Source organism: Ruminococcus sp. YRD2003, assembly GCA_900109435.1.
Lineage (GTDB): Bacteria > Bacillota > Clostridia > Oscillospirales > Ruminococcaceae > Ruminococcus > Ruminococcus flavefaciens_G.
Genome location: FNZT01000009.1, coordinates 1 through 45,633 on the forward strand (window position 1 = coordinate 1; position 45,633 = coordinate 45,633).

A 45,633-nucleotide genomic window follows, 5' to 3' on the forward strand; every position below is an offset into this window, starting at 1 on the left:
GTTGGATGGGTATCTTACGATGTTTTCAAAATAGTCATCGGTACAGCCTGTGTACGTTTTTATTTTAATAATTTCCACAGTTCATTTTCCTCCTTCTGAGCTTCTTCAATTCTGCCTTCGCGGCACAGGTTAATGATGGATTGGGTTCTGAACATTATTTCTGGTAATTGTGTGTCGCCACGTTGTCTCAAACGTTCGTTGGCTATTTGAGGAAAGGTAGATCCTCTATCTTTTACTTCTTGCTCTATGTCTGCAATTGTATCAGCAAAGATCCAAATTGATTTTTTTATTTTCATAATTGTACCTCCATACTTATGATTTCAATAATGTTTAATATTCTACTATCTTCCTTTCATGATATCAGTACATAATATATTATATTTATTAATTATAATATATTATATATTTAATAATATATCTTACAGGAGAAAAGTAAGAATGTCCGACATATTTATCATATAGTACGTCAGCCAAAAAGTACAAATAGTATTATTACAGCAGATATGATAACCACTTGTATCATTCGCTAACCTTCTCTTTTCATAAAGAAAAAAATAGAATTGCAGGCACTCGCAAAAACACACTCGTTGGATTTCTTCTTTTTCCCGAAAACCAATGATTTATTCTATGATAATTTTCACTGCTGCCTGCATTTTTGAAAAAAATGAGAAAAAAAAGTGAGATCTGTACTATTTCTTTACAGTTAAATAATAAGACCAATACTCAGTGCTAATACAGTACGTATAGTGTTTTGTGCATGTAAACCTGTGACCAAAATTACTTGGCAGCTACAGGTTTTTTTAATACATCCGAATGCCGCCCCATAATGGGGCGGTTATAAATCGGAATTTTTATTTTTCGTAAACAACTGTCTTTGCAGAGATTTTTTTGAGTTCGTAAATATATATAATTAATATGATACCGCACACGAGGTTATCAAATCTATGAAAGGAGGAAAGTCTCATGGCACATCAACAGCGCTACCTGACCTGCGGTGTAGACAGCACTATCCCCGTTGAATTACAGTTGTTTCTATGGGAGTGTGTGGAACGCATGCCTGCTCCGCGTGACTACCTGCAGGTGTTTAATCTGAAACCTGTTGGTCGGTTACAGTCAGTCACACATACTTCTGAGGAGCCAGCATACCGAATGCAGTACCTGATACCGGTACAGTCACCTGTCACCGCGAAGCTGTATATCATTGACGACAACACACACAGTACGATGCTTTTAGCAGAGGAATATTAACCACTAATTCCAGCCCCTTCGGGGGCTGGTTTCTTTCTATTTATGGAGGTTTTTTACAATGGAAGATAACAAGAAGAACGCGCTGTATTGCTCTCACTGCGGAGCACTTATCGGCGAGGACGAGGATTATGAGGAAGTAAATGGCGAGATAGTCTGCATGAACTGCTACGAAAACCACACAACAACCTGTGACAGATGTGGCTCGGTCATCTGGACGGACGACAGCTACGGGGACGAGTACACCACCCTTTGCCACCACTGCTATGAGAATCACTATACTCGCTGCTCCTGCTGTGATGCACTGCTTCATGAAGATGATGCTTATCATCTTGACGGATATGACTATTGCGGTGAGTGCTACAGGGATGAAGTCGATAAATTGCGTAGTATCCACGATTATGGCTACAAACCCGAGCCAATTTTCTATGGCGATTCTAAGCGATATTTCGGCGTTGAGTTGGAGATTGACGGAGCAGGTAAGGACAGCGATAATGCGGATGAAATACTCTCTATCGCCAATAAGGATAATGAGCATATCTACATCAAAGGTGACGGCTCTCTTGACGATGGCATTGAGTTAGTCACGCACCCGATGTCCCTGGAATATCACAAGCAGTTCTGCTGGGAGGAACTGATGAAAAAGGCTATATCATTGGGATATCGCAGCCATCAGACATCTACCTGTGGACTTCACATCCATGTCAATCGTAATTCGCTTGGTGATACTTGTGAGGAACAAGAACTCGTGATTGGGCACATTCTTTTGTTCGTGGAGCTCCACTGGAATGAACTTCTCAAATTCAGCCGTCGTTCTGAATATAGTATGAATCGTTGGGCGGCTCGATACGGATACGAGAAGACCGGACGTGAGATACTGGACAAGGCTAAGAAAGGCAACAACGGGAGGTATGCGGCCGTCAATCTCATGAACTGGGCAACTATCGAATTCCGTCTGTTCAGAGGTACACTCAAATACAATACACTGATAGCTGCGCTGGAACTTGTCAACGCTATCTGCGACCTGGCTATCACTAACACCGAGGAGGATATTGCGAAACTGTCGTGGAGTGAGTTCGTTGAAACTATAACTGCACCTGAGCTCATCCAGTATCTGAAGGAGCGCAGACTCTACATAAATGAAATTGAAAATATTGAGGAGGATATATAAATGAAATTCAACAAGATCATCAAGGCTATCCCGACAGCAAGCCCCGCAACTGAGGCGCTTAAGCTCGCGTCCTTCCTTGTAGCGACCCTGCTGGTCGGCAAATTAGAGAAAGCACTCAAGGAAACCGCCAAGGAGTATCAGCCGCCCTACATATATCGCTCGAATGCGATGGACGGCTCAGAGGAGGAGTGATTCTATGTGTAGTTTGTTTGGATGGACAGATTATGCGGGAATCGTCCCGCACAGGATTCTCAGAAAACTCACTCAGGCACTTGCAAATGCTGCTGAGGAAAGAGGCACAGATGCATCGGGGATAAGCTATATCCACGATGATAAGATCGTTATATATAAGCGTCCAAAGCCTGCTCATAAGCTTCATTTCACCCCGCCGGATGGCACAAGAGCTGTAATGGGACATACCAGAATGACCACGCAGGGGAATGAGAAGTTCAATTATAATAATCATCCGTTCCTCGGTCATGCAGGGGATACTTCATTTGCCTTTGCTCACAATGGAGTCCTGATGAATGATAAGGAACTGAGGAGGAACAAGCTTATCCCCGATACTCACATCGAGACAGATAGTTACGCAGCTTGTCAGCTGATAGAGCAGCAGAACAAGCTCGACTTCGAAAGTCTCAAATATATGGCAGAAACGGTCGAGGGCAACTTCACCTTCACAGTTCTTGATGATAACAATAGCCTGTATATCGTCAAGGGCAGCAATCCCATGTGTCTGTTGCACTTTAAGGATATTGGGCTGTATTTATACGCTTCCACTGAAAGTATCATGAAGAACGCTTTGAAACGTATAGGACTTCACAAGTTCGCAAATGAACGGATCAAAACAGATGAGGGCGATATCATTCGTATTGACAGGACCGGAGATATCACACGCTCGGAATTTGAACCGAAGCTTTACCGCTCCAAGTACATGAGCTGGTACGATGACTCTTCCTATTATAATATACACGAAGAGATGCTTCTCGCCTACTGCGGCTGCTATGGAGTTGACAGTGCAGATGTAGAGCTTTTGCTCGAGTATGGCTATACCTGCGATGAAATCGAGGAGATGCTTGTGGATACGAACCTGCTCCATGAAGCTCTCAGGGATGTGAAGTATATGTGCGGAGAAAGCCTGTATGAGAGCTGCTATGGAGGAGCGTTCTGATGGGTAAGATAGGATACATCCGTGTCTCTACCGAACATCAGGAGACCGCACGACAGGAAGCTATCATGGAGCAGTATCAGGTAGAGCGTGTGTTCGCTGAGAAGATGTCCGGTAAGAACGCCAACCGTCCGGAGCTGAAAGCTATGCTTGAATATGTCCGCGAGGGAGATACCCTTTATATTGAGAGCATCAGCAGACTCGGACGTTCCACCCGGGATCTGCTCAATATTATAGACGTTCTCCAGAAAAAAGGAGTTACTCTTGTCAGCAGCAAGGAGAACATCGATACCAACACTCCGCAAGGACGCTTTGTGCTGTCTATCTTCGCAGCGCTCTCCGAACTGGAACGAGAACAGACATTACAGCGTCAGCGTGAGGGGATAGCCATTGCCAAGTCTCAGGGAAAGTATAAAGGTCGGCAGCCTCTACCTATCGACTGGGTAAAGTTCGGACAACTGTATGAGCAGTGGAAGTCTGGCACTATTACAGCTGTATGGTTCCAGAAAGAAATGGGTCTGCGTGCCAACACCTTCTACCGTAGACTCAAAGAATACGAAAGAAAGTATACATAAATGAGACGGAGCCGGGTAACCGGCTCCAATTATATTTCAATAGGGTATTCGCTCTCATTGCAATATTGCAAAAGCCTGAAAACAACCTATATGACACAGTTTTCGGATATGTCAATAGACCATGCTCTACTGAAAGACTTAACCCTTATCTATAGTGCTAAGCACATTATCAATGCTCTTATCAATCTGAGATATCAACCGCCAAAGTGCATCATAGTCGTATCCGTCACGGCACATCAATCTGTACTTGCTATTGCTGATGTTATTTGAAAACGAGATCAATTTAGGATATTCTTCATCCATATCCTGTTTTAGCTCGAGTAGGGCACACAAATCAGCGCATAGTTGTTCTAACTTTGCGAAGGCTTTGTCAAACTGTTTAACATATGATGAGATTTCGGCTTCAAGATACTTTTTCCAGCGATTATCTTTCTCAGAGTCATTAAGCTTAGTTAGTTCATGTTGCTTGTCACTGATAGTTCGGGATAGACTTTTTATGCCTTTCAACGTATCTTTGAGCAATCCACATATGTTGATAAGTGCCTGTTTCTCAGGCTCAGTAAACGTGTAGGAAAGAACTATGCTGTTCTTATCTAAATTAAGATTATCTTCTGAAATAATAGGTTTTGAACGCTTTCTAGTTGATACATTTTTAATTATTGAAACATACAACTCAGCAATCGCTTCCGATACATTATCAACATCATCTTCATCAACTTCAAGTTGATATCTGCGAGCAAACTTTATCAGCTTCGATTCATCAAATTCTTGCAATTCGTCAATATAGCGCCTCTTGAATTCTGAGTCGAATTTGTATCCAATCTCACTGACGAGGTCACTGATACCATTCTCACCTCGGAGATATTTTCGTAGTCGATCGGCCTTGTTCTTTTCTATAATGCGTTTTCCGTTGTCGTTTATTATCGTCGGGAATATATCATTGATGGTTTCTTTTTGATAATCATTCAGCCCAATTATTAGAAATTCTTTCATAAATAGAGCCTTTGATGGTTTACTGTCATAAAAAAAGATCTCATAGAATGCTTGTGCATACTCTGCAAAGGATATTTCTGTTCCTGGCATTATAATACCTCCCAAAATGTTGTTCAAGCAATATAATACTCGCTAAAAGAAGATGAGACAAGATGTAAGTTTGAAAAGTCCCGTCTCGTCTTCTTTCGAAAAATACAATCACATTATAGCACGTTGAAATGGAGCTGGCAATACTCGGATTCCAAAAAATGTGCTGATTGCTTGAAAATGCGGTGCTGAAAAAAGTCAGTGCCTGAGAAGATTGAAAAAGGGGCTTTTTCAGCTGATGAAGGAATTTGATTTATTTCATCACCGCAGTCAAGGGCTAATGAAAAATATTTTAAAGGAGGATGGGGCGTTATGAGTATCCCCTCATCTGTGCCAATTCCGGCACAACAACAAAGTCAGGTAACAAATCCTGATGCACAGTACACAGCTGCGATGGAAACCGCAGCTCAACTGATAAGTCTTCAGAAGAGTCTGGGATTGAGTTTAACAATCCGCGACAAGGATCTTAACAAGATCTCCGGTCAGTTTAACAACATGGCTGATCTTCTGAGGAATCCAGTTTTTATCTCTCGGCTGACACAGGACCTCTACGTCAGTGACAACGAAGGGACGATTTGGTTCCAGATGAAGCTAAGAAAAGGCAAATTTCTTTCAGCCTCTTTTGTTATGTCTTTTAAGTTAAATTGGCTTAAAGTATATAACAATGACTTTTCGGGTTTTGACAATCTCGTTGTAGGTTACACACCTGGAATCAATGTTCCGGCAGCGACAGCGGCTATTCCGCGGAGCAAATATACTCCCGAGCGCATACTTAGTTGTTTTCCTCAGCTCAAGGGACAGACAGCTTGTGATTCCAAGGAAGTCGGCAAGCTCCTATTATACATAATAGGTAAGCGAATAGCAGTTCCTTCACACGATTCCTTAGAGTATGTTGGGGAGCGGCAAGGTTTCTCGAGATGCCTCGACGGAAAGACAAGGTTTTCACCGCCGAGAATGCTTCGTAAGGAGATATACTCATTTCTTCCGACTGCTGTTACAAGCAGGCAATATCCAGCATCGGGGGATATTGGCACATCTGATGTGACTCCTATACTGGCTCCGTTGTTTACAGGAAAAAAAGAGTTGCAAGTTATGCTCCTGAACAGATTGAGGAGCTGGCACTCATCCTTCTTTGCTAAGAAGGATGTCTATTCGGACAATACCTTGATTGTAAAACCATCGACAGAAGTTCCTGTGGCTCTGTCAGTAGCTATACTGAAGAACACAAGGTATGACTCTCTCGATGCACCACCTATAGGCCCGAATATCAGGTCTTTAAAGTTTGATTTGGAGACCGTTAATGATGGCGTTGTGGTAGCAGTGGATGTATACGCTGCCGATCAGGTAAAGAAGGCGGAGAAAGGCTATGATATGTTCATCAACGATACAAGCGGCGCGGGTGGAAATGATAAGACCGCACATCATATTACGGCGCTCATATCACAATGGGCTGATATATATATTCCGCCGGATAAGCGATGTGTACTTAAGTTCAGCGATACGACAACAGAGTATTCGGTTGAGACGTATAGAACCTCACTCAAACGCTTGGATGCGAATATGATTCTCAGGACCGAATATGGCTGCAACTGCGGCAATTTCATCAAAGCTTTTAACAAGCACGTCGATGAGATACAAAACAATATTCCTACTGCACTCCCTTCATCCAAGCATAATACTTATATCATGCTTATGACGGCTCTGCGAATATACAACGAATGGTATTCTCCGCTTTTCAGCTCTGATATTGAGCAATATATCGTGGACTGGCTCAGATCGCAGGAGCAGGAGGTACAGCCGCTGTATGATATTATCTGTTCCGAGTACGGAAAGATTCTCAACCAGAAGATCGCTGAGGGCTGTTATCGCTTGATCTTGAAGGAAGAGACAACTCCGTTTGATAAGGGCAGTCACACGATAGTAGTTGATAAGGATGAACGCCGGATCTATGTTGAGACGGCAGACAGCTATGACATTGCTAAGGATGAAATGACCTCTATCGCTGATACAGATAGCCTGACTGCTGCTCTTTACAGTGGAGGATATCTTCCGCACAATGCAAAGAGTGAGAAAAGTGTCCGAATTGCAGCGATAACCTCAGACGGAACGCCGTACCCGTTATATGTCCATGCTATAAAGTACACACTGCTCACACAGGAGAACCGCCAGCGTTTCGATCTCATCGACAAAGAGGCAAACTTGTTTAAGTATGAGGAGATACCGAGTGAAGGCTTCCTGCCGTTGATAAAGACGGTTGACGGAAGGTTTGCTGGCAAGATGCTCCGCTATGCCAATGAAGAGAGTAATATCTACTTCGGCACAGGCAGAACAGGCTCAGGCAAAAGCTGGGCTATCGCACAGATACTGCCTATGCTGTTTTCGCTCGGTCATATAGTGGTTGTTTTCGATGTAAGCGGCAGCTACACGAAGGAAAAGCTCCTGAAGATGCTCCCCGCAGAGGTTGTTGAAAAGCTCTTCAAGTTCATCAACGTTGGTGCAAGTAAGGAGCCGATACCTGTTGACCTCGGCTCGCTGAGAGGCTGTGAAACTCTTCCCGATAAAAAGAGGGCTATCTTTAGCGTTCTGCGTGCTGCTACAGGCGCTATCGACAAGTGTACATCGCGAAAGCTGAAAGGCTTCTTGTCTGATTATCTCACAGATAAAGAAGGCTCCGTCGGCCTTAACGACCTCTGCTCTAAGTTGGAGCAAGATGGTGCTTTCGGTGCTGAGATAGCAGATCGTATCGAATCCGTCCTTGATGATATCAGGGAGGTAGGATACGATGAGCAGACATGGGATGAACTATTCTTAAATGAACGCAAAATCATAGTTGTCAACCTCGGTAACGAGGTCGGTGACAGTACGCATCAGCTTCTCGATATGATGGTAGGATCGCTTTTTAACTGGCAGATGTCCCACGATATGGGATTCCTTTCTATAGCTATCGATGAGCTGATAGATCAGGATTTCAGCACGGGCTCACCGCTTCAGACAATAGTAAAACAGGGACGTAAGTTCCATACCGCTCTAATCGGCGCCAGTCAAGACTACTTCAATCAAGGTAGTTCACATCTGGACACAATGAAGCAGGCTAATATCAAGAGCTTCTGCCGTCCCGGCAAGTCTGAGGACAGAGTGGCGCAGAAGCTCGGTTACAGCAACGCTGCTGACGCTGGCTTCAACAAATTCAAGGCTGGTGATACCATCCTTGAATTCGATGGCTACAACAAGGAGACCGGAGAGAATGAAGCTATCACACTGAAAGGCAGAGTGGTCGATTTCGTCGAGACACCCTTCTACGAGAAGTTCAAGGTGCTTTATGGTTGTTAATACTGGCGGCTCCCTTCGGGGAGCCACCTATACATATTATATTAAATTAGTCGGAGCAGGTCAAGCGGTACAAGCGATACCGCATAGAATTAACGGAAAGGAGCTGTTAATATGGCTAAGAAGAAGGAACTCCCCTCGCTGTGGGAGCGCTCAGAGTATGACGTTATAAGTGAGACCGAGACAGATACCGAGCTTATCGCTGTCCTGAAAACAAGATATAGCGGTGCCACGGTCATATGTCACATTCCCAAGCACACGAAGGAGGAGGAAGAAAAGATTGCCGCAGACGTTACCTATGCGCTTATGCAGATAGCGTTCACAGGTCAGGACATCTCGCATATGAAAAATATGGAGATACTCATTGATTGATACTACATACGAAGCAAGCCCCGAGGTTAACCTCGGGGCTCGTTTTGTTATACTTTTTCATTTTTTTGAGTCATTCAACAACACTCCCTCATCCTTATATGTACAACATAGATATGATAGTTTATTTCTCCTCCGGCTGTAATTACAGTTTACCATATCTCTCCGTGAAAATCATATAAAATTTTTTGCACACACTCGCAGCTCTTGCGATCGCTGCTTTTTTATGCTAAAATATAACGTAGAAAGCGGTGACAGAGATCAGCGAAAAATACCTCAAGAAGCAGCAGGAGGTCATCAGACTACAGGAGCAGCTCGACAAGGCTGAAAGGGAACTCACCGAATTCTTTCTTGTGAGCGAATAGAAAGGTGACCTATTGCTCGTACATCTTATCAGCCAAACCGTGATCCGGTATTAACGTTAAATACGCAGTTTGAACTGCAAGAATAAGCAAAAAGCCTGTATTCAGCATTTTCGCTAAATACAGGCTTATCTATTAGGTATAATCAGTGTGAGACCGGTGCGGTCATAGCATATTTCCTTTAATGCTTCCTTTGCTTTTTCCTTTCACGCTTGTTCTCATACATAAGCTGATCCGCACGCTGCATCACGTCTGTCACGGCACTGTCCTCCGACGGGGCGAAAACAGCAAAGCCCTTGGAGATATGTACCTCTTCCCACGGTTCAGCGGCAGCTTCATTGACCGTCTCCGCAGTCTTGTCGAACTGTTCCAGAAGCGCGTCACGGTCCATATAGTCCTCATTTTCAAGGATCACGGCAAATTCATCTCCGCCCATTCGGAACACAGGACTGTGCTTGAACACCTCACAGATGATATGCGCGGCTTTTTTCAGGTAAATGTCACCTTTATCATGTCCGTAACGGTCATTTATCAGCTTCAGCTGATCGCAGTCGAATACACCGATAGCAAATTCCTGTTCCTGCGCTCTGCTGTCGATAGCTTCCTGCATTACGTCGAGGCGGTTTGAAAGGGCACCCTTGTTTTTCACCTTTGTCAGCGCGTCGAGGAATACCTGCTCGTGCAGATCGGTGATATGCGCTTTCACTGTACCGGACAGATCCTTGAACGACCTCGTCAGTCTGCCGAGCTCGTCGTCCTCGTCATAGATAAGGTCAAGTTCGTAGTTTCCGCGTTCTATCTGTTCCGCTGCGGCGGTAAGCTGTTCGAGCGGTTTTGTGATGCGCCTTGTATAATACATCAGGAACAGACTTGCCGCGATGAGCACGACGACTGCTCCCAGCGAGATATTCAGGATAAGCCCCTTCCATTCGCCCTGCGTTTCAGAAACGGGCACGGTGACGCTCAGGCGCAGGCCGTTGCCCAAAGTACACCAGACTGCCTCTTTTTTCTCTCCGCGATAAGCATACCGGATCACTTTGTTCTCGTCACCCTCACGGTAGGGGAACTCAAATTCGGATCCCGAGCTCAGATCCGCCACATCAATATGCGGATGATAGAACAGATTACCGTCAGCATCGCAAAGAAATGCATATCCGTTGTCGTAGAGGCGGATACTGTTGATCTCCTCTGCCATTGTAGAGTAGTCCACCTCAATGCCGATAACTCCGATAAACTGTCCCTTCCAGTAAACAGGTGCGTCGTAGGAGATGACGCGGACATCGAGATTATCCGTGATATACGGCGGCAGCCAGATAGGCTTCCCCTCATGCTTCGGGACGGTGAACCATACCAGCTTTGAGGTATCTTCCACGTCATACTGTGTGATGTCGGTCACTTCATGCTCCTCGAAGCCCTGCCCGTTCAGGTCTATATACCAGAAGCCCTTTATCTCAGACGAGACCGACGGATCTATGCGGTAGTAATAGGTCAGGACGCCCTTGGTCTTGGAAGCCGTCATACAGAAGTATTCCCGGATTCTATCTATATGCGCAGCAAGCTCTTCCTCGCTGTTTACGCTGTCAAGGTCTTCCTCGGCAAAGGTCGTCACCTTTGTTACCGAGTTCTGGACGCTGTCGAAATAATAATCAAGGCTGCGCTGTCCCGATGCACACAGCATTTGCAGCAGCCGGTCTGATTTATGGCTCTCGGTCGTGCGGATAAAGACTGCACTGAGCAGCGTAGTGACTACAAGAGAAGCCAGGATCACACAAAGCATCGTAAATGTGATCTCGGTCCTTAATGAATGTGAAAATAATCTTTGTCTTGGCTTCATGGCAGCCTCCTTTTTATCTGACCGAGCAACGTATCGGTCAGAAGTACGGCAAATGCTCCGAAATATACGAAAAAGCTGTATTGCTATCCGAATATCATGGGTCACCCGAATGTCAAACAAGTAAGCTGTGTCAAAGCGGACTGCTGTTCAAGCCGCTTCTGTTATCATTATACCATAAGCAGGGAGGAAAAGTCAATCAGGAGGAGCCAAAGCTGAACTGCCGGATCCTTATGCAAAAAAACAGGCACCTTCGATTACTCGAAAGTGCCTGTATCACAATGGCGGACAGGGAGGGATACGAAGAGACAGCCACATTGCAAGCAGGCACGGCAGTTCGATATCTGTACCGCGAACCATGTTCATCACCTGCTCTGCTGTCGGCAATTCTTTCAGCTTAGGCTTCACGGGCCAGGACATCTCGCATATGAAAAATATGGAGATACTCATTGATTGATACTACATACGAAGCAAGCCCCGAGGGATTCCCTTGGGGCTCGTTTTGTTATACTATTTCATTTTTTTGAGCCATTCAACAACACTCCCTCATCCTTATATGTACAACATAGATATGATAATTTTTTCTCATACTGCCACATAACTTAGCTCCTTTCCCAGGGCCAGGGGTCGCTGACCCAGTCCCAGTTCTGAAGGTTTCGGTTCTGCTCGGGAGTGAGCGGACCGAACCTGTTGTTATAATCGGCGACAGCCTCCTCGCGGAGCTTCCTGTACTTGTCAAACATCGCGAGAGCGCGGGAGCAGTTAGGGTGAGTGTCGAGGTAGAGGTTGAGTTCCTTGAGGGTGAAGTCATACTGTTTGATTTTTTTGAGAAGAGAAGAGCGAGGGTCCATTATTTGCCGCCTCCTCTCTCGAAAGGGAAGACGAGGTCGGAGAAGAGCGTGCCGCAGGAGAGAGCTTTATCAGGCTCCATAGCACCGCCCCACTGCTGGAAGGGGACATAAGCCATAGCGAGCTGAGGCTGGGCGGACAAATTGGTCTGCGGAGCTGAGTCCATGCGTTCGGAACGGTCGGCGAAGGGGATAGAGTTGCCCTGTTCGCGCAGAACGAGCCCGTCTATATTGCTGAACAGATTAAGGTCCATATTGATTCCTCCTATAGAGATTTGCGGGAGGACACCGTGCAGATGACCTCCGCACATTACATATTATTCTCGCAGGCGGGAAAGTGCTACTCGGCGAGCAGCAGCGCGTTTTAGGGGACACAAGGGACGGTGCCTTTTGCAGGGTCCGTGACAGAGCCGCGGCGGAGTCAGGAGGCAGAGCCCTTGCAAAAAAGTAGGAATATCTTTATATAGATGTTGATTTTTTTACGGTCGTATGCTATAATGAGGTATAAGTTCGTATTTTGACATCGGAGGGTAAAAAAATGATGAACATAGCAGTAGCGCAGTCTGGAGGTCCCACCTGCGCGATAAACGCCTCACTTGTGGGCGTATTCAGCGAGGCACTCAAGGAGCCCAAAATAGACGCAATATTCGGCTCGGTGAACGGAATTGAGGGCATGATAGAGAACCACCTCATCGACCTCAAGACCTTCATCAACACCAACGACGACATGGAGCTTCTGCGCCAGACCCCGTCGACGGTGCTCGGCTCATGCAGATACAAGCTGCCCGACTACAAGGAGGACGAGGACGTCTACAAGAAGATAGTCAAGACGATGAAGCAGCGCCGTATCGGAGCATTTTTCTACATCGGCGGCAACGACTCAATGGACACCGTGGACAAGCTCTCGTCGTACTTTGCCGAGAAGAAGATAGATATCAAGGTCATCGGCATACCCAAGACTATCGACAACGACCTCTGTGTTACCGACCACACTCCTGGATTCGGTTCGGCGGCTAAGTACGTAGCCGCGACCATGCATGAGATAGTCCGCGACAGCTCGGTATACAGTATACCATCGGTGACTATAGTGGAGGTCATGGGACGTCACGCAGGCTGGCTGACGGCTTCAAGCGCGGTGCTCCACGCACTGGGCGAGTCTGCTCCGCATCTCGTATATGTTCCCGAGGCGGAGTTCTCGCTTGACAAGTTCATGAACGATGTCCGCAGCCAGATGGCGAAGCACAAGGCAGTCATCGTCGCGGTATCGGAGGGCATGGAAGTACCCGACGGCGTGCAGTCGGGAGTTGTGGACAATTTCGGTCACAAATATCTTTCGGGCATAGGCAAGTATCTTGAGGAGCAGGTACGTGAGCAGATAGGCTGCAAGGTACGTTCTATCGAGCTCAACGTAATGCAGCGCTGCTCGTCGCATCTCTGCTCGCGCACGGACATAGACGAATCCGAGGCAGTCGGAGCAGCGGGCGTAAGGTGTGCGCTTGAAGGCAAGACGGGCAAGATGATGGCATTCCGCCGCGTGAAGGATATGCCGTACACGGTCGTTATCGAGGCAGCCGACGCGTCGAAGATCGCGAACAAGGAGAAGTTCCTGCCGCGCGAGTACATCAACGCCGAGGGCAACAACATCACGGACGCAGCGATGAACTATTTCCTGCCGCTTATACAGGGCGAGCTGAACATCCGCATGAACATGGGCATCCCGATGCACTTCACACTTCAGGAATCTGTTCTCAAATAAGTGAAAAGCCATAGAGAAGTGATCTCTATGGCTTTTTTAAGGCAATACCGCACAAAGCTTGTGCTGGAGATGCGCCGACAGATTTTTCGTCAGATTGTATAGAAATTCCGCAGGCATACTGACGTATGTCAAGGGATTTCTGTGCAAGATGACGGAAAATATGCAAGCATATCCAGTACAAAGCCTTCAGGCGGGCTTTGTGCGGTGTTGCCTTAATGAATAGGAAAGCAATTCTCTCCATATATTGAATACGGAGGGGAATGCGATGATAAAAAGTAAAATGATACGCGACACAGCGCTGCTGACGCTCATGCAGCTCGCTCTCGACTCGGCGGCGCTGCTGCTGAACGTCTTTATCACGCGGAGGATGGGAACATCTGCGATAGGGATATTCTCACTCATGGGCTCATTTCTGGGACTTGCGGGCATACTCTCGAACGGCAGTGCATTTCTTTGCACGAGCCGACTCATCTCCGAAGAGATAGGCAAGCGCGGCGGCTCGCCCGTGGGTGTACTGTTCCATGGAGTGAAGCTCTGCCTGCTGCTCAGCACGGCAGTATCCGTACTCGTCGTCCTGTTCGCAGAGCCTGTCAGCAGCCGTTTTTTCAGCGGAGCAGCAGTCACGGGAGCAGTCCGCCGGATGCCGCTCGCGCTGATAGCGGGAGCTGTCTCCTCATGCTTCAAAGGTTATTTCAACGCCACGCGCAGAGCATCGGCGGCGGCATTCGGTGACATACTTGAATTTGCTGTCAAAGCGTCAGTGATGGTAGGGCTTACGCTCGCGCAGACCTCGCACGACGAAGCCTCGGTGTGCAGGATAATGATAGTGTCGATAATCTCTGGAAACGCGGCATCACTGCTGTTCATGCTCGGACTGTTTGCATGGCATCGTCCGTCGCGCGGCGGGAGACCGTCGATCGGCTTCCGCGGCTACATCAGTGCAGCAGTGCCGATAATGGGCGGAGGCATACTTACCGCGGCACTCAGCAGCACGAACGATGCACTGATACCTGTTTGTCTGCGGCAGTTCGGCGACTCTCAGGAGCAGGCACTGAGTCTCTTCGGCATTTTCGAGGCGATAGTGATACCTACGCTGTTTTTCCCCTCGGTAGTGCTGTGTTCGATGTCGGGCATGATAGTGAGCGAGTCAGCGCGCGCCGCGGCGGCAGGCGATCGCGAGCGCATACACAGCCTTACCTCGCGGCTCATCGAATACACGATGATATACGCAGTATTTGCGGCAGCTGTGCTCCTTCGATTCGGCGGCACGATAGGGGAGCTCCTCGGGGGCGGTGAGCTTGCGGGAGGGCTGATATCGCTGATAGCGCCCGTAGTGCCGTTCATTTACATGGAGATAGTGCTCGAGGCTCTGATAAAGGGCATGGGCTTGCAGGGCTTTTCGTCGCTGAACTATCTTGCGGAGTACGTGATACGCATATCGGCAGTGCTGATACTCGTCCCGCGGATAGGCTTCATGGGGATAGCGGTGTCGTACTACGCGAGCAACGTATTCGGCAATATATCGCGGTTTGTGAAGATACTGAGCCATACGGGAGTTCGATTTGCTCCTGTGCGGATGCTCATATCGCCCGTGATATATGCGGCACTGACCTGCTTCACGTCAGAGCTTGTCTGCCGCATCCTGCCGCTCGCGGAGGACGGAGTCGGCTTCATGGCAGTGATGACGCCGATATGGCTTGCAGGGTACGGAGGGATTTTATGTCTGTTGGTCAATTTTAGAACGAATGACAAAAAACGCGGCGGCACTCTTGTACTAAATGCACAAAGATTGACATAAAAAGTGATGTGATATGTAGAAATGATTGCGAAAGACTTGCAATTTATTAACATTTGATATATAATTACTCTTGTGGTTATATAAACTACATATATTACTGTCTGCAAAAAATGCAGGCTCATTACCTAAGCGGAGGAGAAAACCAAGATGAAAGACTATGATGTATCCAAAATACGAAATATCGCACTCGCAGGTCACAACGGCTCAGGTAAGACCTCGCTCGCAGAAGCACTGCTTTACAAGGCAGGCGCAACAGACCGTCTCGGCAAGACAGCTGACGGCACAACAGTCTGCGACTACGACCCCGAAGAGATAAAGAGAGTTATTTCCATCAGCACATCGCTTGCTGCATTTGAATATAACGACCACAAGATAAACCTGCTCGACACTCCGGGTCTGTTCGACTTCGCCGCCGAGATGACCGAAGGCGTGCGCGCGGCTGACACGGTGCTCATCACGGTATCCGCAAAGTCGGGCGTAAAGGTAGGAGCAAGAAAGGCATACGACGAAGCAGTAAAGCAGGGCAAGTCGAAGATGTTCGTCGTTACCAAGATAGACGACAAGGACGCAAACTTCTTCAACGTCCTCACGGAACTGAAAACAGTTTTCGGACCGACAGTATGCCCTGTAGTAGTACCCGTTATCAGCGGCGGACAGATAGTATCCTACGTTAATCTCATCGAGATGAAGGCATACAAGTATGACAGCAAGGGCAACGCGGTCGAGACCGATATGCCCACAGCCGAGATAAGCGAGAAGTTCGAGTACCGTATCGAGGGACTCGTAGCAGCCGTATCCGAGGCAGTAGCCGAGACTTCCGACGAGCTCATGGAGAAGTTCTTTGAAGGCGAGCCCTTCACGCAGAAAGAGCTTATCGACGGCATCCACGACGGTATGAACAGAGGTATCATCACTCCCGTAGTATGCACATCGGCAGTAGACCTCGCAGGCATAGATATGCTCCTGAAGGAGTTCGAGCTCCTTCTTCCCTCACCCGCAGAGGTATTTGCAGGCGAGGCATATACGCCCGCAAAGGATGTTGTTGAGGTATCATGCAGCGAGGGAGCACCTCTTGCCGCATACGTGTTCAAGACTGTAGCCGACCCGTTCGTAGGCAAGATGTCGTTCATCAGAGTTATGTCGGGCAAGCTCAGAGCCAACAGCGAGGCTGTGAACTCAGCAACAGGCAACAGTGAGAAGATAGGCAAGCTGTACACACTCTGCGGCAAGAAGCAGACCGAGGTATCATCGGCATCCGCAGGCGACATAGTAGTAGCCTCCAAGATAACAGCGAACACAGGCGACACACTGTCCGATGTATCGCGCATCGTTGAGTTCGGCGCAATGGAGTTCCCGAAGCCCTGCTACTCAATGGCAGTAAAGCCCAAGGCACAGGGCGACGAGGCGAAGGTCTCGAGCGCAATGGCGCGTATCACCGAGGAAGACCCGTCCCTGACATATGTACAGGACGAGAACACGAAGGAGATGATACTCAGCGGTCTCGGCGAGCAGCATCTCGAAGTTGCGGCAGCGAAGCTCAAGGGCAAGTTCGGCGTAGACGTTGTCCTCTCGGTACCCAAGATAGCCTACAAGGAGACTATCCGCAAGAAGGTAAAGGTACAGGGCAGACACAAGAAGCAGTCGGGCGGACACGGACAGTTCGGCGACGTATGGATAGAGTTCGAGCCGTGCGTAAGCGACACTCTCGTATTCGAGGAGAAGGTATTCGGCGGAGCAGTTCCCAAGAACTACTTCCCCGCAGTACAGAAGGGACTTGAAGAGTCTGTAAAGAAGGGCGTGCTCGCAGGCTGCCCCGTAGTAGGCCTCAAGGCTATCCTCGTTGACGGTTCATACCACCCCGTTGACTCATCGGAAATGGCATTCAAGACAGCCGCTTCGATAGCATATAAGGAAGGTCTGCGTCAGGCTGACCCCGTGATGCTCGAACCTATCGGCGAGCTGAAGGTAACAGCTCCCGATGATAACACAGGCGACATCATGGGCGAGCTCAACAAGCGCCGCGGACGCGTACTCGGCATGGAGCCCGTATCGCACGGCATCACGCAGATAATCGCCGAGGTACCTGTTCGCGAGATGCACGACTTCGCGATGTACCTCCGTCAGACGACAAGAGGCATGGGCAGCTTCACATTTGACTTCCTCAGATACGAGCAGCTCCCCGCGAACCTCCTTACTGAGGTCATCTCAGCGGTAAGCGCTGACGAATAAAATAAAGACGGCTGACCGCAAGGTCAGCCGTTTCTGCGTTATATAATATGCGGGACGCCGAGGGCGGCGTCCCCTACACGATGTTGTTTTGTACCGTTTCGGTGTGTTGCGGGCGGCGGAACGCCGCCCCTACAGTTATTCTTCAAATATTCCTTCTTCGACTGCGAGCTCGTGGAGGTCAATTACGACGTCCTTGTCGCGGCAGTGTATCGTCAGGGTCGCGCCCTCAGAGCATTTGTAGCCTTCAAACTCCGCACGGAATACGTTGCCCTCGCCGAGACAGGCGTTGATGTCCTGCCTGAAAGGAAGACACGGACAAAGTGTAAGTGTATAGTCGATCGGATTGGTCACGCTCGGGCGCGGCCACTGGTCAAAGTCATAATTATACCGTACTGCTTTGAACGGGGTATCACATTTTATATTCACACATAGTATTCCCTCGCGTACAAGTACGCCGTTTGCGGGTACATATTTGATTTCCGTTATAACACCGTTGACGCTCTTTGTCGACCATATGGCTTTTTTGCCGTCAAGCCACACACAGTCGTTTTCCTTGTCAATGACAAACTTGCTGTCCTTCGGTACATCAAGAGTACTTTCGTCTTTTCCGTTGTAGTATACATAAAGCATATTTCCGTAATTCATTCGCGAATAATGCTCCGTTGTTATCCCTTTTGAACTTATCGGCAATGGGTGAACTACAAGCATATTGTACAGCCCGACTGCAACTGCTATGCAGACCATACCTATCACGAGGGCGAGCCTCAGCCTCAGCGAGCGCTTTATCTTTTTCATCGGCTGAATATCGGGCTCAGGCACATCAGGGACAGTCTCCTTAATGAGCCGCAGGCGCTCGCGGCAGTCTTCACAGCCTGCGATATGCTTCTCGACCTCCTCGCGAGTCTCATCGGAGGCGAGCCCGTCGCAGTAGACGGGGAGCAGGTCGCGTATTATCTCACATTTCATAGCTGTTACTCCTTTCTCAGCTTTTGCTTGGCGCGGTAGAACGTCACGCGCGCCCAGTTTTCGGTCTTTCCGAAGAGCTCGCCTATTTCCGCGAAGGTCATAGCCCCCGTCGCGCGTAGCAGGACTATCTCCTTTTCGGTCTCGGGCAGTGAGTGTACCTGCCTCAGCACGAACATCTTCGAGTCGCGCTGCTCGGCGGCTTTGTCGGGCGGAGGCGAGTTGTCGGTCTCGGGGGTGGGAGAGCTGCCGTCTGCCGAAGGGTGAAGCCCGCGGCGCCTCAGCTCGTTATGCCACAGATTCTTCGCGATAGAGCACAGCCACGTACTGACGGAGCACTTGCCGTCAAACGAACTCAGCGAGCTCAGCGCGCGGACGAAGGTCTCCTGCGTGAGCTCCCGCGAGACATCGCAGTCGCCGCACGTTGCGAGCAGGTAGGCGTAGACTTTCACGCCGTATTTCTCGTAGTATTCCTCTATCTCTCTCTTCACTTGCCGACCTCCTTTCAGAAGCTTCCGTAAGTTAGTAGCTTTGAAAGACAAAACGTTACACATTTTTTTATTGCGGAGCGCAGATTTTTGTGCTATAATCAGATTATAGGGAAAAAGAGCGTGTTATGGGGTGAAATTATGAAAAAAGCCTGCAAGACCATATTGTTTTTTGCAGCACTTGCGGCAGCGGTCATGCTCATCACGTCCGTTAGCTGCGGTAGTGACCGCAAGGAAAAGGGAAAAGTGCCGAAAGCTATTATTTCGGGCACCGAAAAGGCTGTCAGTCAAAAGTACGGGATAAAGGCGAAGGTCACGCAAGCGGAGGCGAATTACAAGTGGGAGGGCTTCGACTTCATCATCCCGCACAAGAAGTACACAGGCACCTACAGCCTGACGTTGAAAGCAGATGATGCGGAGATAAACGCACTTGTCGGTGCTAACGGCTCAGTAAAGGACGACTATCAGCACACGGAGATAGAGGAGAGCCTACAGGCGTATTTCGGTAAGATGATACCATCTCCGATACGGGTGAAGTCGTCAATAGGCTTGCTTGAAGAGAAGGTGGACTGCACGGATATGGAGGGCTTCATCAGGGAGCACAATCCGCCTGTCAGTATATACCTTGTGAACGCCTATCTGAACAGCGGCTGCTACGACGGTATCAAGAGCTATGCACGGAGCAGCAAGTCGGTATTCACGCTGTACTCGTGCAGGAGCAATGCCGACAGAGACACCCTTATCGACGGCAGGCGCACGATGCCGCGCGGAGACGCTTCCTCTACCGAAACGAGTCTCGGCTCTGACTATGCGATGTACGTCAGGGAGGTGTGGCAGTGCAGATACAGCCATGTGGACGATACCCGCACGGAGGAGTACAACGAGCTGAAAACAGGCAGTCACGGCGACCTCTGGTACGTTATCCCCGAGGAAGCGGAGGTCACAGTCACGGACTCTGAGGCACGCTATTTCAAGGAATCCGAACATGAGAGCCACAAGCTCATCACCCCCGCGTACAACGTGGACTGCGTCACAAATTTCACGGTGTTCTACCCCGTCGATAAGGCGGAGGACGTTCAGCCCGAGGGGACGCAGGTCTATAAATGCAGCGGGAATCAGGCAGACATCATCGGCGACTACTTCGTCTACAGGATACATACCAAGCAGTGGTACGCAGACAATATGTATTACAAAGACAAAGATAAAGGCTTTTTTGGGATATATATCGACAATTACTTCTGACACGAAAAACGGCTCGGAGACATCCGAGCCGTTCATATTTTTAGTCAAGCACGGGGATACAAGCCAGCGCCTTCAACTCCTCAGCCTTAGCCTTAGCCGCGCCGAAGGTGAGCTTGTCCTGCGTGATGAATGACGTACCGTTCTCGTCCGTGTAAGCGCCCTCAACGTCTATATTGCTGTCGGCGGGCACGCGGAAGTACCACTTTGTCGTGAGCGCATCCACAGGAGCAACAAAGCTGTTATCGCTCGAAGGCTCCCACGACTGCGAGAATACCGTTACCTTGTGCTTTACGGCTTCGATGACATCAGCCAGAACAGCGCTTGCCGTCGGGAGCTTACCTGCACCTCTGCCGTAGAACATAGTCTGGTCGATGCCGTCGCCGTAGACGAGCACAGCGTTGAATACGTCGTTGACGCCTGCGATGATGTTTTCGTGCGGCACGAGCATAGGCATAACGACGGGGAGGATGCGGCCGTCATCGAGACGTCTCACAGAAGCGATGAGCTTGATAGCGTGACCGAGGATATCGGCAGCGGCGACATCGGCGAGGTCGACCTCCGAGATACCCTTTGTGAAAACGTCCTTGGGGTAGACGTGTCTGCCGAAAACGAGGGAAGAGATAATGCATATCTTGCGGCAGGCGTCGTGACCCTCAACATCGGCAGTCGGGTCTTTCTCCGCGTAACCGAGCTTCTGCGCGAGAGCGAGAGCGTCCGCGAACGACATATTGTCGTTGTACATTTTTGTAAGAATGAAGTTGGTCGTGCCGTTGAGTATGCCCGCGACCTTGTCGATGTCGTTAGCCGCGAGACAGCGGTGGAGCGGGCGGATTATTGGGATAGCGCCGCCTACGCTCGCCTCGAAGAAGAAATTGCAGTTATGAGCCTTAGCCGCCGCGAGGAGGATATCGCCCTTTTCGGCGACGAGCTCCTTGTTGGAGGTAGAAACGCTCTTGCCTTTTTCGAGGCACGCCTTAACGAAAGAGAAAGCGGGCTCAACGCCGCCCATGCACTCGGCAACAGCGGTTACCTCATCGTCGTTGAGGATATCGTTAAAATCCTTGGTAAATTTATCCTGATAAGGCGAGTCGGGGAAATCGCGGAGGTCGAGGATATACTTGATATCCATTTCCGTACCCGCGTGCTGTTCGATACTCTTCTTGTTCTTGTAGAAGAGCTCAACAACGCCCGAGCCGACTACACCGTGACCTAAAACTGCAAATTTGACTGACATAAAAGAAAACCTCCGTGTATCATTCGGCGGAGAGGACTTTCGCCTCGAGCACGCCGTCAAGTTCAGTTATCGAGTTAAGGGAAATGAGCTCGTCGGGGGAAGCGTCCGCCAATCTCAGTGAGATATTGACCGCAGCCGCACCGTCGACTGGGATGCTCTGGTTTACAGTAAGGATATTCGCGTCGAGCCCGTGCAGGAAGACGAGGACGCTTGAAAGCACGCCGGGGCTGTCGCTCAGCAGGAGATAGAGATTGACTATCCTGCGGTTGAAGAGCTCCTCATACGAGAAGACGCTGTCCTTGTACTTATAGTAGGCACTTCGCGAGATACCGACGCGTTTGCAGGCAGAGGCGAAGCTTTTCTCGCCCTTCTGCGCCATAAGCTTTTTGACGTCGAGCACCTTGGTAAAAACGTCGGGGAGTATCATCGCGTCGACCACGATGAGCTGTGATTTTTTATCCATATCGTATCACCTTAACTGAAAAATCGTCCGCCGTAGACGAACAACTGTACATTGTATAATAACTATACCATGTTTTGGCGAGTTTGTCAAGTGCGGAAATAAGACTTATTTCGGCAGTATTTTTGGTGATTTTGCCACGATGAGGGCAGATGTATGAGTTGCGCAGTCTCGGAAAAAGTGTTATAATACAGTTATCAGGGCGAATAACTGTATCCGAAAGAAGAGAGCACGGAATGTCGGGCATAAGCTTGCTGCGTATGCTAAAATAAAGATACAGTAAGCGAGAGGAGGAAGCGCGATGCAGGGCTGGATAGACGGCTTTCAGGAGTCGATAGACTATATGGAGCAGAATCTTACGGAGGAGCTTGATATTGCCGATATTGCCGCAAAGGCAGCGCTGTCCCCGTTCTATTACCAGCGCATCTTCGGAGCCATGTGCGGAATGACCGTCGGCGAGTACATCCGTGCGCGCAGGATGACACAGGCGGCACAGGAGCTTGCAGGTGCTGATGTGAAGGTGATAGACGCGGCGCTCAGATACGGCTATGATTCTCCAGACAGCTTTGCAAAGGCGTTTCAGCGTTTTCACGGCATAACGCCGTCACAGGCGCGTGAAACGGGCGCACCGCTTCGGTCTCTTGCTCCGCTGCATATTAAAATAACACTGGAGGGCGGCAATATGCTGGATTATCGTATCGTAGAAAAAGCATCATTTACCGTTGTCGGCATCAAAAAGCGATTCAACAGCGGCACAAGCTATCAGGAGGTCCCGAAGTTCTGGAGCGAGTGGGCATCCGACATGAAGGGGCTCAGAGGGATGTTCGGTATCTGTCTTGACATGAACGGAAGGGAGTTCGACTACTGGATAGCGGACCTCTATGACCCGATGAAGGATATCCCCGAGGGCTGTGAGACCTGTCAGATACCCGCAAGCCTGTGGGCTGTGTTCATGTGCAGGGGCGAGCTCCCCGAGAGTATGCAGAGCGTAAACACGAAGATATGGTCGGAGTGGCTCCCGTCGTTGAAGGGCTATGAGCTGGCGGGCAACTACTCAATGGAGGTGTACACTCCTCCCGCCGAAAAGCCCGAGGACACGGTGAGTTACATCTGTGTCCCGCTGAAAAAAATATGAATAAAAGCCCATACCATGCGAAAGCAAAGGCTGCGTGACCCGTGCGGTTGCGCAGCCTTTCGCATTTGTTTGCGGCAACATTCTGTAGGGGCGGATATTATCCGCCCGCCAATTTGCAAATGGTTTCGATTTTTTTTGTAGGGGCGCATTCCGTGCGCCCGATAATTGCCAAAAAATTCGCGGGCGAGCGAAACTCGCCCCTACAATCGGGCATTTAAACCATTCGTTTAATTTGCGGAACGCCGAGGGCGGCGTTCCCTACAATGCGTAGCCGTAAGCGATTTGTTGATTTGCGGGCGAGCGGAACTCGCCCCTACAAATTGTATGGCACTCTCTTTCGCGCGCAAATTTGCGGCGGCACTTGCATTTATGCGCAGGAAGTGATATAATATAATATTGTGTAAAGAATTTTTAGAAAGAAGTGTTTCACTATGACTAAAATTACGATATTTTCGGGCTTCCTCGGCGCAGGCAAGACCACGCTCATCAAAAAGCTCATCAACGAGGGCTACAAGGGCGAAAAACTGGTCCTCATCGAGAATGAGTTCGGACAGATAGGCATCGACGGCGGTTTCCTGAAGGACGCGGGCATCGAGATAACCGAGATGAATTCGGGCTGTATCTGCTGCTCACTTGTCGGAGACTTCGGCAAGGCGCTTGTGAAGGTGCTTGACGAATACAAGCCCGACCGCATCCTCATCGAGCCCTCGGGCGTAGGCAAGCTTAGCGACGTCATCAATGCAGTCCGCAATATTGACGCGCACGACGTCGAGCTTGACGGCTTCACAACGGTCGTAGACGCGAAGAAGTGCAAGATGTACCACAAGAATTTCGGCGAATTCTTCAACAATCAGATAGAGTACGCAAGCTGCATCATCCTCAGTCATACGGCGGGTCTCTCGCAGGAGAAGCTCGGCGAGGCAGTTGAGCTCATACGCGAGCTCAACAAGGAGGCACCCGTAGTAACGACGGAGTGGGACGAGCTCACGGGACATCAGCTCGTTGACGCGATGACACAGAAGAACACGCTCAGCGACGAGCTGAAAGCTCTGCTCGACGAGGCTAATCATCATCATGAGCATCATCATCACCACGATGAAGACGACCACGACCACGATGAGCATGAGCATCACCACGACCATGACCACGATGAGCATGACCACCACCACGACCATGACCACGACGAGCATGAGCACCACCACGACCACGGTCCCGACTGCACCTGCGGCTGCCACGACCATGACCATGACCACGAACATCACCACCACCATGCTGATGAAGTGTTCACGAGCTGGGGCGCAGAGACACCCCGTCCGTACACGATAGAGGCGATAACAGCGGCACTCGAGGCACTTTCCGACAAGGCTGCATACGGCGTCGTACTGCGTGCAAAGGGCATAGTAGCTGGCGAGGACGGACAGTGGATACACTTCGACTACGTACCTGGAGTGCCCGACGTAAGACACGGAAGTGCCGAAACAACGGGCAGACTTTGTGTTATCGGCTCGAAGCTGAACGAAGAAGCTGTCGCGAAGCTTTTCTGCGTAGAATAAGGAGGAGCCATGCCAAACAATCAGGAACCGATTCCCGTTTACCTGTTCCTCGGCTTTCTCGAGTCGGGAAAGACGAAGTTCATACAGGAAACGCTGGAGGACAAGCGCTTCAACAACGGCGAGAGGACACTGCTCCTCATCTTTGAAGAGGGCGTCGAGGAGTACGACCCGTCGCGCTTTGCGAAGAAGGGCGTCGTAGAGATACGCAGCATAGAGTCAAAGGAGGAGATGACTATCGCGAATCTCGCAAGGCTTGCCATTGAGACGAAAGCCGAGCGCGTAGTCATCGAGTACAACGGAATGTGGACAGCCGCGGAGCTGTTTCAGAATATGCCGCAGAACTGGGCAGTAGCGCAGGTGATGTTCTTCGCGGACGCCACTACCTTCCCGAACTACAACGCGAATATGCGCAGTCTTGTTGTGGACAAGCTGAATCTTTGCGAGCTTGTGGTATTCAACCGCTTCGACAAGAGCTTCGATGTGAAGGAATTCCACCAGATAGTCAGGGGCGTCAGCCGCCGCACGGAGATATGCTACGAATACAACGACGGACAGGTCGCATACGACGATATCGAGGACCCGCTCCCGTTCGACGTTGAGGCGGAGAACATCGTGATAAAGGACGAGGACTTCGCGCTGTGGTACAGGGATATAATGGACGACCCTGGCAAATACGACGGCAAGACCGTGACTTTCAAGGGACTTGCCGCTAAGAACAAAAAGTTCCCGCAGAACTGTTTTGCACTCGGCAGACACATCATGACCTGCTGTGTGGAGGACATACAGTATTGCTGGGCAGTCGCGGAGTGGGACGAGCCGTTCGAGCCGCGTCAGCCGAAGCATTGGGTGAACGTGACGGCGAAGATAAGCGTGCAGAAGCACAAGCTGTACAAGGGCGCAGGTCCCGTGCTGAGGGTCATTGCACTTGCGGACGCCGCACCGCCCGAGAAGGAAGTCGCGACGTTCTATTAACAGAGGCACACATTGTGCGCCCGCCAATCGCGACGCTGTATGGATCAACAGCGTGTAGGGGACGGCGTCCCCGACGTCCCGCGCAGAAGCTGAATAATGCGGTGGTTTATCGCCGCGATCCTCACCATTTGGATATATCTACTTTAATAAAGGAGCGAATGTTATGAGCAAGATAAACATTGGATTCATCGGAGCAGGCAATATGGGCACCGCTATAATGAAGGGCATCGCAGGCAGTCCCAAAGCAGGCGACATCGCCCTCTTCGCCTTCGACCCCGACACATCCAAAGTGAGCGCACTTGCCGAATATGGCGTAACAGCGTGCAGCAGCGAGGCAGAGCTCACCGAAAAGTGCGGCTACATTTTTCTCGCGGTAAAGCCGCAGGTCATCGAGAAGGTCATCGAGGCAGCAGCCCCCGCAGTGACCGCAGACAAGGTCATCATTTCCATAGCAGCGGGCATATCGGACGAGTTCATCGCGTCCAAGACGATACCCGACGCCAAGGTCATACTTGTAATGCCGAACACCCCGCTTCTTCTCGGCGAGGGAGCATCCGCGCTCTCCCGCAATGACAAGGTAACAGACGCAGAGTTCGAGCTTATACTCAGCGTGTTCCGTTCATGCGGAAAGGCAGCGGTAGTGCCCAAGGACAAGATGAAGGAGATAATCGCAGTAAACGGCAGCAGTCCCGCGTTCATCTATCTGTTTGCGAAGGCATTCATCGACTACGCCGCAGCCGAGGGAATCGACACGGCAGCCGCGACCGAGCTGTTCAGCCAGAGCCTTATCGGCTCCGCGAAGATGATAACCGACTCGGGCTACAGCATAGCCGAGCTCATCAAGATGGTATCCTCTCCGGGAGGCACGACACTCGCAGGTCTTGACAGGCTCTACGAGGGCAAGCTTGAGGAGACCGTCAGAAACTGCTGCGAGAGCTGTACGAAGCGAGCCTACGAGCTTTCAAAATAAGATGACATAAAACTTGTCCGCACCGCATATCCTTGAAAGAAAGGAAGGTGCGGAATGAAACACGTAAAATACATACCTGCCCGCGGCAAAGGGACGGGCTTCATACTGATGTGTACGGCTTGTGCGGCGGGAGTCGCCATAGGCTCACTGCCGTTGATAAGCACAGCGGGCGCAGACTGTCCGTGGCTGCACCAGTATTTTTCGCCCGCGCTGTGCGGAGACACGGTATTCAGCATATTCACGAGGACGCTGCTGTCCTCGGTGATATTTCTTGCGGCAGCATTTCTCGCGGGGACATCCGCCTTCGGACAAACAGTCGGGACAGCACTGCTCGTCTGCCGCGGAGTCGGCATAGGCGTGTCGGTATCGTCGGTATACGCAGCGGGAGGACTTCGCGCCCTGCCCGCAGTAGCGGTGCTGATACTGCCGTTCGCGCTTGCGGAGCTGTACATTGCGGTCATCGCGGTGAGGGAGGTCATACGCTCGTCGAACGCCCAGTTCGGATTCATGGTAAGCGGCGGCAAGCGGAGCTCCGAGCGCAGCAGCTTCAAGCTGTACAGCGCAAGATTTGCGGTGCTCACACTCATCTCATTAATAATTTCACTGGCAGAATCTCTGGCGAGCTACATATTCGGAGGGCTGCTCTAAAAACGGAGGATGTTGATTTTGGGACTGTTTTCAAGCAATTACGAGAGTGCAGGAGCGGGCATCGCGAAAAATGCACCGAAGAAGGAGGGCATAGCGCTCTTTTTCGATATATTTTTCAGGAAGTTCTGGCTGATGATAGGACTGAATATACTGTTTTTCCTGTTCACGATACCGCTGTGGGCGACGCTGCCCGTGATGTATTACGTGAGCAACGAGAAGGTCAGCCTTATTATCGTAGCACTTCTGCTGGTCGTATTCGCGGTCAGCTTCGGACCTGCTGTCGCGGGCATTTCAAAGGTCATCAGGCTGTTTCTGCTGGGACGCCACTCCTTTATAGTCCGCGACTTCTTCAAGGGCTTCAAGCAGAACTTCGGCAAGGCGTGTTTGATAGGTATACTTGATATAGTCGCCGTATTATCGGCGTATGCGGGTTACAACGTCTACCCTGCAATGGCAGTGAATTACGACAGCAAGATATTCTACGTCCCGCTTGTAATCACGTTCAGTGTAGTGCTTGTGATACTGATGATGAACTATTACATCTTCCTGATGATGACGGCGACGGACCTCTCGATAAAGAACCTGATAAAGAACTCGTTCGCACTGGCATTCGTAGCGATGAAGCAGAACATCATCGCCACGGTGGGAGTTGCGCTTTACGCGGCATTTCTTGCAGTGCTGTTCGTATATCTCATGCCGGTGTTCATGCTGATGATACCGTTGTTCTCGGCAGTCCCGATGTGGTTCATCGTGTGCTTCAACAGTTATCCGGTGATACAGAAGTACGTAATCACGCCGTATTATGAGAGCAGGGGAGAGGTAAATCCCGAGCTCACGGACGGCTCTGAGGACATCGAAGAGGAGACCATCTTCGAGGACATGGGCGGCAAGGAGAAGCCGATAGAGAAGCCCGTCGAGAAGCGCAAGAAGGGCAAAGGACGCCATATATCGTAACAAAAAGCCTCGGAATCAGGCTGCTTCCCTTAACGGAAAAAGTGGGCTGCCGAGCCGTAAACTTACGGCTCATATTTAGTAACCTGCGAATCCGCCAGAGGGGGCTCCCCTCATCCGAGGCTTTTTTGCGCGGAGACCGCGCCGCGGTAAAAACCAAAACAAATATCTAAAAGACCGCGAAGCGGAAATCGCGGGGGTTCGGGGTGAGGCTCTCACCCCGGCAGGGGGTGACCCGAGGGGGACAGCGTCCCCCTGAGAAGCAGGCAGGCGAGCGGAGCAAAGCCTGCCGACCGCTCCGTACATTTATGCCTCGGCGCAGCCCGACGAAGCACCTACCAATACTATACAAAAATATCCACCCCGCGAGCGAAAATCACCCTCGCCGAGGTGGACAGCGTCCCCCTCTGAGAAGCAGGCAGGCGAGCGAAGCAAAGCCTGCCGACCGCCACGTACACCTTCGCCTCGGCGCAGCCCGATGAAACACCTACCGATATTACATTTCCGCACCTAACCGCCTAAGTCCGCAAAGCGAAGCTCAGCTCACTTTGCGGACTTAGGCGCTTTATTCTCATTTGTTTTTCTCAGGCTGACGAGAAAAACCGAGCCCTCGCCGAGCTTGCTCGTGACGTAAATCTTGCCGCCGCACTTAGAGACGATCTCCTTGCAGAGCGCGAGCCCGAGCCCGTTTCCCTGAGCCTGCCGCGAGCTGTCCGCCTGATAGAATTTATCGAAGATATGGCGCTGCTGCTCCTCGGACATACCGATACCCGAGTCGCTGATGAAGACCTTGTAGTGGTGTTCGGATTCCTCGATTTTCACGGTCACAGAGGCGCCGTCCTCGGAGAACTTTATCGCGTTGCTGAGCAGATTCGTCCAGACCTGAAAGAGCAGCGAGCGCTGACTGCACACCGTCAGCTCGGGCATATCGAGGTCGAAGCTGATATCTTTTCGGCTCCATTTCGGCTCGAGGAGGACTATCGCCTCACGTAGCTGTTCATCGAGGCGATAGTTTGTCGGCTCGTCGAGCGAGACCTGATGTTCGAGCTTAGAGAGGCGGAGGATATTGTCTGTGAGGTCGTTGAGCTTTTCAATACTGAAAAAAGCCTTTGAGATGTACTCAGCGCGCTCCTCGGCGGGGAGGTTGCCGTCCTGCAGCAGTGTCAGGCAGCCGTTCAGCGAGGACAGCGGCGTCTTGAACTCATGAGAAACATTGGCGATGAAATCATTGCGTATCATTTCGATAGAGCCGAGCTCGCGCGCCATGTAGTTGAAGTTCTCGACGGTCTCCGCGAGCTCGCGCAGTCTGCCCTTGTATTCGAGCTGCACGCTGTAGTCTCCCTCAGCGATTTTTCTGGTACCCTTGCTGAGGTCTGAGAGCGGGCGGAAGATGTTCCAGACGGCGAAGTAAGAGATAGCGGAAGCGAGAACAACGCTGATGATGTAGACACTCAGGCTGCCGAAGGCAGAGAAAGTACCTGTGCGGAAGCTGAAGCCGAGTTTTTCGAGCAGGAGCATAATGAGCACGAAAATGGCAAGAAGAATGAAAATGGTAGCGAAGAAAGCGAGAGTGAGCCGTCTTGCGAGGCGCTTATAGTGCCTGTGTTCAGGAGTTTTCTTAGTTGGGATCATTTTTCACCGCCCTGTAACCGAGACCGCGGATAGTCACTATCTTAAAGTCGGGATTGTCCCTGAACCTCTCGCGCAGCCTGCTGATATGAACGTCGAGGGTATGCGGATCAACGTCCTCCTCGATGCCCCAGATATCGTCGAGTATCTGTTGCCGCGTGAAGATCTGCGAGGGGTAGGAGAGGAGCTTGTAGAGGATAAGGAACTCCTTCTGCGGCAGCACCAGTGAGCCCTCAGCGCCCGTGACGGTCCAAGTGCCGTATTCGAGAGTAAAGCTGCCGAAGGTGAGTTTTTTCTCGCTTGCACTGCGAGCCCTCCGCAGGAGAGCAGTGACGCGCATGATCATCTCCTTGAGGTCGACGGGCTTGACCATATAGTCATCGGCGCCCGAGCCGAAGCCTGTCTGCTTGTCGGAGATATCGCTTTTAGCGGTGATGATGAGAACGGGGATATCGAAGTCGGCATCGCGCAGTTCTCTTGTGAGCTCAAAGCCGTCCATTCCAGGCATCATCACATCGGAGATCATCAGGTCAACGTATTGAGAGTCGAGGATCTCGAGAGCCTTGTCGGCGTTTTCGGCGGGCAGGGCGGTGAAGTCATTTTTTTCGAGGGTACGGCAGAAGAGCTCGCGCAGGTCTTTGTCGTCCTCTACAACGAGAATACGGAACATAGCACACCTCCAAGATATAATTAAGGATCCAAAAGAACAGATAAAAACCGCGAAGCGGAACTCGCGGGGGTCCGGGGTGAGGTTCTCACCCCGGCAGGGGGTGATTCGAGGGGGACAGCGTCCCCCTGAGAAGCAGGCAGGCGAGCGGAGCAAAGCCTGCCGACCGCCCCGTACATTTTGCCTCGGCGCAGCCGACGAAGCACCTACCGATACTATACCAAAATAGCGCCACCCGCGAAGCGGAAATTCCCTCCGCCGAGGGGGGACAGCGTCCCCCTTGATAAGCAGGCAGGCGAGCGGAGCAAAGCCTGCCGACTGCCCCGTACATTTTGCCTCGGCGCAGCCGACGAAGCATCTGCCGATACAATACTGCCGAATTAATAACAAAGGATCAGTGCTCCCCGAACGGATCAAGGGACAATAACCGCCTGACTGCGGTTATTGAGGACACATTCATTATAGCACACAGTCGGGATAATATCAAGCGGAGCGGGACAGAAAACGCTTTGCCGAGCTGTATTCCTGCCCAAAAACGAGGAGCACTGTGCAAAAAATGCTATAATTAGATAATTATATTGACTATGAACGTGGAATGTGCTATGATATAATGTATATAAATTTACGCAAGGAGTGGTAATATGATAAAACGAGTTATAGCAGGTGCGCTCAGCGCAGTGATGTGTACTTCCGCGGCTTCTGTCGGAGCCTCCGCCCACGGTCTCTCAGGCGTTCTCCAGACGTCCTCAGTCGCTGCGGCAGCCGATGAGCCCGTATCCACAGCCGCCGTGACAACGTCTGAGACTACAGCAGCGACTACGACATCAGTGACTACGACATCGGCAGCGACCACGACCGCCGCAGCTTCCGAGCCGACGCTCACCGTAGAACTCGGTGAGAGCATAACAGCGTCAGTCAGTGAAGGCGGCACGGTCATCATCAGCGGAAGCGGAGAGATGAACAGCTTCAAGAGCTCGCCGTTTGAGAATCTGAAGATAAAGCGTGTCATCATCGGAGACGGCATCACGAGCATAGGCAGCGCGGTATTCCGCGGCTGCGACGAGCTTGCCGCCTTCGGAACAGCCGACGTTCCCGATGGCGTGTCCGAGCTTCCCGACAGCATAAAAACAGTCGGCAGCAGCGCCTTTGAGGGCTGTAAGGCGATAAAGGAGCTAAGGCTCGGCAGCGGCGCGGAGAAACTCGGAAGCTACGCCTTTGCGAACTGCACTGGCTTGACATCGCTGACCGTTCCCGCCAGCGTGACCACAATGGAGAGGTGCGTATTCAGCGGCTGTACGGAGCTCACGGAGCTTACCCTCCCATATGCGGCGACAGACGCTTCATGCGCAGCAGCCGACGGCGGTGTAAATCCCGACAATTCCGTAGCCGACCTTTTCTACGACGAGCACTGGAACTGGGATAACCCCTCTTTCGACTCCTCAGCGTACAAGCTCACGAAGATAACGGTAACAGGCGGAGAAAAGGTACCGCAGTACGCCTTTGCGAATATGAAAGGGCTGAAGGAGGTCGACCTCAGCGGAACTGAGATAACGAGCATCGACAAGAATGCATTCAGCGGGTGTACATCTCTTGCTGACGCAAAGCTTCCCGCATCGCTGAAGAATATCGGTGACAACGCGTTCCTCGGCTGTACTGCTGTCAGTGAGTTTGCTCTCCCCGCTGGACTGGAGACCATCGGCTGGTCGGCATTCGGTAACTGTACAGGAATCAGCACGCTCACAGTCCCCGATTTTGTGACTTCAATGGGCAGGACGATGCTCACGGGCTGTACTGAGCTGACTGAGCTCACTCTCCCGTTCGCAGCGACGGATTCAGCCTGCGCTTTAGCGGACGGCAACACGAATCCCGACCACTCAGTTACCGACCTCTTCTACGACGAGCACTGGAACTGGGAGAACGCCTCTTTCGACTCCTCGGCGTACAAGCTCGCGAAGATAACGGTAACAGGCGGAGAAAAGGTACCGCAGTACGCCTTTGCGAATATGAAATGTCTGAAGGAGGTCGACCTCAGCGCGGCAAAGACTGTACTCATCGACAGCTATGCCTTCTATAAGTGCTCGTCGCTCACTGACGTCAGGCTTCCCGAGACGCTGAAAGCGCTCGGCGATTACTCATTCTCGGAGACCCCGATAACCGCCCTCCCCGACAACGGACACATAATCTCTCTCGGCAACGGCGTATTTGCGGGCTGTCAGAGCCTCGAGGTCACGACTTTCCCCGCAAGCTATGAGAATATAGGCACCCACACCTTCTCGGGCTGCACGGGGATAAAGACGTTCACCGTCCCCGAGAACGTAAAAACGCTTGGGAGAATGTCATTCACGGGCTGTACCGAGCTCACGGAGCTCACCCTCACGTATGCCGCCACAGATTCGTCATGCACCGAGGAAAACGGCAGTTCCACCCCCGACAATTCTGTCACCGACCTCTTCTACGACGAGCACTGGAACTGGGAGAACACGGGATTTGACTCCAAGCCGTACAAGCTCACGAAGATAACGGTAGTGGGCGGAGAGAAGATACCGCAGTACGCATTCTCGGACTTTGCGAGCCTTACCGAGGTAGACCTCAGCAAGAGCAATATAACTTTCATAGACCAGTACGCCTTCAATAACTGCACTTCCCTCGAGGAGATAAAGCTCCCCGCAAGCCTTGTGACCATAGGTGCAGCCGCGTTCAGAAACTGCACGGCAGTGAAGGAGTTCACCCTCCCGCAGGAGCTGAAGACTATCAGCGAGTACGCCTTCAAGGGCTGTACGGGTATAAGCTCCCTTGTTATCCCCGACAGCGTGACCTCAATGGGCAGAATGATGCTTGAGGACTGCTATGCTCTTGAAACATTGCAGCTTCCCTATGCGGCAACGAACGTAAACGCTGCGGCAGCCGACGGCAGCGTCAACCCCGACAACTCCGTAGCCGACCTGTTCTACAACGAGCACTGGAACTGGGAAAACAGCGGCATGGACTCCTCACACTGCGGGATATCGAAGATAATCATTACAGGCGGCGCGCGAATACCGCAGTACGCCTTCTCGAATATGAGAACGCTCCGCGAGGTAGAGCTCAGCGGAGCCGATATCAGGACCATAGACCCGTATGCGTTCAGCGGCTGCGTGGGACTTACCTCAGCGGAGATACCCGAGACCGTGGCAGAGATAAAGCCGAACGCATTTGCGGCAACAAATGCAGATGTGTTTGTATACGGCAAAGAAACCGTGTTAGCGGACAAGTCCCTGACCGATGGCTATGCGGGCACGATTTTCGGATATAACGAGTCCTCAGCCAAGACCTACGCAGACGAGAACGAGTACAGCTTCAGTCCGCTTGACGGCAAGGCTGTCATCAGTCCGAGCTTCGTGTCAATGGCTGTCGGCGACACGCACAGGATAAGGACAGGAGCAGCGGGCGTAACGTTCAGCACGTCCGCCCCCGAGACAGCATCAGTGGACAAAAACGGCACAGTCACAGCCATTTCCGCAGGCAGAGCAGTCATAGAAGCGCTCACCGCAGACGGAACAAGCTATACCGTAGATATCGAGGTAAGACCGCGGATATCGCTCTTCACGCTCGGCGACGTCAACGACGACGGCAAAATAGATGCAAAGGACGCCTCCGCGATACTTGTGGAGTATTCGGAGATGTCCACAGGCGGAGCGAGCACATTCACCGAAGCCCGTAAGAAGGCAGCCGACGTCAACAGTGACAGCAAAACAGACGCAAAGGACGCCTCGGCGATACTGTCCTACTACGCGCTTGCGTCCACAGCGGAAGGTGACATCCCAACGCTTGAGGAATATCTTGCGCCCGAAGAACAGGCAGACTGAACCGCAGCAGAAGAATACAGCAAGAAAAAAGAGGATCCATAAAGATCCTCTTTTTCCATATCATTATATTCCTTGGGGAATGTGGATGGCAGTTTCAGCTCACTTCTCGGGCAGAGCGGTTATCATGCCCGCATCAAGCATCTGGATAGAGAGCGCATCTCTTGCGGTTATACCGTCGCCGCGAGCGTAAACGTCAGCATTGTCGGCAGCCTCGGGAGTCAGCGGGTACTTGTCCCTGTTTGCGATGAACTGGAGTATCGCGACCGCGTCCGCAACAGACACCTTCTTGTCGAGGTTGACATCACCGAGGAGCGAGCCCGCAGGAGCCGCAGTAGACGTGGTCGCAGCTGTAGTAACAGTCTCGGATTCGGTAGTTGTAGTCTCGGCAGAAGTCATAGTTGTCTCGGTAACTGTCGTAGTAGTGACCGTAGTGGTTGCCTCAGAAGTGGCAGTAGTTCCCTCAGCGGGAGCGCTGTCCGAGTATACCGTGGGAGCAGAGCTCTGTGATATGCCTGAAGCCATATGGTAGCCGAGCGCCTTATAAGTGCCGTTTGTCTCGGCGAAGCCCGCAGGCTTGGGAGAGCCGTCCGCGTTTCTCCATGCGGAATGGAAGTCCGTACCCATAGCGGGAACATTCAGCGTGATGAAGTCGCTATCGGCAGGAGTCACCACATCGCCCACCTTGGGCTGAGAGCCGTCCGCATTGAACGAACCTGCGCTGTAGTAGTACTTGGAGTTATAGTAGAGCGCGTTCTTGACAACGCCCTTGAACTTGTCATTTGTGAGCTTGATCCCGGGAGCGTTTGTCTTCGAGACCCTGCTTGTATTGTAGTAAGTGATGGTATTCTGTATATCAGCATCAGCTGCATTTCTGTATACCATGTAATTAGCCTTGCCCTTGCCGCCGATGCCGTTGTTGTAGGCAGTGCAGTTCTTCATAACACCGAACAGCGGGTTGTTGTTATCGGTAAAGCCGCAGTTGAGGTTCTCGAAAGCGAGGCAGTTCTCAACAACGTGGCGTGTACCTACAGCGCCGCCGCCGAGCTTGAAGCCGTTGCCGTCGCAGTCGCCGTAGCCCTTGCCGTCCTCGGTGAAGCCGTTGCGGAAGGCGATGGAGTTCTTGATAGTCACCACGCCGATAGGACCTGTAGCCTCCTTGGCGTAGAGATCCCAGCCGTCGTCGGAGTTATTGTAAGCGATACAGCCGTCGAAGATGTTGCCCTCTCCGCAGGTGAGCTTAGCGGCAAAGCCGTCAGCGTTCTCCATGGTAGCAGTGTCGCAGTTGTTGCGCGAGGTGCAGTTCTTGACGAGGTTATTGGTCGGCCACTGAGCGACGGAGCTGTACGAGGTGTTGAGTCGTGACAGCTGCAAGCCCGTATCCTGGTTGTTCTCGAAGATCATATTTTCGATGATATTGTTGTCGCCCGAGAGGAGCATACCGTTATCGCCCGCATTGGCGACAGTGAAGCCGTAGAAGTGCCAGTAGCTTCCGTCGAGGACGAATCCGCGTGCAGAAGAGCTCACTTCCTGACCCGTGAAGTCGAACTTTACCTTAGCGTTGGGGTAAGCGGCAATGGTCTTGTACTGACCCTGAGCGCCCGCATTAGCTTCTTCGATGAGGATAGTTGAGGTATACTTATAAGTGCCTTCCAGGAGGTAAATGAAACCTCCTGCCTGCACATTCTTTATCGCGGTGAGCACGTCGGTCGGCGAGTTATAGGACTTTCCGTCGCCGCCTCCGTTCGGGGAAGCGTAGATGACCTTTTCGCCCGAGAACGGATAACTGCCGTTGCTTGCGGGAGGAGTGACCGTCCCCTGCGACGAAGTTGTCGCAGCGGTGGTCTGTATATCGGTAACAGCCGCAGTCTGGGTGGTGACAGGTGGCTGATACTGAGTCGTAGTTGACACGGGAGCGGGGGTATTGTCTTCCTTGAATCCGCTTCCGATAGAAGTTATCTTGTCCTTGTAGTTCACAAGAGCGCTCTTGAGAGCGGTATTTACAGCATAGCTCTCGTCGTCGGCGGAGTTGTCGAACTGCCACTTGAAGTCGCCGCCGTCGACGCGTCCTGCTCCTGCCATAACTATAGCGGGAACGTCCTCAGCCTTGTCGGGAGTATAGCTGTACATGATGCTCGAATCGGTATCGAAGTTGTTGTAAGCCGTGCCGCCCTGCTTTGTCTTGACATTCGCGGGCACTTTTTCATTGCGTGAGGAAGCTTCATACGCGTCGAAATCGGAGTTGTTCTGCGCGTATGTGACATAAGCCTTCTGACCGCTCATAACGTTGCCGAAAGCCTTGATGATACCGCCGTTCTCGCCCGAGAAGGTGCCGCCCGTCACAATATCCGAGCCCTGCATGGAGCTGAGCATGGGGTACTTGCAGTTACGGAAAGCGTTGTTCTCGACGAAGCAGGAAGAAGTCAAGGTAACACCAACGCCGTACTTGGCATTGCCGTCGAAGTAGTTGTTGTAAACGTGAACGGAGCACGTTCTGATACGCGGGTGGCGCGAATCGGAGTGGTCGTACCAGTTGTGGTGGTAGGTGATGTAGTTTGAGGTCGTCTCGTCCTTCATGCCCTGGAGATTGCACTTTCCGTTATCCCAGAAGTGGTTGAAGGAGTGAGTAACATAGGTCGACTTCTTTGTATCGAGAGCGCCGTCGCCCTTTGCCTGGTCGGCATCTGAGCCCGCATCGCCGTAGAAGAAGTCGCAGTTATGCACCCAGATGTGGTCATTGCCCTGCTGAAGACCGCAGTCATCTCCCTCGGAGCTGTTGCAGTTCATAAAGCCGAGGTTGCGCACCTCACAGTTGGAGGTATTCTTGAGCACGAGACCGAATCCGTTGAGGGTCGCGTCACTGCCGATACCCTCGATAGTGAGACCGCAGGTAGCGGTATCGACGTAGAGGTCGCCCTTGTTGAGCGTGGCGGGGTCGGTGATGTTGCCGATGAATCGGATGCAAACAGGTCCGACTTTTGTGTTGCTCTTGAGACCCGTGATGATGTTCTGAACTCCCGTGAGCTGGGTGTTTGCGCCCTTCTTGTCGGGGAGCGTAACGGAAACGCTGTCCTTGTTTGCATTAGTAACGTATATGACAGTGGCATTGCTCTTGAGCGTGCCGTCGTCGTTGTAAGCGCCCGAGGAGGAGCCGTTCTTGAAGCCGAAACCCTCGCGCTTGTGAGCTGTAGCTGTGGCAGAGGTCTGTCCCGCCTTGGAGTTGTCCTCATTGCCGTTTATCACGGGGACTATCTTCATAGTATGACTGCCTGCCTTCAGACCCACAGCGTCAGCTCTCATGTAGCCTGCGTACTGTCTGATGAGCATAGAGTCTATCTTCGCGCCGTCAACGTAAACGTTGTAGCCCGAAGCCCCCGAAACAGAAGACCACGTAGCATACATACCCTCGCCGTAACCCACAGCTGAAAGCACCTTGACGCTGCTTTCAGCTGCGACGGCTGTCATAGCCGTATCAGAGAGGTTAGTGATGAACGAGTCGGAAAATGTTCCTGTAGCTGCGGAAGCAGCCATAACTGCGGAGAAAACAGCAGCTGCGGTTCTCTTTGCAAAAGATGAATTATTCATGATCATTCCCTCCAGAAGTGACCGTTTTTCGCGAACGGCCGTTAATGATAGCGGGGGGAGGATGTGCCCTATGCACATTTTGGCTCCCCAAATTTCCCATGATTTCATTATAAACCAAAAGTTGACAAGATTCAATGATAAATAGTACTGATTAACTGACATATCGTCCTGTAAATTAAAAAATGTTACGCGCAATAATTCATAACCGCCTTTATAAATGCGAAAGGGCGCAGTGTTCGGACTGCGCCCCTGCATATTTATTCATTAACTATCTTTTGCTCAACAGGATACAGATTTGAGATACGCCAGCCGTCGTCGGTCATGCAGAGGGTAAACTCTCTCGTCTCCTCATAACGGGCTTTCGCGCACACATATTCGGTCTTTCTCACAACGTGGATATCGCCGTCAGAGGTGAGCTCCGCGGTGAATTCATCGTCGTCGGACCACGTATGAACGCCCGAATTGTCGTAGAACTGTTCAAGGATATACCAGCAGTCCCCCTTATCAATGAAGGTGCTGCCGCTGTAGTAATCCCATTCCTCGTCGGGCGTTATAACGAGAGCCTCCGCCGCAGCTTTGCCGTCCTCGGAGAAAATCTCGAAGCAGCGCTCTCTTGCGGCTTCTGCGTTCGGGAACTCATTGTCCGTGATGAGGCAGTAGGTGTTGTGATAGCGGATACCCGCTTCGTCAGCCTCCTCCTTTTCAAGGGTAACGGAGCGGTCGATATCGAGCGCCTGACCGCACATCTTGTCGATAAACCTGTAATACTCGTCAGTGAGCTCTCTTGCGGCAGCCTCATAGTCCTCGGAATCGGCTTTTGCAGGAGCCTCGGCGATGTATTCCTCATCAGTGTAGACAGGCTTGATATCGTCTATACGCCAGCCGTCATCGGTATTGACGATAGTGAAAATTTTCTCTGTCCGATGGCTGTGCTCATCCACGACAATGCGCGGGAAATCAGCGGGGTCGGCGTTCATCTGCTCCTCCCACGAGCCAAGCTTATCAACGCCTTCAAAAGCCGTTGAAACATCGTATCGTGAAGCGACAGCCTCAATGTTTCCGTCGGGAGTTATACTGACGGTAATATCGTCGTCCCACTCCTTCAAGCCGCTGTTCCAGTCAGCCTTGTCATATCTTGCATACCAGCCCGTATCGTCCGAGAAGAACGGCGTGTAGAAATCAGTCTTGGAGGCGTCCACGCAGTTTTCGAGCATATGTTTAGCGTAGTCCTCTGTATATACCGCCCTCATCTCAGCCTGAACGTCCGCCCAAGAGGGATATCTCTCGTCGGTCACACGGTAGTATTTGACCTTTACCTCTCTTCCGTGCTCCTTGTCTCCGTACCACGCATTCTTATAGACAGGCGAGGTTCTGTCGACCTCCATATCGGCGCCCGTGCGGAAATTCATCAGTGCCTGTTCCCGGAGGATAAGCTCCTCGGCGATAGCAGCGGCTTCCTCTTCTGTCAGCTCCTCTGCATCGGTGACAGCTTCGGTCTCGACCTCGGCACTGTCCTCAAGCTCAGCCGCAGGAGCAGCTCCCATGCGGTTTTTCAGCAGCAGACCGCCTCCGCCGAGCCCTCCGAGCACGAGTGCGAGAGCCGCCGCAAAGCCGACAAATCGGGAAGTTCCTCTGCCGCGGCGCACCTCAACTCCCGATACGAAGTCGGCGTGCTCCTCGCCTGCATTTATCCTCTCGGAGATTCGGGCACAGAGCTCCTCTTTTTTCGTGTCGCTGACCATAGGGTGCGAATCAGCGACCTTTTTCAGTGTTTCGTCGTCCGCAGCTGCAAAGAGCTCGGACAGATTCGTCATCTTGTTCATAGTTTCCTCCTTTAAAGCACCGAGCGGGCGTGCAGTTTTGCGGCTGCTCACCGCGCTCCTTGAGCGTTTGTTTACAGTGTTACGCCAAGCTCCTCGAGCTCAGTGCGAAGCCGTTTCAGCGAGCGGCTGAGTCGCATTCTGACCGCCGCAGCCGAAAGACCGACGATACGCGCGATCTCGGCGGAGCTTCTTCCGAAGAAGTATTTTTGGATAATAATGGTCGAGTCGGGCTCGCCGAGCTCGTCTATCTTCACGAGCGCAAGCCGCAGAATTTCGGAATTTTCCGCGCTTTTCTCCACATTCACCGAGCTGTCGGGGACATCGCCTGCCGCCTCCTCGGGGACAGTATAGAACTCCGAAGCAGCTCTTGCCCGTTTAAGGTTAAGAGCCTTATTGCGGGCAGCAGCGCCGATATACGCCTGCATATCGCCCGCAGTGCGGGTATCGAGGTGCATTATCACGTCAGCGAAGACGTCCACGACGCAGTCCTCGGCGTCTTTGGAGCTTACCCGCCCGCCGAGAGTTCGGTACACTACCGCGAGCGCATAGGCGTGATACTGCGCGAAAAGCTGCCGATAGCTGTCGCCGTGCGGAGAAGCGGAAAACCGTTTTATATGTTTGTCTTTCATTGAAGCCTCCTTTGAAGTCCTGCAAGACTGCTTCACTAATATAAACAACGGAAACGTGAAAGTGCAACAGGTTTCCGAAAAAATATTGGGAAGGGTGTCCCTTCGGGCGGTTTTGCAGGATACCGAAAATGCCCCGCAGGTTTACGGCACGGCAGTCCGCTTTTTTGTTAAGTTAAGCGCAAAGAGGGGAGTGCGTATTATTAAAACACTTTACCTATTAATTATTTTGAGAACAATTGTTCCACGTGGAACAATTGTTTTGCAACGACTGCTTCATGGCTGTATTTCGGCAACTAAGCCGCTTTGGCACTCGTCGGGGTTTTTTTCTTTTTTTTTGCAAAAAAAGGCTTGACAAAAGGGGGCAAAAGTGATATCATAATGGTGTAACATATGTACTACCCGATATAGTACACTCCCAACAGAAAGGAGGAGGTATATGTTTTCTATCGACCTTACCAGCAGGACTCCCATTTACGAGCAGATATACGAGAATATCATCGGTCTGGTCGTAAAGGGCAGACTCGCCGAAAACGACCAGCTTCCGAGCGTGCGGGCGTTCGCGAAGGACGCGGGAGTCAACCCGAATACCGTTGCGAAAGCCTATCAGGAGCTCGAAAGGACGGGCATAATCTACTCGGTGCCAGGCCGCGGCAGTTTCATCGCAAAGCCCGACAGTGCCGTATTTCAGGGCGCAGTCCTCGCAGACTTCGACAGCGCGGTGCTTGCCTGTGCCGACAGAGGGATAGACAAGCAGGTACTCACGGAACATCTCGACAATATCTACACTAAACATGGGAAAGGAGAACAGCTATGATCGAGCTAAAAAATACCGTCAAGAAGTTCGACAGCTATACCGCTCTGAACGGCGTAGACCTTAAAATAGAAAAAGGTACGGCTTTCGGTCTTCTCGGCTCGAACGGTGCAGGAAAATCGACGATACTTCGCCTGCTCTCGGGCATTTACAAGCAGGAGAGCGGCGAGGTCCTCATCGACGGACAGCCCGTATACGACAATATCGCCGCTAAACAAAAGGTCTTCTTCATCAACGACGAGACCGTTCAGTTCGGCAGCTTTACGCTGAAGGGACTGAAAAATTACTACAAGACTTACTATCCCAACTTCTCGGAGGAGCTGTTTGAGTCGCTCCGCAAGCGCATAAACCTTCCGCTGAACAAGAAGATAAACACCTTCTCGAAGGGCATGAAGCGTCAGGCTATCGTTATTATCGCGCTCGCGTGCAGGACCGACTATCTGCTCCTCGATGAGGCGTTTGACGGTCTCGACCCGACTATGCGTATCATCGTTAAGAAGATGCTCGTGGACGCGATGCTCGACAGACAGCTCACAACGATAATCTCATCGCATAATCTCAAGGAGATAAACGAGGTCTGCGATACTGCCGCACTCCTCCATAACGGAAAAATAGTCTTCTCGCGCGAGATAGACAGCCTCAAGGGCGAGGTCCACAAGATACAGGCGGTATTCCCAAAGAATGCCGACGGATCGGCTGCGGACTACTCCAAGGAGGACTTCGCCTCTACGGGGCTCGAGATACTCCACTTCGAGAGGAGCCAGAGTATCTACTACATCATCGCCAAGGGAGACGAGGACACCGTCCGCGCCGCATTTGCTCCCAAGGAACCGCTTCTTCTCGAGATGATACCGCTTACTCTTGAAGAGATATTTATTTATGAACTGGAGGTGCTCGGTTATGACAGCAACGACATCAGCGGCAACTAAAAGCTTCTTCGGAAAGCGCTTTCTGACCGACCTGCTCGAAAACAAAAAGGTCTTTATCATCAACTCGCTGCTCGAGCTGCTCGGTCTTCCGATCGCCTCGGTATTGCTGATAATTGCAGCATACGTCGATAAACTTGAGGAAAAAGATACACAGCTCTACGTCGACCTGTATGTGCTGCTGGTACCTTTCATCTGCATTTCTGTAGGTACGGTGGCAATAAGCATACTCCTCGGATTCGTTATCGCGCTTTTTCACTTTAACTACCTGTACCGAAAATCCGTCGTGGATATGCACTACTCGCTCCCGCTGAGCAATACCCAGCGCTTCTTCGCGGATTATCTCTCGGGTCTCTCTATCTACCTCATACCCGTTCTCTTTGCCGTGATACTCAGCTCGGTCATCCTCGGCATAGGCAGCGTTTTTGTGGATATGGGCGAATTCTGGAAGGTCGCGCCCTACATCTTCAAGGCGGGAATGGTGGTCATTGTAGGTATGATCATGCTCTATACGATCTCCGTATTCTCGCTTGTGTTCTGCGGAAGTACCTTTGAAGCTATTTTCAGCATCATCGCTGTGAATACACTTATCCCCGCCACTATCTGCTGTGTGTGGCTTGCTGTAGTGACTACGTCCTCTTACGGAATGGTCGGCGAGAGCATATTCTACAGCCCTGTATTCACCGCTACTTCGCCGTTCGGGGCTATGGTGTTCTTCTTCATGTACCTCTTTGACGGTGTCGAGCGCAGTATGGAAGACACAGGCAGCTACTACGATTCAATGCTCGTCCGCTGGATGATAGTGGCAGTTGTAATGACAGCGCTTTACCTTGTGGCATCGTTCCTGCTCTACAAGCTGAGAAAGGCTGAGAGCGTATCCAAGCCCTATGTTTACAAGGCTTTCTTCTATGCTATAGGCGCTGCGTCCGTATTCTGCATTATGTCGCTCCTCATCGCTTCTGGCATAAACATCATCTCCGCTGCTGTTTCGGGCATAATCATCTGCGGCGTAGGCTGGTTCATCATGGAGGTCATCGCAAGAAGAGGCTTCAAGCGCTTCTGGACAGCTCCGCTCGGATTTGCTGCCGTTGTCTGCGGCGTATTCCTCGTGTGCGGTATCTGCAAGGTGACCGACGGTTTCGGCGCTCCCCGCCATGTGCCCGCTGCTATCAGCGTCGAGAGCGTCTCCATTGACGTCAACGACAATTCTATCTTCCCCTATGAGGTGAGCGAGGTCTCGTTCAGGGACAGAGACGTCATCAAGGCTGTGACTGCGCTCAATAAGGACGTTGTGAACAGACACTTCCACTTCGATGACTACTCCTACAGCGAAATGGATCAGATAGACAGAGATAAAGACCGCTATGACCACCAGAATATCGAGATAACCTATCAGACTATCTACGGTTCGACAGTGAAGAGAGAATATAACGTTATGAGCTTTATGCTCTCTGATGTGGTGCAGACTGTGCTCTGCTCGGATGAGTATGCCGAAAAGGCTGCCGACGAGGTCGCTGTCACCGCTGCAAACGTTTCGAGCAGCGGCAAGTACTACAGCAGCTACTCCGATGTCAGAAAAGACAAGGTCGGCGGAAGACTCGAGATAAGCAATAAGCTCGGTCAGTCGGAGGGCTCTGTCTCTCTCGGCTACGAAAGCCTCGCCAAGCTCCGCGACGCCTATATGAAGGATATCAGGAATATGACTCCCGAGCAGCTCAGAGACGGTAATGTCTCCTGTATGTTCGGACGTTACTGGGTGCTCGACAGCTTCGAGAATACCCTCGGTATCCTCGCTGAGCGCGACCTGTCCGTCAACAGGATAGAGAGCAGCGATATCTCGGGCGGCGGCTATTTCACGAACGGTGAGGATGTTCGGACTACCGGCGATATCGAGATAATCAACTCGCCGCGGTTCTACTCCAGACCCAAGGACTTCTTCGGCAAAGACTCCAAGAGCAGCTACAGCAGATACTACTATGGCAGCGGTTACTACGGCAGCGGCGACGACTTTGAGAAGTATTCGGAGCTCGATGCGATCACTTCCGCTTTCTCCGATAATTCTAACAGCGGCTACTACTACGACGGCTCGATGGAGTCGGAGATGGTTGTCGACGATGCGCTCCTCATGCTCCTGAATAACGCTACCCCCATTATCATCAACGAGAAGCCTATCGCTATTGTCCACTACACGAACTCCACTACTCTCTATATCCGCGATAACCCCGAAAACAGGGCGCTTTTAAAGAAACATTACTACGGCGACTAAAGGCAACACCGCACAAAGCCCGCCTGAAGGCTTTGTACGGTATTGCCTAAAGACAAAATGTTCAGACAAAAGAAATGAAATATATAAGAAAACTCTTCGGCGGCATTGATCTGACGTGGAAACGCCTGCTTATACTCTCTGTGGCGGCAGGCGTGATCCCCGGCGTTCTGCTCTGTATCCCCTTCCTTGAGGATACCTCCTTCACCGACAACGGGGCGACCTATGAATGGTGGGTATTCCTCGCAATCGTCATTATTACTAACTGCAAGAAGCCCCTCGAAGCCGCCTGCAAAACTTTCGTATTCTTCCTCATCAGCCAGCCCCTCATCTACCTCGTACAGGTGCCCTTCTGCTGGCTGCACTGGGACATATTCACCTACTACCCGCCGTGGTTCATGCAAACTCTGCTCACTTTTCCCGGCGCTTTCCTCGGCTGGTTCGTGACTAAGAAAAAGTGGTACAGCCTGCTAATACTCCTGCCTATGACGGCTCTGCTCGCTTTGACTTGTATGAGCTACCTCCACGGGATGCTGTATCAGCCTCCGCGGCACTTGCTGACTGTGTTATTCTGTGCGGCGGTGATGTTCGTGCTTGTGCTCGGAATCTTCGAGGACAAGAAGCTCATAGCCGCGGGTTGTATCATCAACGCGGTCCTGCTCGGTATATTCTTCTTCACCGACGTTTACGGTCAGCCGCACGCCGTTACGAATATATGTCCGAGAGACCCCGACGGCGCGCTCGACCCAAATGTGAATTATACCGCCGTGTCCTCAAACGAGGATGTGGTCAGGCTGCACTACGAGGAAAAAGGTCTTCCGCAGGGATGGCAGGCAGAGTTCTACAAGCGCGGGACGGCTCAGCTGACATTCACAGGCGACGACGGAAGCGTGATAGTCTATGACGTGTCTTTCGGCGATAACTTCGATATCCGCTTCGATGTCGCCGAAAAGACGACTGCCTAAGGGCTGTACCTATACGGAAGTATTACGGGACATATATCGGGGGAAACCTTTCTGAAGAAAGGTTCTCCCCCGAACCCCTTTCCAAAGACTTTTAGTCCAAATTTTGCCCCTATGGGGT

General features: G+C 51.3%; 36 protein-coding genes. 22 read left to right on the forward strand and 14 right to left on the reverse strand.

Annotated elements, in window-relative coordinates; all coding sequences use genetic code 11:
- Positions 1-59: 59 nt before the first annotated feature.
- Positions 60-296 (reverse strand): hypothetical protein, encoded by a 237-nt coding sequence (locus BMX22_RS08180; protein ID WP_074741986.1) that lies wholly within the window; start codon positions 294-296, stop codon positions 60-62.
- Positions 297-963: 667 nt separating this feature from the next.
- Between BMX22_RS08180 and BMX22_RS08185 the strand changes: the two genes are divergently transcribed.
- From BMX22_RS08185 to BMX22_RS08205, 5 genes are read left to right on the forward strand one after another with little or no spacing between them, the layout of a single operon-like run.
- Complete coding sequence (locus tag BMX22_RS08185) at positions 964-1,248, forward strand: DUF960 domain-containing protein (protein WP_074741987.1); 285 nt, start codon at positions 964-966, stop codon at positions 1,246-1,248.
- A gap of 58 nt (positions 1,249-1,306) precedes the next feature.
- The gene (locus BMX22_RS08190; RefSeq protein WP_074741988.1) at positions 1,307-2,416 is read left to right on the forward strand and encodes an amidoligase family protein; all 1,110 of its coding nucleotides are present in this window, start codon (positions 1,307-1,309) and stop codon (positions 2,414-2,416) included.
- Complete coding sequence (locus BMX22_RS08195) at positions 2,417-2,608, forward strand: hypothetical protein (protein ID WP_074741989.1); 192 nt, start codon at positions 2,417-2,419, stop codon at positions 2,606-2,608.
- A gap of 4 nt (positions 2,609-2,612) precedes the next feature.
- Entirely contained in the window at positions 2,613-3,587 is a 975-nt protein-coding gene (locus BMX22_RS08200) for a class II glutamine amidotransferase (RefSeq protein ID WP_074741990.1), read from the forward strand.
- A complete protein-coding gene (locus BMX22_RS08205) occupies positions 3,587-4,159 on the forward strand; it encodes a recombinase family protein (protein WP_074741991.1) in 573 nt (190 codons plus the stop codon). Before BMX22_RS08200 ends, BMX22_RS08205 begins: the two co-directional genes overlap by 1 nt.
- A 138-nt stretch (positions 4,160-4,297) precedes the next feature.
- Here the strand turns inward: BMX22_RS08205 and BMX22_RS08210 are convergent, their stop codons facing one another.
- Positions 4,298-5,242: a hypothetical protein gene (locus BMX22_RS08210; RefSeq protein WP_074741992.1), complete on the reverse strand. Its 945-nt coding sequence runs from the start codon at positions 5,240-5,242 to the stop codon at positions 4,298-4,300.
- A 1,089-nt stretch (positions 5,243-6,331) separates the two neighbouring features.
- Between BMX22_RS08210 and BMX22_RS08215 the strand changes: the two genes are divergently transcribed.
- Positions 6,332-8,569: a hypothetical protein gene (locus BMX22_RS08215; RefSeq protein ID WP_074741993.1), complete on the forward strand. Its 2,238-nt coding sequence runs from the start codon at positions 6,332-6,334 to the stop codon at positions 8,567-8,569.
- 111 nt (positions 8,570-8,680) lie between these two features.
- Positions 8,681-8,938 carry a hypothetical protein gene (locus tag BMX22_RS08220; protein ID WP_074741994.1) on the forward strand — a complete coding sequence of 86 codons (258 nt, stop codon included), beginning with the start codon at positions 8,681-8,683 and terminating at the stop codon, positions 8,936-8,938.
- Between the two features lie 540 nt (positions 8,939-9,478).
- Here the strand turns inward: BMX22_RS08220 and BMX22_RS08225 are convergent.
- The 3 genes from BMX22_RS08225 to BMX22_RS16105 all read right to left on the reverse strand — a co-directional run bounded on the left by BMX22_RS08225 (position 9,479) and on the right by BMX22_RS16105 (position 12,230).
- On the reverse strand, positions 9,479-11,131 hold the full coding sequence (locus BMX22_RS08225) for a sensor domain-containing diguanylate cyclase (RefSeq protein ID WP_074741995.1): 1,653 nt from the start codon (positions 11,129-11,131) through the stop codon (positions 9,479-9,481).
- Between the two features lie 599 nt (positions 11,132-11,730).
- On the reverse strand, positions 11,731-11,979 hold the full coding sequence (locus BMX22_RS08230; RefSeq protein WP_074741996.1) for a spore coat protein CotJB: 249 nt from the start codon (positions 11,977-11,979) through the stop codon (positions 11,731-11,733).
- A complete protein-coding gene (locus BMX22_RS16105) occupies positions 11,979-12,230 on the reverse strand; it encodes a spore coat associated protein CotJA (protein WP_074741997.1) in 252 nt (83 codons plus the stop codon). The genes BMX22_RS08230 and BMX22_RS16105 overlap by 1 nt, the downstream gene beginning before the upstream one ends.
- Positions 12,231-12,517: 287 nt before the next feature.
- Here BMX22_RS16105 and BMX22_RS08240 point away from each other — a divergent pair, with 287 nt between their 5' ends.
- From BMX22_RS08240 to fusA, 3 genes are all read left to right on the forward strand, one after another.
- A complete protein-coding gene (locus BMX22_RS08240; protein WP_074742150.1) occupies positions 12,518-13,732 on the forward strand; it encodes a 6-phosphofructokinase in 1,215 nt (404 codons plus the stop codon).
- Positions 13,733-13,997: 265 nt separating this feature from the next.
- Positions 13,998-15,530 carry a polysaccharide biosynthesis C-terminal domain-containing protein gene (locus BMX22_RS08245; protein ID WP_074741998.1) on the forward strand — a complete coding sequence of 511 codons (1,533 nt, stop codon included), beginning with the start codon at positions 13,998-14,000 and terminating at the stop codon, positions 15,528-15,530.
- Between the two features lie 147 nt (positions 15,531-15,677).
- The gene (gene fusA, locus BMX22_RS08250) at positions 15,678-17,759 is read left to right on the forward strand and encodes an elongation factor G (protein WP_074741999.1); all 2,082 of its coding nucleotides are present in this window, start codon (positions 15,678-15,680) and stop codon (positions 17,757-17,759) included.
- A 135-nt stretch (positions 17,760-17,894) separates the two neighbouring features.
- Here fusA and BMX22_RS08255 read toward each other — a convergent pair whose 3' ends face one another.
- Complete coding sequence (locus BMX22_RS08255; RefSeq protein ID WP_074742000.1) at positions 17,895-18,725, reverse strand: anti-sigma factor family protein; 831 nt, start codon at positions 18,723-18,725, stop codon at positions 17,895-17,897.
- Between the two features lie 5 nt (positions 18,726-18,730).
- Positions 18,731-19,213: an RNA polymerase sigma factor gene (locus BMX22_RS08260; protein WP_074742001.1), complete on the reverse strand. Its 483-nt coding sequence runs from the start codon at positions 19,211-19,213 to the stop codon at positions 18,731-18,733.
- Positions 19,214-19,351: 138 nt separating this feature from the next.
- Here BMX22_RS08260 and BMX22_RS08265 point away from each other — a divergent pair, with 138 nt between their 5' ends.
- Entirely contained in the window at positions 19,352-20,452 is a 1,101-nt protein-coding gene (locus BMX22_RS08265) for a hypothetical protein (RefSeq protein WP_074742002.1), read from the forward strand.
- A 40-nt stretch (positions 20,453-20,492) separates the two neighbouring features.
- Here the strand turns inward: BMX22_RS08265 and BMX22_RS08270 are convergent, their stop codons facing one another.
- Positions 20,493-21,686 carry a homoserine dehydrogenase gene (locus tag BMX22_RS08270; RefSeq protein ID WP_074742003.1) on the reverse strand — a complete coding sequence of 398 codons (1,194 nt, stop codon included), beginning with the start codon at positions 21,684-21,686 and terminating at the stop codon, positions 20,493-20,495.
- Positions 21,687-21,705: 19 nt separating this feature from the next.
- Entirely contained in the window at positions 21,706-22,149 is a 444-nt protein-coding gene (locus BMX22_RS08275) for an ACT domain-containing protein (RefSeq protein WP_074742004.1), read from the reverse strand.
- Positions 22,150-22,447: 298 nt separating this feature from the next.
- Between BMX22_RS08275 and BMX22_RS08280 the strand changes: the two genes are divergently transcribed.
- From BMX22_RS08280 to BMX22_RS08305, 6 genes are all read left to right on the forward strand, one after another.
- Positions 22,448-23,281 (forward strand): AraC family transcriptional regulator, encoded by an 834-nt coding sequence (locus BMX22_RS08280; RefSeq protein ID WP_074742005.1) that lies wholly within the window; start codon positions 22,448-22,450, stop codon positions 23,279-23,281.
- A 431-nt stretch (positions 23,282-23,712) separates the two neighbouring features.
- The gene (locus BMX22_RS08285) at positions 23,713-24,834 is read left to right on the forward strand and encodes a CobW family GTP-binding protein (RefSeq protein WP_074742006.1); all 1,122 of its coding nucleotides are present in this window, start codon (positions 23,713-23,715) and stop codon (positions 24,832-24,834) included.
- Positions 24,835-24,843: 9 nt separating this feature from the next.
- On the forward strand, positions 24,844-25,806 hold the full coding sequence (locus BMX22_RS08290; RefSeq protein WP_074742007.1) for a GTP-binding protein: 963 nt from the start codon (positions 24,844-24,846) through the stop codon (positions 25,804-25,806).
- Positions 25,807-25,969: 163 nt separating this feature from the next.
- Positions 25,970-26,776, forward strand: a complete 807-nt coding sequence (gene proC, locus BMX22_RS08295; RefSeq protein WP_074742008.1) for a pyrroline-5-carboxylate reductase — start codon at positions 25,970-25,972, stop codon at positions 26,774-26,776.
- Positions 26,777-26,830: 54 nt separating this feature from the next.
- Entirely contained in the window at positions 26,831-27,424 is a 594-nt protein-coding gene (locus tag BMX22_RS08300) for a hypothetical protein (protein WP_074742009.1), read from the forward strand.
- Between the two features lie 9 nt (positions 27,425-27,433).
- A complete protein-coding gene (locus tag BMX22_RS08305) occupies positions 27,434-28,378 on the forward strand; it encodes a DUF624 domain-containing protein (RefSeq protein WP_318259716.1) in 945 nt (314 codons plus the stop codon).
- A gap of 540 nt (positions 28,379-28,918) precedes the next feature.
- On the opposite strand, the gene BMX22_RS08310 is transcribed toward BMX22_RS08305, so the two are convergent.
- Both BMX22_RS08310 and BMX22_RS08315 read right to left on the reverse strand, forming a co-directional pair.
- Positions 28,919-30,007 carry a sensor histidine kinase gene (locus BMX22_RS08310; protein WP_074742011.1) on the reverse strand — a complete coding sequence of 363 codons (1,089 nt, stop codon included), beginning with the start codon at positions 30,005-30,007 and terminating at the stop codon, positions 28,919-28,921.
- Positions 29,994-30,674, reverse strand: a complete 681-nt coding sequence (locus BMX22_RS08315) for a response regulator transcription factor (protein ID WP_074742012.1) — start codon at positions 30,672-30,674, stop codon at positions 29,994-29,996. The genes BMX22_RS08310 and BMX22_RS08315 overlap by 14 nt, the downstream gene beginning before the upstream one ends.
- A gap of 638 nt (positions 30,675-31,312) precedes the next feature.
- Between BMX22_RS08315 and BMX22_RS08320 the strand changes: the two genes are divergently transcribed.
- A complete protein-coding gene (locus BMX22_RS08320; protein WP_074742013.1) occupies positions 31,313-34,516 on the forward strand; it encodes a leucine-rich repeat protein in 3,204 nt (1,067 codons plus the stop codon).
- A gap of 99 nt (positions 34,517-34,615) precedes the next feature.
- On the opposite strand, the gene BMX22_RS08325 is transcribed toward BMX22_RS08320, so the two are convergent.
- The 3 genes from BMX22_RS08325 to BMX22_RS08335 all read right to left on the reverse strand — a co-directional run bounded on the left by BMX22_RS08325 (position 34,616) and on the right by BMX22_RS08335 (position 40,550).
- Positions 34,616-38,098, reverse strand: coding sequence for a right-handed parallel beta-helix repeat-containing protein (locus BMX22_RS08325; protein ID WP_074742014.1), 3,483 nt, complete (start codon positions 38,096-38,098; stop codon positions 34,616-34,618).
- A 257-nt stretch (positions 38,099-38,355) separates the two neighbouring features.
- A complete protein-coding gene (locus tag BMX22_RS08330) occupies positions 38,356-39,921 on the reverse strand; it encodes a hypothetical protein (RefSeq protein WP_074742015.1) in 1,566 nt (521 codons plus the stop codon).
- A gap of 71 nt (positions 39,922-39,992) precedes the next feature.
- Entirely contained in the window at positions 39,993-40,550 is a 558-nt protein-coding gene (locus tag BMX22_RS08335; protein ID WP_074742016.1) for an RNA polymerase sigma factor, read from the reverse strand.
- A gap of 436 nt (positions 40,551-40,986) precedes the next feature.
- Between BMX22_RS08335 and BMX22_RS08340 the strand changes: the two genes are divergently transcribed.
- From BMX22_RS08340 to BMX22_RS08355, 4 genes are all read left to right on the forward strand, one after another.
- A complete protein-coding gene (locus BMX22_RS08340) occupies positions 40,987-41,364 on the forward strand; it encodes a GntR family transcriptional regulator (protein ID WP_074742017.1) in 378 nt (125 codons plus the stop codon).
- Positions 41,361-42,290, forward strand: coding sequence for an ABC transporter ATP-binding protein (locus BMX22_RS08345; RefSeq protein WP_074742018.1), 930 nt, complete (start codon positions 41,361-41,363; stop codon positions 42,288-42,290). Before BMX22_RS08340 ends, BMX22_RS08345 begins: the two co-directional genes overlap by 4 nt.
- On the forward strand, positions 42,262-44,553 hold the full coding sequence (locus BMX22_RS08350) for a hypothetical protein (RefSeq protein ID WP_074742019.1): 2,292 nt from the start codon (positions 42,262-42,264) through the stop codon (positions 44,551-44,553). The genes BMX22_RS08345 and BMX22_RS08350 overlap by 29 nt, the downstream gene beginning before the upstream one ends.
- A gap of 74 nt (positions 44,554-44,627) precedes the next feature.
- Positions 44,628-45,515: a hypothetical protein gene (locus BMX22_RS08355; RefSeq protein ID WP_074742020.1), complete on the forward strand. Its 888-nt coding sequence runs from the start codon at positions 44,628-44,630 to the stop codon at positions 45,513-45,515.
- Positions 45,516-45,633: the final 118 nt, after the last annotated feature.

What these genes read in the sequence shown, in the direction of transcription:
- BMX22_RS08180 (WP_074741986.1), bottom strand. Translation starts at nt 296, where the DNA reads ATGAAAATAAAAAAATCAATTTGGATCTTTGCTGATACAATTGCAGAC.
- BMX22_RS08185 (WP_074741987.1), top strand. Translation starts at nt 964, where the DNA reads ATGGCACATCAACAGCGCTACCTGACCTGCGGTGTAGACAGCACTATC.
- BMX22_RS08190 (WP_074741988.1), top strand. Translation starts at nt 1,307, where the DNA reads ATGGAAGATAACAAGAAGAACGCGCTGTATTGCTCTCACTGCGGAGCA.
- BMX22_RS08195 (WP_074741989.1), top strand. Translation starts at nt 2,417, where the DNA reads ATGAAATTCAACAAGATCATCAAGGCTATCCCGACAGCAAGCCCCGCA.
- BMX22_RS08200 (WP_074741990.1), top strand. Translation starts at nt 2,613, where the DNA reads ATGTGTAGTTTGTTTGGATGGACAGATTATGCGGGAATCGTCCCGCAC.
- BMX22_RS08205 (WP_074741991.1), top strand. Translation starts at nt 3,587, where the DNA reads ATGGGTAAGATAGGATACATCCGTGTCTCTACCGAACATCAGGAGACC.
- BMX22_RS08210 (WP_074741992.1), bottom strand. Translation starts at nt 5,242, where the DNA reads ATGCCAGGAACAGAAATATCCTTTGCAGAGTATGCACAAGCATTCTAT.
- BMX22_RS08215 (WP_074741993.1), top strand. Translation starts at nt 6,332, where the DNA reads ATGCTCCTGAACAGATTGAGGAGCTGGCACTCATCCTTCTTTGCTAAG.
- BMX22_RS08220 (WP_074741994.1), top strand. Translation starts at nt 8,681, where the DNA reads ATGGCTAAGAAGAAGGAACTCCCCTCGCTGTGGGAGCGCTCAGAGTAT.
- BMX22_RS08225 (WP_074741995.1), bottom strand. Translation starts at nt 11,131, where the DNA reads ATGAAGCCAAGACAAAGATTATTTTCACATTCATTAAGGACCGAGATC.
- BMX22_RS08230 (WP_074741996.1), bottom strand. Translation starts at nt 11,979, where the DNA reads ATGGACCCTCGCTCTTCTCTTCTCAAAAAAATCAAACAGTATGACTTC.
- BMX22_RS16105 (WP_074741997.1), bottom strand. Translation starts at nt 12,230, where the DNA reads ATGGACCTTAATCTGTTCAGCAATATAGACGGGCTCGTTCTGCGCGAA.
- BMX22_RS08240 (WP_074742150.1), top strand. Translation starts at nt 12,518, where the DNA reads ATGAACATAGCAGTAGCGCAGTCTGGAGGTCCCACCTGCGCGATAAAC.
- BMX22_RS08245 (WP_074741998.1), top strand. Translation starts at nt 13,998, where the DNA reads ATGATAAAAAGTAAAATGATACGCGACACAGCGCTGCTGACGCTCATG.
- fusA (WP_074741999.1), top strand. Translation starts at nt 15,678, where the DNA reads ATGAAAGACTATGATGTATCCAAAATACGAAATATCGCACTCGCAGGT.
- BMX22_RS08255 (WP_074742000.1), bottom strand. Translation starts at nt 18,725, where the DNA reads ATGAAATGTGAGATAATACGCGACCTGCTCCCCGTCTACTGCGACGGG.
- BMX22_RS08265 (WP_074742002.1), top strand. Translation starts at nt 19,352, where the DNA reads ATGAAAAAAGCCTGCAAGACCATATTGTTTTTTGCAGCACTTGCGGCA.
- BMX22_RS08270 (WP_074742003.1), bottom strand. Translation starts at nt 21,686, where the DNA reads ATGTCAGTCAAATTTGCAGTTTTAGGTCACGGTGTAGTCGGCTCGGGC.
- BMX22_RS08275 (WP_074742004.1), bottom strand. Translation starts at nt 22,149, where the DNA reads ATGGATAAAAAATCACAGCTCATCGTGGTCGACGCGATGATACTCCCC.
- BMX22_RS08280 (WP_074742005.1), top strand. Translation starts at nt 22,448, where the DNA reads ATGCAGGGCTGGATAGACGGCTTTCAGGAGTCGATAGACTATATGGAG.
- BMX22_RS08285 (WP_074742006.1), top strand. Translation starts at nt 23,713, where the DNA reads ATGACTAAAATTACGATATTTTCGGGCTTCCTCGGCGCAGGCAAGACC.
- BMX22_RS08290 (WP_074742007.1), top strand. Translation starts at nt 24,844, where the DNA reads ATGCCAAACAATCAGGAACCGATTCCCGTTTACCTGTTCCTCGGCTTT.
- proC (WP_074742008.1), top strand. Translation starts at nt 25,970, where the DNA reads ATGAGCAAGATAAACATTGGATTCATCGGAGCAGGCAATATGGGCACC.
- BMX22_RS08300 (WP_074742009.1), top strand. Translation starts at nt 26,831, where the DNA reads ATGAAACACGTAAAATACATACCTGCCCGCGGCAAAGGGACGGGCTTC.
- BMX22_RS08305 (WP_318259716.1), top strand. Translation starts at nt 27,434, where the DNA reads ATGTTGATTTTGGGACTGTTTTCAAGCAATTACGAGAGTGCAGGAGCG.
- BMX22_RS08310 (WP_074742011.1), bottom strand. Translation starts at nt 30,007, where the DNA reads ATGATCCCAACTAAGAAAACTCCTGAACACAGGCACTATAAGCGCCTC.
- BMX22_RS08315 (WP_074742012.1), bottom strand. Translation starts at nt 30,674, where the DNA reads ATGTTCCGTATTCTCGTTGTAGAGGACGACAAAGACCTGCGCGAGCTC.
- BMX22_RS08320 (WP_074742013.1), top strand. Translation starts at nt 31,313, where the DNA reads ATGATAAAACGAGTTATAGCAGGTGCGCTCAGCGCAGTGATGTGTACT.
- BMX22_RS08325 (WP_074742014.1), bottom strand. Translation starts at nt 38,098, where the DNA reads ATGAATAATTCATCTTTTGCAAAGAGAACCGCAGCTGCTGTTTTCTCC.
- BMX22_RS08330 (WP_074742015.1), bottom strand. Translation starts at nt 39,921, where the DNA reads ATGAACAAGATGACGAATCTGTCCGAGCTCTTTGCAGCTGCGGACGAC.
- BMX22_RS08335 (WP_074742016.1), bottom strand. Translation starts at nt 40,550, where the DNA reads ATGAAAGACAAACATATAAAACGGTTTTCCGCTTCTCCGCACGGCGAC.
- BMX22_RS08340 (WP_074742017.1), top strand. Translation starts at nt 40,987, where the DNA reads ATGTTTTCTATCGACCTTACCAGCAGGACTCCCATTTACGAGCAGATA.
- BMX22_RS08345 (WP_074742018.1), top strand. Translation starts at nt 41,361, where the DNA reads ATGATCGAGCTAAAAAATACCGTCAAGAAGTTCGACAGCTATACCGCT.
- BMX22_RS08350 (WP_074742019.1), top strand. Translation starts at nt 42,262, where the DNA reads ATGACAGCAACGACATCAGCGGCAACTAAAAGCTTCTTCGGAAAGCGC.
- BMX22_RS08355 (WP_074742020.1), top strand. Translation starts at nt 44,628, where the DNA reads ATGAAATATATAAGAAAACTCTTCGGCGGCATTGATCTGACGTGGAAA.